General features: G+C 72.2%; 50 protein-coding genes (2 of these 50 only partly in view). 17 read left to right on the plus strand and 33 right to left on the minus strand.

What is annotated here, in order from left to right; all coding sequences use genetic code 11:
• The 6 genes from LXM90_RS14545 to LXM90_RS14570 form a co-directional block, all read right to left on the minus strand.
• Positions 1-232: the 5' portion of a PepSY-associated TM helix domain-containing protein gene (locus tag LXM90_RS14545; protein WP_020093192.1), read on the minus strand. Its footprint begins 965 nt before the window's first position; only the first 232 of its 1197 coding nucleotides appear in the window; the start codon lies at positions 230-232; the stop codon falls past the left edge of the window.
• Between the two features lie 93 nt (positions 233-325).
• Positions 326-1918, minus strand: coding sequence for a galactarate dehydratase (gene garD, locus LXM90_RS14550; RefSeq protein WP_020093193.1), 1593 nt, complete (start codon positions 1916-1918; stop codon positions 326-328).
• Positions 1919-1962: 44 nt separating this feature from the next.
• Positions 1963-2850 (minus strand): 2-hydroxy-3-oxopropionate reductase, encoded by an 888-nt coding sequence (locus tag LXM90_RS14555; protein ID WP_020093194.1) that lies wholly within the window; start codon positions 2848-2850, stop codon positions 1963-1965.
• A 22-nt stretch (positions 2851-2872) separates the two neighbouring features.
• A complete protein-coding gene (locus LXM90_RS14560; protein WP_020093195.1) occupies positions 2873-3637 on the minus strand; it encodes an HpcH/HpaI aldolase family protein in 765 nt (254 codons plus the stop codon).
• Positions 3638-3767: 130 nt separating this feature from the next.
• Positions 3768-4658: a LysR family transcriptional regulator gene (locus LXM90_RS14565; RefSeq protein WP_020093196.1), complete on the minus strand. Its 891-nt coding sequence runs from the start codon at positions 4656-4658 to the stop codon at positions 3768-3770.
• 122 nt (positions 4659-4780) lie between these two features.
• Positions 4781-5914, minus strand: coding sequence for a branched-chain amino acid ABC transporter substrate-binding protein (locus LXM90_RS14570; protein WP_026604934.1), 1134 nt, complete (start codon positions 5912-5914; stop codon positions 4781-4783).
• Positions 5915-6262: 348 nt separating this feature from the next.
• Here LXM90_RS14570 and LXM90_RS14575 point away from each other — a divergent pair, with 348 nt between their 5' ends.
• Positions 6263-8980, plus strand: coding sequence for an MGH1-like glycoside hydrolase domain-containing protein (locus LXM90_RS14575; RefSeq protein WP_234080747.1), 2718 nt, complete (start codon positions 6263-6265; stop codon positions 8978-8980).
• 30 nt (positions 8981-9010) lie between these two features.
• On the opposite strand, the gene LXM90_RS14580 is transcribed toward LXM90_RS14575, so the two are convergent.
• Positions 9011-9328 carry a hypothetical protein gene (locus tag LXM90_RS14580; protein ID WP_020093199.1) on the minus strand — a complete coding sequence of 106 codons (318 nt, stop codon included), beginning with the start codon at positions 9326-9328 and terminating at the stop codon, positions 9011-9013.
• Between the two features lie 175 nt (positions 9329-9503).
• On the minus strand, positions 9504-9773 hold the full coding sequence (locus LXM90_RS14585) for a hypothetical protein (RefSeq protein WP_020093200.1): 270 nt from the start codon (positions 9771-9773) through the stop codon (positions 9504-9506).
• A gap of 559 nt (positions 9774-10332) precedes the next feature.
• Between LXM90_RS14585 and LXM90_RS14590 the strand changes: the two genes are divergently transcribed.
• A complete protein-coding gene (locus tag LXM90_RS14590; RefSeq protein WP_234080748.1) occupies positions 10333-12081 on the plus strand; it encodes an outer membrane beta-barrel protein in 1749 nt (582 codons plus the stop codon).
• Between the two features lie 339 nt (positions 12082-12420).
• On the opposite strand, the gene LXM90_RS14595 is transcribed toward LXM90_RS14590, so the two are convergent.
• Positions 12421-12984, minus strand: a complete 564-nt coding sequence (locus LXM90_RS14595) for a sugar O-acetyltransferase (RefSeq protein WP_020093202.1) — start codon at positions 12982-12984, stop codon at positions 12421-12423.
• Between the two features lie 112 nt (positions 12985-13096).
• Here LXM90_RS14595 and LXM90_RS14600 point away from each other — a divergent pair, with 112 nt between their 5' ends.
• From LXM90_RS14600 to LXM90_RS14620, 5 genes are all read left to right on the plus strand, one after another.
• Positions 13097-13642, plus strand: coding sequence for a TetR/AcrR family transcriptional regulator (locus LXM90_RS14600; RefSeq protein ID WP_020093203.1), 546 nt, complete (start codon positions 13097-13099; stop codon positions 13640-13642).
• A gap of 212 nt (positions 13643-13854) precedes the next feature.
• Positions 13855-17313 (plus strand): PAS domain S-box protein, encoded by a 3459-nt coding sequence (locus LXM90_RS14605; protein WP_020093204.1) that lies wholly within the window; start codon positions 13855-13857, stop codon positions 17311-17313.
• 412 nt (positions 17314-17725) lie between these two features.
• Complete coding sequence (gene tauA, locus LXM90_RS14610) at positions 17726-18739, plus strand: taurine ABC transporter substrate-binding protein (RefSeq protein ID WP_020093205.1); 1014 nt, start codon at positions 17726-17728, stop codon at positions 18737-18739.
• A gap of 23 nt (positions 18740-18762) precedes the next feature.
• Positions 18763-19554, plus strand: coding sequence for a taurine ABC transporter ATP-binding protein (locus LXM90_RS14615; protein ID WP_020093206.1), 792 nt, complete (start codon positions 18763-18765; stop codon positions 19552-19554).
• Positions 19551-20444 (plus strand): ABC transporter permease subunit, encoded by an 894-nt coding sequence (locus LXM90_RS14620; protein ID WP_020093207.1) that lies wholly within the window; start codon positions 19551-19553, stop codon positions 20442-20444. The genes LXM90_RS14615 and LXM90_RS14620 overlap by 4 nt, the downstream gene beginning before the upstream one ends.
• On the opposite strand, the gene LXM90_RS14625 is transcribed toward LXM90_RS14620, so the two are convergent.
• The gene (locus LXM90_RS14625) at positions 20441-21160 is read right to left on the minus strand and encodes a hypothetical protein (RefSeq protein WP_020093208.1); all 720 of its coding nucleotides are present in this window, start codon (positions 21158-21160) and stop codon (positions 20441-20443) included. The genes LXM90_RS14620 and LXM90_RS14625 overlap by 4 nt on opposite strands.
• A gap of 772 nt (positions 21161-21932) precedes the next feature.
• Between LXM90_RS14625 and LXM90_RS14630 the strand changes: the two genes are divergently transcribed.
• The 4 genes from LXM90_RS14630 to LXM90_RS14645 all read left to right on the plus strand — a co-directional run bounded on the left by LXM90_RS14630 (position 21933) and on the right by LXM90_RS14645 (position 24394).
• Positions 21933-22532 (plus strand): PAS domain-containing protein, encoded by a 600-nt coding sequence (locus LXM90_RS14630; protein WP_020093209.1) that lies wholly within the window; start codon positions 21933-21935, stop codon positions 22530-22532.
• Positions 22533-22739: 207 nt separating this feature from the next.
• Positions 22740-23249, plus strand: coding sequence for a ferritin-like domain-containing protein (locus tag LXM90_RS14635; protein WP_020093210.1), 510 nt, complete (start codon positions 22740-22742; stop codon positions 23247-23249).
• 98 nt (positions 23250-23347) lie between these two features.
• A complete protein-coding gene (locus tag LXM90_RS14640; protein ID WP_081636479.1) occupies positions 23348-23992 on the plus strand; it encodes a cysteine hydrolase family protein in 645 nt (214 codons plus the stop codon).
• Between the two features lie 204 nt (positions 23993-24196).
• Entirely contained in the window at positions 24197-24394 is a 198-nt protein-coding gene (locus tag LXM90_RS14645; RefSeq protein WP_012318739.1) for a hypothetical protein, read from the plus strand.
• A gap of 91 nt (positions 24395-24485) precedes the next feature.
• On the opposite strand, the gene LXM90_RS14650 is transcribed toward LXM90_RS14645, so the two are convergent.
• On the minus strand, positions 24486-25256 hold the full coding sequence (locus LXM90_RS14650; RefSeq protein ID WP_020093212.1) for an SDR family NAD(P)-dependent oxidoreductase: 771 nt from the start codon (positions 25254-25256) through the stop codon (positions 24486-24488).
• Positions 25257-25408: 152 nt separating this feature from the next.
• On the opposite strand from LXM90_RS14650, the gene LXM90_RS14655 reads away from it, so the two are divergent.
• Positions 25409-26038, plus strand: coding sequence for a TetR/AcrR family transcriptional regulator (locus LXM90_RS14655; protein ID WP_020093213.1), 630 nt, complete (start codon positions 25409-25411; stop codon positions 26036-26038).
• Between the two features lie 8 nt (positions 26039-26046).
• On the opposite strand, the gene LXM90_RS14660 is transcribed toward LXM90_RS14655, so the two are convergent.
• The 5 genes from LXM90_RS14660 to LXM90_RS14680 all read right to left on the minus strand — a co-directional run bounded on the left by LXM90_RS14660 (position 26047) and on the right by LXM90_RS14680 (position 30893).
• The gene (locus LXM90_RS14660; RefSeq protein WP_020093214.1) at positions 26047-26391 is read right to left on the minus strand and encodes a DUF1330 domain-containing protein; all 345 of its coding nucleotides are present in this window, start codon (positions 26389-26391) and stop codon (positions 26047-26049) included.
• 63 nt (positions 26392-26454) lie between these two features.
• Positions 26455-27147, minus strand: a complete 693-nt coding sequence (gene pyrF, locus LXM90_RS14665; RefSeq protein ID WP_020093215.1) for an orotidine-5'-phosphate decarboxylase — start codon at positions 27145-27147, stop codon at positions 26455-26457.
• 280 nt (positions 27148-27427) lie between these two features.
• Positions 27428-28045, minus strand: coding sequence for a uracil-DNA glycosylase family protein (locus LXM90_RS14670; RefSeq protein WP_020093216.1), 618 nt, complete (start codon positions 28043-28045; stop codon positions 27428-27430).
• A 137-nt stretch (positions 28046-28182) separates the two neighbouring features.
• Positions 28183-30378, minus strand: a complete 2196-nt coding sequence (locus LXM90_RS14675) for a xanthine dehydrogenase family protein molybdopterin-binding subunit (RefSeq protein ID WP_020093217.1) — start codon at positions 30376-30378, stop codon at positions 28183-28185.
• A gap of 59 nt (positions 30379-30437) precedes the next feature.
• Positions 30438-30893, minus strand: a complete 456-nt coding sequence (locus tag LXM90_RS14680; protein ID WP_020093218.1) for a (2Fe-2S)-binding protein — start codon at positions 30891-30893, stop codon at positions 30438-30440.
• A gap of 284 nt (positions 30894-31177) precedes the next feature.
• On the opposite strand from LXM90_RS14680, the gene LXM90_RS14685 reads away from it, so the two are divergent.
• On the plus strand, positions 31178-32713 hold the full coding sequence (locus tag LXM90_RS14685) for a sensor histidine kinase (RefSeq protein WP_020093219.1): 1536 nt from the start codon (positions 31178-31180) through the stop codon (positions 32711-32713).
• 27 nt (positions 32714-32740) lie between these two features.
• Here LXM90_RS14685 and LXM90_RS14690 read toward each other — a convergent pair whose 3' ends face one another.
• Positions 32741-33157, minus strand: a complete 417-nt coding sequence (locus LXM90_RS14690; protein WP_020093220.1) for an EVE domain-containing protein — start codon at positions 33155-33157, stop codon at positions 32741-32743.
• 224 nt (positions 33158-33381) lie between these two features.
• Here LXM90_RS14690 and LXM90_RS14695 point away from each other — a divergent pair, with 224 nt between their 5' ends.
• Positions 33382-35769, plus strand: a complete 2388-nt coding sequence (locus tag LXM90_RS14695) for an EAL domain-containing protein (protein WP_234080749.1) — start codon at positions 33382-33384, stop codon at positions 35767-35769.
• A gap of 25 nt (positions 35770-35794) precedes the next feature.
• Here LXM90_RS14695 and LXM90_RS14700 read toward each other — a convergent pair whose 3' ends face one another.
• From LXM90_RS14700 to LXM90_RS14720, 5 genes are all read right to left on the minus strand, one after another.
• Positions 35795-36793 carry an NAD(P)H-dependent glycerol-3-phosphate dehydrogenase gene (locus LXM90_RS14700; protein WP_020093222.1) on the minus strand — a complete coding sequence of 333 codons (999 nt, stop codon included), beginning with the start codon at positions 36791-36793 and terminating at the stop codon, positions 35795-35797.
• Positions 36790-37647 carry a GNAT family N-acetyltransferase gene (locus LXM90_RS14705; RefSeq protein WP_020093223.1) on the minus strand — a complete coding sequence of 286 codons (858 nt, stop codon included), beginning with the start codon at positions 37645-37647 and terminating at the stop codon, positions 36790-36792. Before LXM90_RS14705 ends, LXM90_RS14700 begins: the two co-directional genes overlap by 4 nt.
• Positions 37644-38708, minus strand: coding sequence for a tRNA (adenosine(37)-N6)-threonylcarbamoyltransferase complex transferase subunit TsaD (gene tsaD, locus LXM90_RS14710; RefSeq protein WP_091978264.1), 1065 nt, complete (start codon positions 38706-38708; stop codon positions 37644-37646). The genes LXM90_RS14705 and tsaD overlap by 4 nt, the downstream gene beginning before the upstream one ends.
• A gap of 134 nt (positions 38709-38842) precedes the next feature.
• On the minus strand, positions 38843-39052 hold the full coding sequence (locus tag LXM90_RS14715) for a TOBE domain-containing protein (protein WP_020093225.1): 210 nt from the start codon (positions 39050-39052) through the stop codon (positions 38843-38845).
• 95 nt (positions 39053-39147) lie between these two features.
• Positions 39148-39486 (minus strand): DUF2293 domain-containing protein, encoded by a 339-nt coding sequence (locus LXM90_RS14720; protein WP_020093226.1) that lies wholly within the window; start codon positions 39484-39486, stop codon positions 39148-39150.
• Positions 39487-39588: 102 nt separating this feature from the next.
• Here LXM90_RS14720 and LXM90_RS14725 point away from each other — a divergent pair, with 102 nt between their 5' ends.
• Positions 39589-39891, plus strand: a complete 303-nt coding sequence (locus LXM90_RS14725) for a hypothetical protein (protein WP_020093227.1) — start codon at positions 39589-39591, stop codon at positions 39889-39891.
• A gap of 111 nt (positions 39892-40002) precedes the next feature.
• On the opposite strand, the gene rpsD is transcribed toward LXM90_RS14725, so the two are convergent.
• Positions 40003-40620 carry a 30S ribosomal protein S4 gene (gene rpsD / locus LXM90_RS14730; RefSeq protein ID WP_010686187.1) on the minus strand — a complete coding sequence of 206 codons (618 nt, stop codon included), beginning with the start codon at positions 40618-40620 and terminating at the stop codon, positions 40003-40005.
• A gap of 193 nt (positions 40621-40813) precedes the next feature.
• Between rpsD and LXM90_RS14735 the strand changes: the two genes are divergently transcribed.
• Positions 40814-41293, plus strand: coding sequence for a GNAT family N-acetyltransferase (locus LXM90_RS14735; RefSeq protein ID WP_020093228.1), 480 nt, complete (start codon positions 40814-40816; stop codon positions 41291-41293).
• Positions 41294-41422: 129 nt separating this feature from the next.
• Here LXM90_RS14735 and LXM90_RS14740 read toward each other — a convergent pair whose 3' ends face one another.
• Complete coding sequence (locus LXM90_RS14740) at positions 41423-43057, minus strand: alpha-D-glucose phosphate-specific phosphoglucomutase (protein WP_020093229.1); 1635 nt, start codon at positions 43055-43057, stop codon at positions 41423-41425.
• A gap of 217 nt (positions 43058-43274) precedes the next feature.
• Here LXM90_RS14740 and LXM90_RS14745 point away from each other — a divergent pair, with 217 nt between their 5' ends.
• Positions 43275-44387: an alpha/beta hydrolase gene (locus LXM90_RS14745; RefSeq protein ID WP_049961816.1), complete on the plus strand. Its 1113-nt coding sequence runs from the start codon at positions 43275-43277 to the stop codon at positions 44385-44387.
• 56 nt (positions 44388-44443) lie between these two features.
• Here the strand turns inward: LXM90_RS14745 and scpA are convergent, their stop codons facing one another.
• From scpA to LXM90_RS14790, 9 genes are all read right to left on the minus strand, one after another.
• Complete coding sequence (gene scpA / locus LXM90_RS14750) at positions 44444-46609, minus strand: methylmalonyl-CoA mutase (RefSeq protein WP_020093231.1); 2166 nt, start codon at positions 46607-46609, stop codon at positions 44444-44446.
• A 117-nt stretch (positions 46610-46726) separates the two neighbouring features.
• On the minus strand, positions 46727-47446 hold the full coding sequence (locus tag LXM90_RS14755; RefSeq protein ID WP_020093232.1) for an SURF1 family protein: 720 nt from the start codon (positions 47444-47446) through the stop codon (positions 46727-46729).
• Positions 47447-47520: 74 nt separating this feature from the next.
• On the minus strand, positions 47521-47916 hold the full coding sequence (cyoD, locus tag LXM90_RS14760; RefSeq protein ID WP_020093233.1) for a cytochrome o ubiquinol oxidase subunit IV: 396 nt from the start codon (positions 47914-47916) through the stop codon (positions 47521-47523).
• Positions 47913-48545 (minus strand): cytochrome o ubiquinol oxidase subunit III, encoded by a 633-nt coding sequence (gene cyoC / locus LXM90_RS14765; protein WP_020093234.1) that lies wholly within the window; start codon positions 48543-48545, stop codon positions 47913-47915. The genes cyoD and cyoC overlap by 4 nt, the downstream gene beginning before the upstream one ends.
• A 4-nt stretch (positions 48546-48549) precedes the next feature.
• Positions 48550-50550, minus strand: a complete 2001-nt coding sequence (cyoB, locus tag LXM90_RS14770) for a cytochrome o ubiquinol oxidase subunit I (RefSeq protein WP_020093235.1) — start codon at positions 50548-50550, stop codon at positions 48550-48552.
• 75 nt (positions 50551-50625) lie between these two features.
• Positions 50626-51858 (minus strand): ubiquinol oxidase subunit II, encoded by a 1233-nt coding sequence (gene cyoA / locus LXM90_RS14775; RefSeq protein WP_020093236.1) that lies wholly within the window; start codon positions 51856-51858, stop codon positions 50626-50628.
• 139 nt (positions 51859-51997) lie between these two features.
• Complete coding sequence (locus LXM90_RS14780) at positions 51998-53329, minus strand: MFS transporter (protein WP_020093237.1); 1332 nt, start codon at positions 53327-53329, stop codon at positions 51998-52000.
• Between the two features lie 168 nt (positions 53330-53497).
• Positions 53498-55684: a glycosyltransferase family 2 protein gene (locus LXM90_RS14785; RefSeq protein ID WP_020093238.1), complete on the minus strand. Its 2187-nt coding sequence runs from the start codon at positions 55682-55684 to the stop codon at positions 53498-53500.
• On the minus strand, positions 55684-55984 hold the end of the coding sequence (locus LXM90_RS14790) for a hypothetical protein (protein WP_020093239.1). Its footprint extends 743 nt past the window's final position; the window shows 301 of its 1044 coding nt (coding positions 744-1044); its start codon lies beyond the right edge, outside the window; its stop codon occupies positions 55684-55686. The genes LXM90_RS14785 and LXM90_RS14790 overlap by 1 nt, the downstream gene beginning before the upstream one ends.

Here is a 55984-nt window from a genome sequence, read left to right on the forward strand (position 1 = left end):
GGCCGCCCGCCTGCGCGTCGATCCGCGCCGCCAGCGCCGCGGGGGGCAGCGCCGTCCGCCCGGCGGGCGCGACCTCGAGCCGGTCGCGGTTGGCGAAGGCGGTGACCGCCTCCTCGTAGCTCATCAGTGCCCCGGTCAGGCCCATCAGGGCGAGGACGAGGCCGGCGGTGAGGCCGAGCGCCCAGTGCAGGCGGAAGAGCAGGGTCCGGAGGGAGGGAATCGGCAGCGTCATGGCGGTGCCGGCTGCCTAGCAGAGTCCGGCCACGCTGACGACGCGGCGGGACGCATGCCCCGCCCGACCGTCCGGCCGTCCCGCCGGTGAGTCTCAGGTGATCGGCGCGGGGTTGAACAGGGTCAGGTCGTTGAACAGCCCCCACCGGTCCGACCAGGGGCGCTTGCGCCCGCTCGCGACGTCGAGGATCAGGTGGAACAGCTCCCAGCCGACCTCCTCGATCGTCGCCGCGCCTGTGGCGATGCGGCCGGCATCGAGGTCGATCAGGTCGGACCAGCGCTCGGCCAGCTCCGTGCGGGTGGCGACCTTGATCACCGGCGCTTGGGCGAGCCCGTAGGGCGTGCCGCGGCCGGTGGAGAAGACCTGCAGGGTGATGCCCGAGGCGAGCTGCAGCGTGCCGCAGACGAAGTCGCTCGCCGGGGTCGCGGCGAAGATCAGGCCCTTCTCGCGGACGCGCTCGCCCGGCGCCAGGACCCCCGAGATCGCGCTCGTGCCCGATTTGGCGACCGAGCCCAGCGCCTTCTCCACGATGTTGTTGAGGCCGCCCTTCTTGTTGCCCGGCGACGGGTTGGCCCGGCGGTCGGCCTCGCCCTTGGCGAGGTAGGCGTCGTACCACGCCATCTCGCGGACCAGCGCCGCGGCGACCTCCGGGCTCTTCGCCCGGGGGGTGAGGAGGTGGATCGCGTCGCGCACCTCCGTCACCTCGGAGAACATCACGGTGGCGCCGCAGCGGACCAGCAGGTCGGCCGCGAAGCCGAGCGCCGGGTTGGCGGTGACGCCCGAGAACGCGTCGCTGCCGCCGCATTGCAGGCCGACGACCAGCTCGGAGGCCGGGCAGGTCTCGCGGGTCCGGCGGTTCAGCACCTCCAGGCGGGCCTCCGCCATGGTCAGGATGCTGTCGATCATGGCCGAGAAGCCGCGGTGGCGCTCGTCCTGCAGCCGCACCACCCCGTCGCCGGCCGCGCCGCTGTCGGGCAGGAGCCGCTCCGAGACGAGCTTCTCGCAGCCGAGGCCGACGACCATGACCTCGCCGCCGAAATTCGGGTTCTGCGCGAGGCTCTGGAGCGTCCGGATCGGCACCACCGCCTCGGGAGCGTTGATGGCGACGCCGCAGCCGTAGGCGTGGGTCAGGCCGACCACGTCGTCGACGTTGGGGTAGCGCGGCAGCAGCTCCTGCTTGATCCGCCGGATCGCAACGTCGAGGGTGCCGGCGACGCACTGCACGCTGATCGAGATCGCCAGGATATTCTTGGTACCCACCGACCCGTCCGGGTTGCGATAGCCCTCGAAGGTGTAGCCCTCGAGCGGGGGCAGGGGGGCCGGCACGCGGGTGGCCATCTCCAGGGCGTCGAGGGCGGGGGCGACCGGCGTCGCGACGCGGGATTCCTCCACCCAGGCGCCCCGCGGGATCGGTTGCGTGGCGATGCCCACCACCTCGCCGTAGCGGCGGACCTCGCCGCCCTCCGGGATGTCGGTGAGCGCCACCTTGTGGCCCTGCGGCACGAACTCGACGAGTTCCAGCCCGTCCGGGAAGACCGTGCCGGCCGGCAGCCCGAAGGCGTTGACCACGATCGCGACGTTGTCGCTGTCGCTCAGGCGGATCGTGCGCGGCACGTCGCCGGCGGCCCCTGCGGCCCCCGCGCCGGCCGGCTGCGGGCGGGTCGGGGCTTCGATCTCGGCCTGCATCGGATGCTCCTTCCGTCTCGCGCCCGTCCGGGCTCCTGTCGGGATCAGGCGGCGTCGCCGACCGCGTGGTTCGCCAGGGCCTCCAGGGCCTTCACCATGGCGGAGTGGTCCCAGGCCGCGCCGCCCTGGGCCACGCAGGCCGAGAACAGCTGCTGCGCCAGCGCCGTGGCGGGCAGGCTGAGGCCGAGCGTCCGGGCGTTGTCCAGGGCGAGGTTCAGGTCCTTCTGGTGCAGGCCGATGCGGAAGCCGGGATCGAAGGTCCGCTCGATCATCCGCGCGCCGTGCAGCTCCAGGATCCGCGAGGTGGCCAGCCCGCCGGTTATCGCCTGCCGCACCTTGGCGGGATCGGCGCCGGCCTTCGAGGCGAAGAGCAGCCCCTCGGCCACCGCCTCGATGGTCAGGGCGACGATGATCTGGTTGGCGACCTTGGCGACCTGCCCCGAGCCGACCGGGCCGACATGCGTCACCGTCTTGCCCATCGCGGCGAACAGGGGCTCGGCGCGCGCGAAGGTCCCGGCCTCGCCGCCGACCATGATCGAGAGCGCGGCGTTCTTGGCCCCGACCTCGCCGCCCGAGACCGGCGCGTCGAGATAGGCGCCGCCCCGCTCGGCGATCCGGGCGGCGAAATCCTTGGTGGCGAGCGGCGCGATCGAGCTCATGTCGATCACGGTCTTGCCGGGCGACAGCCCCTCGGCGACCCCATCCGTCTCGAACAGGACCTGCTCCACGTCCGGGGTGTCGGGCAGCATCAGGATGATCGTGTCTGCGCGCTCGGCCACCTCGGCGGCGGTGGCGCAGGCGGTGCCGCCCGCCGCGAGCAGGGCCTCGGGCACGCTGCGCCGGGTCTTGAGGAACAGGCTGTGGCCCGCCGCGATCAGGTGTCCGGCCATGGGCGTGCCCATGATGCCGAGGCCGATGAATCCGATGTTCATGGGTACGATCCCGTTGCGGAGCTCAGGCGCGGAAGCGGGCGGCGAGCGCCTCGGAGCTGCGGGCGAGGAGCCCCATGTCGGAGCCCACCGCTGTGAAGCGGGTGCCGGCCGCGATGTAGCGGCGGGCCAGCTCCTCGCTCGGCGTGAGGATGCCGGCCTGCTTGCCGGCCCGGACGACCCGGGCGACCGCCGCCTCGATGGTGGCGACCACCTCCGGGTGGCCCTGCTGGCCGACATAGCCGAGGCTGGTGGAGAGGTCGCCGGGCCCGATGAACACGCCGTCCACGCCCTCCACGGCGGCGATCGCGTCCAGATTGTCGAGGGCGCGGCGGGACTCGACCTGCACCGCCACGAAGATCTCGGCCTCGCAGCGGGTGTGGTAGTCCTTGATCCGGCCGAACCGGGCGGCGCGGGGCGCCTGCGAGAAGCCGCGGATGCCGCGGGGCGCGTAGCGCGTCGCCGCGACCACCCGGGCGGCCTGCGCGGCGTCGTCGATGTTGGGGATCATCAGCGACTGGGCGCCGGCGTCGAGGATCCGCTTGATGGTGATCGGGTCGTCGCTCGGCACCCGCACCATCGGGTGCGTGTCGCCCTCCATCATCGCCTGGAGCTGGGCGTAGATGTCCCGGAGGTCGTTGGCCGAGTGCTCCATGTCGAGGAGCAGCCAGTCGAACCCGGCCCCGGCGACCACCTCGGTGGAGATGGGACTGGCGAGGCTGCACCACAGGCCGATCTGCTGGCGCCCCTCGGCGAGGGCCGCCTTGAAGCGGTTGGTGAGGCTGTCCATCACGATCCTCCCTGGGGGCGTCGCGGCGTCTGCGCGCCGTCCGCCCCATCACGCGCAGCCTTCCGCCGCGAGGTCAAAGCCAAACACTGGATCGATCGATGCGGATCGCGCATCGATCGACCGTGCGGGCTCACGCGGGCGGCATCTCGGCCACGATCGAGACCAGCTGGGCGATGAGGGGGTCGTCCGCGTCGCGCCGCCACGCGAGGAGCAGTTCCACCGGGCGCGGCGCCGGCAGGACGAGGGGGCGGAACACCACGCCCTCGAAGCGCAGGCGCTCGGCGGCGGCCGGCACCAGGGCGATGCCGAGCGCCGCCCGGACGAGGGCCAGGATCGAGTGGATCTGCGTGAGCTGCTGGACCGTCGGGGGCCGGATCTCGGCCTCGGCGAGCAGGCCCAGGACGAGGTCGTGGAAGTAGCGCGCCTCGTTGGGCGCGTAGCCGATGAGCGGCTCGCGCCCGAGATCGGCGGGGGTGAGCCCGTCGCGCAGGGCCAGGGGGTTCCCGGCCGGCAGGGCCACCACCAGGGGCTCGGCCAGCGCCCGGACGGCGATCAGGTCCGGGTGCGTCACGGGCGGGCGCACCAGCGCGGCGTCGATCCGGCCGGCGAGCAGCTCCTCGATCTGGTCCTTGCTGACCATCTCGCGCAGCGCGAGCGTCACGTCCGGCAGCGCCCGCCGGAACGCGGTGACGAGGCGCGGCAGGAAGTCGTAGGCCGAGGCCGCCGTGAAGCCGAACTTGAGGACGCCCGCGCGCCCCGCCGCGACCTGCCGGGTGACGTGCGTCGCGGTCTCGGCGAGCCGCAGGATGCGCTGCGCCTCGGGCAGGAAGCTGCGACCGGCGGCGGTCAGCCGGACCGTGCGGCTGGTGCGCTCCAGGAGCTGCACGTCGAGGACGCGCTCCAGGACCTGGATCTGCCGCGACAGCGGCGGCTGCGTCATGTTCAGCCGGGCGGCCGCACGCCCGAAATGCAGCTCCTCCGCCACGGCGGCGAAGCACCGGAGCTGGCTGAAGTCGAACATGAAGGCTCCCTCTCCCGGACCGCGGCGCAGTCGGGCGGGAGCATAAGGCCTTCGCGGCGGCCACGTTGAGATCGCCGCCCTCATCCAATTAGGTAAGGCGGCGGCCTCCGGGCCCGACCGGCCTACGGGGTCACCTCGTGCCCGGCATAGTCGATCCGGCCGTCCGGCCCCTTGGTCCACTCGTAGATGACGTAGTCGGGGCGGGTGAGATCGCCCTTCCCGTCGTAGGCGATCGGGCCGACCACCGTGTCCACCGGCTTGCCCCGGTGCAGCCAGTCGGCGAGCGTCTTCCCGTCGCTGGAGCCGGTCTCGGCCATCGCCTTGGCCAGGACCTGCACGGCCGCGTAGGCGTAGAGCGTGTAGGCCTCGGGATCGATGCCCCGGGCGTTGAACGCCGCCACCACGCCCCTGGCGTTCGGGTTCTTGCGGGCGTCCGGCGCGAAGGTCATCAGGGTCCCGGCCGCGCCCGGGCCGGCGATCTGGACGAATTCCTTGTCGGGGATGGCGTCGCCGCTCATCATGCGGGCGGCGAGGCCCTGATCGCGCATCTGCCGGATGATCAGCCCGGCCTCGGTGTGCACGCCGCCGAAATAGACGACGTCGACGTTGGCGGACTTCATCTTGGAGACGAGCGCCGAGTAGTCCTTCTCGCCCGGGTTGATGCCCTCGAACAGCACCTCCTTGCCGCCCTTGGCCCTGAACGCCTTCAGCGTCTCGTCGGCCAGCCCCTTGCCGTAGGGCGTCTTGTCGTGGACGAAGGCGATCTTCCTGCCCGGGAAGTGCGCGGCCAGGTAGCTGCCCGCCACCGCGCCCTGCTGGTCGTCGCGGCTGCAGGTGCGGAACGTGTTCCACATGCCGCGCTCGGTGAACTTCACGCTCGTGGAGGCCGGCGTGACCTGGATGATGCCGGCGTCGAGATAGACGTCGGAGGCCGGGATCGTGACGCCGGAATTGTAGTCGCCGACGACCATCTTCACGCCGTCGCTGGCGAACTTGTTGGCCACCGAGACGCCCTGCTTCGGGTCGGAGGCGTCGTCGCCGACCGTGACGGTCAGCGTCCTGCCCTTCAGCGTGCCGGCCCTGTTGATGTCCTCGACCGCCTGGCTCACGCCGTTCCGGATCTGGGCGCCGAAAGCCGCGTTCGGCCCGGTCATGGGCGCGGCGACGCCGATCTTCACCGGCGCGCCGCCCTCCTGACCTTGCGCCGCGGTCATGAACAGCAGCCCGGCCAGGCCGGCCATCAATAGTCGCGTCATCTTTCCCCCAAGATGTGGCCGGACAGATCGCCGACGAACGCTGAATTCGGATAGATCAACGCGGATCCCCGCGCGTCGAGTCGCAGATCACCCGGCGCGATCCTGTCGCTCACCTTCACCGGGGTCAAGGTTTGGGGGTGGGCCGAGACGGTCACCGGCGCGGGCGCGCGATCGGCCGGCGGGCGCTCACGGAGCCGTGCGGCGGCCCGAAGGCCCGACGGGTCGGGATGGCGCCGATGATGCATCGGGCCGGCGCATCCGCAGCGAACCGCCGTGACCGATGACCGCCTCCCGTCCCCGCCGCACCCCCAGCCCCGGCCGACCGGGCCCGCGTCCGGGACGCGGCTGATGGGGCCGCGCGCGGACGAGGATCGGGACGGGGATCGGGACAGGGATCGGGGCGAGGGTCGAGACGCGTCGGTGGACTGGGCCGAGCGCCGCCGGATCGCCGAGCAGGGACGGGGCGACCGGGCGTGGTCGCTCTGGGGCCCCTACCTCAGCGAGCGGCAATGGGGGACCGTGCGGGAGGATTACAGCCCCTGCGGCAACGCCTGGGCCGCCCTGACGCACGAGGACGCCCGCTCGCGCGCCTATCGCTGGGGCGAGGACGGGCTGGCCGGGATCTGCGACGAGCGCGGCAACCTGTGCCTGGCCCTCGCCCTCTGGAACGGGCGCGACCGCATCCTCAAGGAGCGGCTGTTCGGCCTGACCAACCAGGAGGGCAACCACGGCGAGGACGTGAAGGAGGTCTACCACTACCTCGACGCGGTCCCGAGCCACGCCTACCTGAAGATGCTGTACCGCTACCCGCAGGCGGCCTTCCCCTACGCGGAGCTCGTCGACGAGAACGGTCGGCGCGGGCGGGAGCAGCCCGAGTACGAGATCGAGGAGACGGGCGTCTTCGACGGGGACCGGTTCTTCGACGTCACCGTGGAGTACGCCAAGGCCGACGCCGACGACGTCCACGCGGTGATCACCGCGCTGAACCGGGGGCCCGAGCCCGCCGACCTCCACCTCGTCCCGCAGCTCTGGTTCCGCAACACGTGGTCGTGGGAGGCCGGGCAGGCGCGCCCGCGGATCGCCCGCGCGCCCGACGGGGGCGCCGTCTGCACCCACGAGCGGCTCGGGCCGTACCGGCTCGCCTTCGACGGTACGCCGGACCTGCTGTTCTGCGAGAACGACACCAACCTGCGGCTGCACGGCGGGCAGCCGGACGCCGCGGGGCCGTTCAAGGACGGTCTCCACGCGGCGATCGTCGACGGCGATCCCGCTTCGGTGCGCCGGGACGCGGGCACCAAGCTCGGCCTGCACTACGCGCTGCGGCTGGCGCCCGGGGAGACCGCCCGGATCCGCCTGCGGCTTTCGGCGGGCCCGCGCGCCCGGGCCGTCGACGACGGGTCCCTGGTCCGCCGCCGGGTGGCCGAGGCGGACGCGTTCTACGAGGAATTGCAGGACGGCATCGCGAGCGCGGATTCCCGCGCGATCTTCCGCCAGGCCGCCGCCGGCCTGATCTGGTCGAAGCAGCTCTACAGCTACGACGTGCGGCGCTGGCTGGAGGGCGACCCGCTCCAGCCGCCGCCGCCCCGGGGGCGCGCGGGCGGCCGCAACGGCCAGTGGCGCCACTTCGCGGCGGCCGACGTGCTGTCGATGCCCGACACCTGGGAATATCCCTGGTTCGCCGCCTGGGACCTCGCCTTCCACTGCCTGCCGCTCGCCCTGCTGGACCCGGACTTCGCCAAGAAGCAGCTCCTGCTGCTCACCCGCGAATGGTACATGCACCCGAACGGCCAGCTCCCGGCCTACGAGTGGGAGTTCGGCGACGCCAACCCGCCGGTCCACGCCTGGGCAGCCTACCGGGTGTTCGAGATCGACCGGGACCGGCGGGGCGGGCGCGGCGACCTCGCCTTCCTGGAAGGCGTGTTCCACAAGCTCCTGATCAACTTCTCTTGGTGGGTGAACCGCAAGGACGCGCAGGGCCGCAACGTGTTCCAGGGGGGCTTCCTGGGGCTCGACAATGTCGGCGTGTTCGACCGCTCGCGCCCGCCCCCGGGCTTCGGGGTGGTGCACCAGGCCGACGGCACCGCCTGGATGGCGATGTACGCGCTGACCATGATGCGCATCGCCCTGGAGCTCGCCCTCCACAACGACGTCTACGAGAGCACCGCCTCCAAGTTCTTCGAGCACTTCCTGCTGATCGCCGAGGCCATGACCGACATGGGCGGGTCGGGCGGAGACGGGCAGGGCTACGGCCTGTGGGACGAAATCGACGAATTCTACTACGACGAGGTCGACATCCCCGGCGGCGGGATGCTCCCCTTGCGGGTCCGCTCCATGGTCGGGCTGGTCCCGCTCTTCGCCGTCGAGGTGATCGAGCCCTCCGTGCTCCACCGGCTGCCGGATTTCGCCCGGCGCCTGAACTGGGTGCTGGAGAACCGGCCCCACCTCGCCCGCCTGGTCTCCCGCTGGACCGAGGGGGGCGTGAAGGACCGCAAGCTGCTGTCGCTGCTGCGCGGCCACCGGATGAAGGCGCTGCTGCGCCGCATGCTCGACGAGGCCGAGTTCCTCTCGCCCTACGGCGTGCGCTCCCTGTCGAAGGTGCACCGCGACGCGCCCTACGTGCTCAACGAGCTCGGCGCCTCCTTCACGGTCCGCTACGACCCGGCCGATTCCACCTCGAACATGTTCGGCGGCAACTCGAACTGGCGCGGCCCGGTCTGGATGCCGATGAACTTCCTCATCGTCGAGGCGCTGCGGCGCTTCCACACCTATTACGGCGACGACTTCCTAGTGGAGTACCCGACGGGCTCGGGCGCGATGCTGACGCTCAGCGCCGTCGCGGACGCCCTCGAGGACCGCCTGATCGCACTGTTCGCCAAGGACGGGACCGGGCGCCGGCCTGCCTTCGGGACCCGGCCGCCGATCGCCCCGGCGCCGGGTGCCGAGGAGCCGCTGCTGTTCCACGAGTTCTTCGACGGGGATACGGGGCGGGGCCTCGGCGCCGCGCACCAGACCGGCTGGACGGCCCTCATCATCAACCTGCTGCGCGACCGGGCACGCCCGCGATAGGCGCGCCCGGCCGGAAGCCGGCCGATCGGGTCAGCAGCTCAGCCGCCGGCCTTCGCGACGCCCGAACACTTTGTAGTGGGCGGCACCCGATTCCATCTGGCCGTTGGCCACGGCGCGGCGGACATCCGGGTTGCAGCGCAGGTACTCGCGCTCGTCGAACCCGTAATTGGCGCGGCCGCGGTAATCGTCCCGGTCGCGGTAGCCGCGGTCCCGGTAATCGTAGTCGCCGCGGTCGCGGTAGCCCCGGCCGCCGTAATCGTCGTAGTCGGGGCGCGGCTGCGCGGAGACCGGGCCGACCACGCCCAGAATGCCGAGGCTCACCGCGGCCGCTGCCAGAATCGCCTTCATCGTACCAATCCTCCCTTGTCGGTGGCCAGAAACGCGTCGGGGCGCGGATGGTTCGATCGCCTCGGACGTGGCACCCCCGGCCAGCCCGAGCCCAGCCTCCGCGACGCGGGAAGCCCGCCTCGCGGCTCTGCCCCGGCCCGCGCCGGGGCGGACGCAGCCCCGGCGCGGATGCGCGTCACATGCGGCGCATCATCTCGCGACGCATCTCGCGGTGGCGCATCTCGCGGCGCATCTCCCGATGCATCATGTGGCGCTCCATCCGGTGGCGCATCATCCGGCGCTCCATGCGACGGCGCATCATGTGGCGCTCGACGGGATCCATCTGGACCGTCGAGACCATGCCGGCGGGCGCCGACACGCCCGTGCCGGGGCCGATCGGCGCGGCGGAGGCCGGGATCGCGACGGCGGAACCGAGAGCCGCCAGCAGGGCAGCGGCAATGATCATTGAACGCACGTGAGGTTTCCTCTCTCGCCGCCCGGGAAGACGGGCGGGCGTTTCCAGGGGACTCGCGGCCGGATCCGCCCGCAATCCCGCCCAGGAAGGCTCGGGCCGCCCGGATGGTTCCCCGGACCGGGCCGCCCCGCCAGGAACGCGCCGGAGCGGTATCGCGACGGGCATCGCGTCGGGCCGGCGGCCGGGCCCCGTGGCCGCCCTGGGTTGGACCGGGCAGGGCACAGGTGATGCACGAACGCATCACCCGGCCGCAAAAGCGAACGGAACCAAGCCGCGGCACGACCGAAGATCAGAGCAACATCTCCGCTGACAATGACTCGAATACACTATCAAGATACTAAGTCTGTAAAATACACGAAGTCAATAAAATATCATTCTCGCATCAACGATTGCATAGTCAGTCAAATTTGAGGAAGTATCTCGAAAATCCACGCTTCAGAATCGAGACATCATGACCTAATCATAAGAACGCATCATGCGAACCGCGCGAGATCAGCAGAAGCTCCGCTTCGGCATCCGAAGCCTTACCGGCGAAGAGACCTTGACGCTCATGCCTTCGACGACGCGCGGCGGGGGACACTACATGTACCGCATCTCGAGTTCTGGACTTCTCCTGTTCCTGCTGTCGCAGACCGCGATGGCGGCGGACCTCCCGCGGCGGGCCCTTCCGCCGGCGGCGACGGCCGTGCCGATCTTCTCCTGGACCGGAGCGCATGCCGGCCTGTTCGCCGGTTACGGGACCCTCGATCGGGCCACGCAGTTCGTCTGCACAGGTCCGGACGGGCAGCCCGGAGCCCGGAACTGCCCGGTCATTCCATCGAAGCGGGCCTCGGACGGGAGCTTCGTCGGCGGCGCCGAGGTCGGCTACGATTGGCAGGTGAATTCCGGCTTCGTCGCCGGCGCCGCCGCGGATTACCAATTCACCCGGCTGTGGGGCTACGATCGCCGCGAGGGCGCCTTTCCGGCCGCGGGCGGCGGCTTCTATCGCCGCAGCGTCGCCCATTCCGGCCAGAGGCTGGACGAACTCGCCACCCTGCGCGGCAGGATCGGCTTCGCCGTCGATCGCACCCTCGTCTACGCCACGGGCGGCCTCGCCGCGGGCACGGTCCGGACCGACAACAACCTGTCGTTGGCCGGCTTCCCGCTGTTCGACGGGCGCCAGGGCGCGGTGCGCATGGGCTACGTGGCCGGCGCCGGCATCGAGCACGCCTTCAGCGAGCACCTCTCCGCCAAGGTCGAGGGTCTCTACTACGATCTCGGCTCCCGGGCGATCCTCCCGGCTCCGTCGTACCCCGTGCTGACCGGCTACCACGCCGGCACGCGGGTCGCGACGGACGGCTTCCTGGCCCGCGTCGGCCTCAACTACCGGTTCGGAGCCGGGCTTCCCACCCTGGCCCCGATCGCGTCGGCAGGCCCGGCCACCTGGGATTTCGAGGGCGGCCTGCGCTACGTCTTCAGCTCCGGGACACCGCGCGAGAAGCTCGGCGACCCCGACGCGCCCGGCCAGCTCAATTCGCGCCTGACCTACAACAACACCCAGGCGCATGCCGGCGAGAGCTTCGCACGGCTCGAGCACAACCCCACCGGCCTGTTCGCCAAGGGCTTCCTCGGCTCGGGCGGCGTCACCGGCGGCCGCCTCGCCGACGAGGACTTCCCGCCCGCCCTGCGCCGCTATTCGAAGACGCTGTCGCCGATCAAGGACGGCGACATCGGCTACGGCGTGATCGATCTCGGCTACGACGTGCTGCGCCGGGACGGGTACAAGCTCGGCGGCTTCCTCGGCTACCAGTTCGCGTCCGAACTGTATAACGGCTACGGCTGCCGTCAGGTGGCAGGCGGGACTCCCTGCGCCAGACCCTACCCGACCAGCATGAAGACGCTGGGCGAGAGCATGCAGTGGAACGCGCTGCGCGTCGGGGTGATCGGCGAAGCGCGGTTCGACCGGGTCCGGCTGAGCCTGGAAGGCGCCTACTTGCCGGTCGTGAGCCTGAGCGGCGTCGACCGGCACTGGCTGCGGCCCGACATCAATCCGGGGCCGGAAGGCGGCCGCGGCGACGGCTACTTCCTGGAGGGGATCATCTCGTACGACCTGACGCCGTCCGTCAGCGTCGGCGTCGGCGGCCGCTACTGGCAGCTCCAGGCCGACAAGGCGCACACGACGGCCTTCCTGTTCTCGCCGCCCAGCCCGATGAAGTTCGAGACCGGTCGCTACGGCGGCTTCGCGCAGCTCTCCTACCGGCTGGCCGATTTCGGCTTCGGCGAGACAGGCGCTCCGGCGGCCCCGATCCGCAAGGACTGATCCAGCCGCCACGTCGCGCCCGAACGCGGGCGCGGCAGGCCAGGGGACGGGCCGCGCCGGCCGTTCGATTCCGGTGCCTCGATATCCCGGTGCCTCGATCCCGGCATCGGCCCCACCCGGCCCGCGGCAGCGACGCCGCGGGGCCGCTCAGCTTGGCCGCGCGGCCGCGTGAATCGGCCGCGACCGGTCGTCGGCGTCCCCGGCAGGTCCGGCCCGGACAGGAGTTCCGGCCCGGACGGGAGTTCCGGCCCGGACGGGAACTCCGGCACGCTCGACGGAGGGCCCACGCGGCCGGACCGCTTCCGCACGGAGCGCGTGCCCCGCGAGCCCTCACCCCCCTCACGGCCGCGGCCGGGCCGGGTTCCCCACCACGGTGGCGCCGGCCGGAACGTCGCGCGTCACCACGCTGCCCGCCCCGACGATCGCGTCGTCGCCGATCGTGACCCCGGGGAGGATGATCGCGCCGCTGCCGATCCAGACATTGGCGCCGATCACCACCGGGCGGGCGAATTCCAGCATCTGCCGGCGCTGGGCCGGGTCGCGCGGATGATCGGGGGTCAGGATCTGCACGGCCGTGCCGATCTGCGTCAGGTCGCCGATCGTGACCGACATCACGTCGAGGATGCTGCACCCGAAGTTCAGGAACACGCCGCGGCCCAGGCTGATGTTGTAGCCGTAGTCGCAGTGGAACGGCGGCCGGATGTTGCAGCCCGGGCCGACCCGCGCGAAGGCCTCCTCCAGGAGCGCCTGCCGCTCGGGCTGGCTCCGCGACTGCGCGGCGTTATACCGGTCCATCCATTCCGAGATGCGCCGGTTGTCGGCGGCCAGTTCCGGGTCGTCGGCACAGTACAGCTCGCCCGCCAGCATCCTCTGCTTCTGGGTCTTCACGATCTCTGTGTTCATGGTGGGGACCTCCCTCCGGCCGCGTCGGACCCTAGCTATGCGTACAGATGTACATATCAAGGCCGCGCGCGTCACGGCCCGGCTGCCCTGAACCGGATCCGAGGAGGTCCCCTTGCCCGCCGCCCAGCGCCGTTTCGACCCGGATCGCCGGGCGCGCATCATCCGGGCGACCCTCGACGTCGTCGCCGAGCACGGCGTCGCCGGCACGACCCACCGCCGGGTCGCGGCGGCGGCCGACGTGCCGCTGGGCTCCATGACCTACCATTTCGACAGCCTCGACGCGCTGCTGACGGAGGCGTTCACCGGGCTCGCCGACACGGTCTCGGCGCGGTTCGCCGACCGGCTCGCTGCGGCCGCGACCGTCGACGAGGCCTGCGAGGCCGTGGTCGACCTGATCGTGAGCGACCTCTGGGCGAGCCCGCGCACGATGCTGCTGAGCTACGAACTCTACGCCTTCGCGGCCCGGAACCCGCCGCTGCGCCGGGTCATGCAGGACTGGATGGCCAAGAGCCGGGCCGCCCTGGAACGGCACTTCGCGCCGGAGACCGCCAAGGCCCTCGACGCCATGATCGAGGGCCTGACGATCCACCGCTCGGTCGACCCGCAGCCGGCGGATCGGGCGCAGGTGCGGGCGATCGTGGAGCGGCTGGTGCGGTAGGGCCGCACCCGTCCCCGCACCCGTCCCCGCACCCGGCCGGGGACGCCGCGCGCCGGCCCCTCAAGCGATCGTGATCGCCGGCCGGACAGGTGCCGAATGCCGCACGGTGCCGGCAAGGAATCAGCAACCGTCGCGCGAGCAGGTTCGCCCCGATGCGTGCCGAGGGCGCGCCCGGGCGCGGTCCGCGCCGGTGGTGGGGAACCCTGGGGCCGATGCAGATTGACGCGACCCGCCCGGCCGCGCCGCCGGATCCCGCTCCGCACCGGGCCGCGGGCGAGCCTGCACCCTGGGACGGGGGCCCCGGCTTCGGGCAGTGGCGTCTCGATCCGCGGACCCGCCGGGTGACCCGATCGGCGAGTCTCGCGCGGCTGCTCGGGACGCCCGGCGCGTGCGACCTGCCGCTCGCCGAGCACGTCGCGTGCTATCATCCGGACGACCGCGCCGCCCTGGTCGCGCGGCTCGAGGGGATCCTGGGAGGAAGCCGGCCGGCAATCCCCTACCAGGCGCGGGCCCGCATCGTCCGCCCGGACGGGACCGTGCTGGACGCGATCATCCAGGGGCTGCCCGAGTTCGGGCCCGAGGGCGCGCTCGTCGCCTTGCACGGCCTCATCCTCGACGTGACCGACCTCGTCCGGTCGGAGCGGCGGGCGCGCGAGACCGACATGATCCTGCGCGGCACGCTGGACAGCTTGGACCAGGGCCTCGTCGTCCTCGACGCCGACCAGCGGGTGCGCGCGTTCAACCGGAGCGCCGCGGACCTGCTCGACCTGCCGGACGACGTCCTGCGGGCGGGCGTCGCCCTCCCGGACATCCGCGCCTACCAGCGGGCCCGCGGCGACTGCGCGGCGGCCGGGTCCGATCCGGGTCTCGGAACGGGCGCGCGCGCCGGGCTGCCGCCGCTGTTCGACTGGCGCCTGCCCGGCGGCCCGATCCTGGAGGTCCGGTGCGCGGCCCTGCCGGACGGCGGCACGGTCCTGACCTTCGGCGACGTGACCCAGAACCGGATCGCCGAGCGGGACCTGGAGGAGAGCGAGCGCCGCTACCGGCTGCTGGCCGAGAACGCCACCGACATCATCATCTGGTCCGACCTGACCGCCCGCCGCCGCTACGTCTCGCCGGCGGTGCGCGCCGTCCTGGGCTACGACCCGCAGGAGCTGATCGGCACCCATCCCCTCGACTTCGTCCATCCCGACGAGGTCGGCGCGTACCGCCGCGTCCTCGACGACCTCACCGGCGGCCGCGCGTCCCGCGCCCTGACCTCCCAGCGCTACCGGCACCGGGACGGGCACTGGGTCTGGGTGGAGATCTCGTTCAGCCTGACTCACGATCGGGCGACCGGCGCCCCGGACGGCTACGTGGCGACCCTGCGCGACGTGAGCGCCCGCAAGGCCGCGGAGGACGCCCTGCGGTTGAGCGAGGCCCGCTACCGCGCCCTGGCCGACGCGCTGCCGCAGCTCGTCTGGATCGCCAGCACGGAGACCGGCGACGCCTCCTACGTCAACCGGCGCTTCGAGGATTACTACGGCCCGATCGGCCCGACGCGCGCCGCCCGGATCGCCCGGACGCATCCCGACGACACGGAGCGGATGGAGCGGCTGTGGTCGGAGGCGCCCGCCCGCCGCGCGCCCTACGAGGTCGAGGGCCGCCTGCAGCGGCACGACGGCGCCTACCGCTGGCACAAGATCGTGCTCCTGCCGATCTGGCAGGGCGAGAGCATGGTGGGCATGCTCGGCACCGCCCTCGACATCGACGAGATCGTCACCGCCCGGCGCGCCGTGGAGGATGCCAGCAGCCTGCTGCACCTCGCCCAGCAGGCCGCCCATGCCGGGACGTGGCACCTCGACCTCGACAGCGGCCGGATCGAGTGGTCCCCCGAGAGCGCGCGGCTCCACGGCATCGAGACCGACCGGAACCACGCCCTCGACACCCGGGACTGGCTCGCCCTGATCGACCGCACCGACGGCGAGCGGGCGCTGCGGATCGCGGCCGCGGCCGCGGCCGCCGGGCAGACCTTCTCGATCGAGTTCCGGGTCCCCACCGCGGACGGCGGGGTGCGCTGGATCAACGGCGTCGGGCGCGGCGCGCCCGGGCAGGCGCGGCGGATGATCGGCCTCAACATCGACGTCACCGCCCGCAAGGCCGCCGAGGCGGCGCTCCTCGCCGCCAAGGCGGCGGCCGACGCCGCGCGCCTGGAGGCGGAGCGGGCGAGCGCGGCCAAGAGCGAGTTCCTCGCCGCCATGAGCCACGAGATCCGCACGCCGCTCAACGGGGTGATCGGCTACGCCGACCTGCTCCTCGACGGGACGGATCTCGGACCGTCGGCGCGCCGGAACGCCGACCGCATCCGCACCGCCGGGGCCGCGCTCCTGACCGTGGTCAACGACGTCCTCGACTTCTCGAAGGTCGAGGCCGGGCAGATCGAGATCGTGCCCCGGCCCTTCGCCCTGGAGGCGCTGATCGACAACGCGGTGTCGATCGTGCGCCCCTCCGCGGAGCGCAAGGGGCTCGCCCTCACGCTCGCCCAAGGCCCGGGCCTGCCCGACTGGGTCGAGGGCGACGAGGACCGCCTCCGGCAGATCCTGCTCAACCTGCTCAACAACGCCGTGAAGTTCACCGCGTCGGGCGGCATCGACCTGTCGGTCCGGGTCAGCCCGGACGCGATCGGCGGGACGCGGCTGCGCTTCGCGGTCCGCGACACCGGCATCGGGATCCCGACCGACAAGTGCGACCGCCTGTTCCGGCGCTTCTCGCAGGTCGACGGCTCGATCAGCCGCGAGTACGGCGGCACCGGGCTGGGGCTCGCCATCTCGAAATCCCTCGTCACGCTGATGGGCGGGACGATCGGCGTCGCGAGCACGGTCGGGCACGGCTCGACCTTCTGGTTCGAGGCCGACCTGCCCGCCGCCGTCCCGCCGGCCCGCGCGACCGCGCCGGCCTCGGCGATCGCCCGCGCGACCGGCCGCCGCCTGCTCCTGGCCGAGGACGTGCCGCTCAACCAGGACCTCGCCCGGATGATCCTGGAGCGCGCCGGGCACGCGGTGGACGTGGTGGCCGACGGGGTCGCCGCGGTGGCGGCCGTCCAGGCGCGGTCCTACGACGTCGTCCTGATGGACGTGCAGATGCCCGTGATGGACGGCATCGCGGCGACCCGGCGGATCCGCGCCCTGGGCGGCGCCGCCGGCCGCCTGCCGATCCTCGCGATGACGGCGAACGTCCTGCCGCAGCAGGTGGCCGAGCTGCGCGCCGCCGGGCTCGACGACCATATCGGCAAGCCGTTCCGCGCGGACGCGCTGCTCGCCGCGATCGACCGGTGGGCGGCCCCTCGCGCCGAGCCGCCGCGCCGCGCGGGGACGATCGACCGGGCCACCCTGGACGAGATGACCGCGATGGTCGGCCAGGCGCGCATGGGCGACCTCCTGGCGATGCTGGCGAAGGAGCTCGCCGAGCGGTTCGGGCCGGCGGCGACCGACGGCGACCGGACGCGGCTGATGGGGGACGCGCACGCCATGGTGTCGGCGGCCAGCATGATCGGCTTCCTGGATCTGGCCGCGACCTGCCGGGCCTTCGAGACGGCCTGCCGCGCGGGCGAGGACGTCACCGCGCTGCTGGCCGCGCTCCGGGCCCAGGCGGCCGCCACGATCGACGAGATCGCCGCGCTGCGCGCGGCCTGAGCGGGGGCGCCGCCGGAGCCGGCCCGCGGGTTTTGCACGCCCAAATTCTCGTCTCCCAGGCACGCGGCGGCGAGGAACGATCTTCCAGCCGGCGGTCCCGCGGCGGCGGGCGCCCGCCGGGCCGCGACTCCGGGACGACGATGGCGGGCGCCTCCGGCGAGGGCGGTTCGGAGAACGGCACCGGGTATCGCGCGCGTCCGGGGAGATGGATATTCCGGCGCGCGCGGTCCGCGCACCGCCGCGGGCGGCTGCCCGGGACCCGCGCACCGCCGCGGGGGCCGCGGCGCGAGGCGGATCCCGGGCGCGACCCGGGCAGGGCGCGGGCCCTTGCCTTCGTGGCCGAGCTCGGTCGACCCTGCGCCCGGCCGCCCGAGTCGCCCCCGCACCGGGCCGGCCGAATGGGGGACATCTCATGACATCTGCCGGTCCGCACCGCCGCGCCGTCGCGCTGGCCGCCCTGGCCGCCCTGGTTCTCGGCGCGCCGTTCCCCGGCACCGCCCGCGCGGCCGACCGGGAGGTCACCTTCGCCCACCAGGACATGGTGGTGCCGTTCCGCGCCCTGATGGCCTCCGGGGCGATCGAGAAGGCGACCGGCTACACGATCCACTGGCGCAAGTTCGGCGGCGGCGGCGACGTGATCCGCGCCATGGCCTCGGGCAGCGTCCAGATCGGCGAGGCGGGGTCGAGCCCGATCGCGGCGGCCGCCTCGCAGGGGCTCGACATCCAGCTGTTCTGGATCCTCGACGAGATCGCCGACGCCGAGCAGCTCGTGGCCCGCGCCGGCAGCGGCGTGACGGGCGTGGCCGACCTGCGCGGCAAGACGGTCGCGGTGCCGTTCGTGTCGACCGCGCATTACCAGCTGATCGCCGCCCTGGCGGAGGCCGGGCTCACGCAGGCCGATGTCCGGATCCTCAACATGCGGCCGCCCGAGATCGCCGCCGCCTGGGAGCGGGGCGACATCGACGCGACCTTCATCTGGGACCCGGTGCTCGCCCGGGTGAAGAAGTCCGGCACCGTGGTGGTCTCGGCCGGCGACCTCGCCCGCCGGGGCAAGGCGACCTTCGACGGCCTCGTGGTCGACCGGGCCTGGGCGGCGCGGAACCGGGACTTCCTGGTGACGCTCATCCGGCTGATCGCCGCCCAGGACGCGGCCTACGCCGCCAGGCCCTGGGGCGCCGACGCGCCGGAGGTGGCGGCGGTGGCCCGGATCAGCGGCTCGGCGCCCGCCGAGGTGCCCGCGAGCCTCGCGGCCTACCGGTTCCCGACCCTGGAGGCGCAGGCCTCCCCGGCCTGGCTCGGCGGCGGCGCCGCCAAGGCCCTCACCGAGACCGCCGCCTTCCTGAAGGCGCAGGGGCGCGTGCAGGCGCTGGCGCCCGACTACGCCCGGTTCGTCACGACGGAGGTCGTGGACGCGGCCCGGAAATAGCCTGTCCCCGGACCGGAGGGCCCATGATCGAGATCCGCAACCTGAGCGTCCGCTACGGGCAGGGCGCCGACGCGGTCGCCGCGCTGTCGGGGATCGACCTGACCATCGGTCCCGGGGAGTTCGTGGTGGCGCTCGGCGCCTCGGGCTGCGGCAAGACCACCCTGCTCTCGGCGATCGCGGGATTCCTGGCGCCCACCGAGGGCCGCATCCTCCTCGACGGCGCGCCGGTCCGGGGTCCGGGAGCCGAGCGGGGCGTGGTGTTCCAGCGCCACGCCCTGATGCCCTGGCTGGACGTCGCCGAGAACGTGGCCTTCGGACCGAAGATGCGGGGCGTGCCCCGGGCGGAGCGGCGGCGGATCGCCCTGGCGACGCTCGACCTCGTCGGCCTGCCCGACTGCGCCGACCGGAAGGTCTACGCGCTCTCGGGCGGTATGCAGCAGCGGGTCGGCCTCGCCCGGGCGCTCGCCGGAGACCCGCGCGCCCTGCTGATGGACGAGCCGCTCGGCGCGCTGGACGCCTTCACCCGCGAGCAGATCCAGGAGCTGATCCTCCGGATCTGGCACCGGACCGGCAAGATGGCCTTCTTCATCACCCACGACGTCGAGGAAGCGGTGTTCCTCGCCACCCGGCTGGTGATCATGAGCCCGCGGCCCGGCCGCATCGTCGAGACGCTGGACCTGCCCTTCTCCCGGGCGTTCGTCGAGGGCCGCGACGCCCGGGCCGTGAAGTCGGACCCCGCCTTCATCGCCGTGCGCGAGCGCGTGCTCGCGCGCATCCGGAGCGGCGCCGCCGCGGCACCGGAGGCCGTCCGATGAGCGGTCTGCCCCGCGCCGCGCCGGACGCGGTCCCGGACGCGGTCCCGGACGTGATCCCGGACACGGCCCCGGCCCCGGCTCCGGCGGCGGCCCCGCTGGCGCGCACCGGAATCCGCCGCCGCGGTGGGATCCTGGTGCCGACGGTCAGCGCCGCCACGGTGCTGGCAGCCCTCGGCCTCTGGCTGGTCGCCACCCGTGCCGGCTGGGTGAAGCCGCTGTTCCTGCCGCCGCCGGAGGCGGTCCTGGCGGCCTTCGGTCAGGCCTGGCGCGGGGAGATCGACGGCGCCCCGCTCGGGCTCCACATCGGCGACAGTCTCCTGCGCGTCCTCGGCGCCTTCGCGCTCGCCGCCCTGGTGGGCATCCCGGCCGGGCTCGCCATGGGCACGAGCCGGATCGCCCGGGGCATCCTCGACCCGCCGATCGAGTTCTACCGGCCGCTGCCGCCGCTCGCCTACCTGCCCCTGATGATCATCTGGTTCGGGATCGGCGAGCTGTCGAAGGTGCTGCTGATCTTCCTCGCCTGCCTCGCCCCGGTGGCGCTCGCCGCGCGGGCGGGGGTGCGCTCCGCCTCGGTCGACCAGATCAACGCCGCGCGCGCCCTCGGGGCGAGCCGCTGGCAGGTCCTGCGCCACGTGGTCTTCCCGGCGGCGCTGCCGGAGATCCTGATCGGCCTGCGGATCGGCATGGGCGTGGGCTGGACCACCCTGGTGGCCGCCGAGATGGTGGCGGCCCAGGCCGGGCTCGGCCAGCTCGTCCTCAACGCCTCCAATTTCCTGCGCACCGACGTGGTGGTGATGGGCATCCTGCTGATCGGCCTGTTCGCGGGCCTGTTCGAGCTCGGGATGCGGGGCCTGGAGCGCGTGCTGGTGCCCTGGAAGGGCCGACACTAGCGCCGCCGCAGCACCCGCTTGAGCCGGCTGCCCGCGTGCGGATCGACGTAGTGCAGCAGGGCCGTGGCCCGGATCGCGTCGGACGCGCAGGGCTCGTTCGTGTGCAGCGAGCGGTAGCCCCAGAAGAAGTAAAGGCTTCCCGGCTTCAGCGACAGGCGGATCACGCGGTCGCTGCCGCGGTCGTAGGCGCGGGTCAGGAGCTTCTGCGCGAGCGGATTGTCGACCAGCGCCTTGTCGACGAGGTTGCGGAGGTAGCTCCGACGCAGTGCGCGGGTGTTCGGGTGGATGATCAGGCGCCCCGGAGTACCGTGGTCCGGCATCGTGACGGGGACGAGGGCCGTGAGCACGTACGAGTCGAAGTGGAAGCGCATCGAGTGCGTCCTGGCGCCATGTCCCGCCAGACAGCGCAGGATCTGGTAGTAGCCGACATCCGGCGCGGGCCGTCCCACGGCGCTCTCGTAGATGCCGCGGCACAGGGCGTTGAAGGTCGGGTCGTCCGGCAGGGCGGCCAGGAACGTGCCGCCGAGATCCTTCGTCCCGGTGAAACCCGCGTACTCACCGCCCTTCGCGGCGACCGCCCGCGCGACGAAAGCCTGCGCCACGCGCAGGTCCTCCGGGCTCACGTAGTCCTCGAGAACCGCGTAGCCCTGTGACGTGATCTGCTGCGCGATCGCCCCCGCCACGGCGCCGGAGGGGACCTTGAACATGTAGCTCATGGGACCGAACCTTGCCGACCCGAGCCAGACGACACCTGAGAGCCGGTTCGAACGCCATCAGGCGCATTATCTGAGCCGATAGAGTCGGATTCGTCAATCATTCATCTGGATAAATAGCTGCACAAGATGGCGCAAGTTGCGCCATTACTGCACAGGCCGCCGGGACGAAGGGGGCTATGGGTTCACGGCGCGGCGGCGGATGGGTCCGCGCGGAGACCCTGCGGATCGGAGGAACGGGCCGGCCCGCGCGCGGCTCTGCATCCACGTCCGCGTCCCGACAAGATGTGGGGCCCACCAGGCAGCGGACGTGGAGGTCGGCAGAACCAACCCGTCCTTGATCGCGTCGGCCCGCTCGCCGGTCGCCCTCATTTGATGCGCTCGCTGCGCTGACGAACCGCGTCCAGCGCTCACGCGGACGCGCAGGGCGCGCAAGCTCCGGCCCGGACCGGGACGTCCCGGGCCCCTCGGCCAGGACGCGGGGCCTGCATGCGGGGCTTGGACGCGGGGCGTCGCGCCGTCCCCGCCGGCGGAGTCAGGTGTCGGCCAGTGGAGGGACGGCACGTCGCGGCGGCCAGCAGAAGAAAATTCCCTTCGAGTCCGCCGCTCAACTCTGATGGAAGCCTAGGTCGGGCGAACCGGGCACGGCGAGACAACACATATATTTGAATACAAGATCTTTACGGGAATTTGTATTAGGCTATAACGGATTTTGCAGGATCACAATCGTCGCGCAGCGTCGCCTCTGGTTGCGGTGAGATCGGGGAGGTCTCGGATGGACCACGCGGACGACGTCGTATCCGAGGCGGCGCTCGTCGCGGCGCTCGAAGCCTCGGGCGGCGTCGGCTTCTGGATGTGGGACATCCTCCGGGACGAGGCGCGGGCCGATCCGGTGAGCGCCCTGCTGTTCAACATCAGCCCGGCCCGGTCGCGGGTCGGGGTCAGCCTCGCGGAGCTCTTGAAGGCCGTCCATCCGGACGATCAGCCCCACATCTCGCAGGTCATTCTGGACTGCGTCCGGACCGGCGGCTCCTACACGGCGGAGTACCGCGTCTGCTCGCCGGAAGGGCGGCTGCGGTGGCTGTTCACCCGCGGGCACTTCTACCTGGACCAGGACGGGCGACCGACCACCGGACGGGGCGTGATCGTCGAGATCTCGGACAGCAAGGCGGCCGGCGCGGCTTTCGCGGAGCGCGACGGGGACACGATCGACGACGCCCTCAGCCGCACCGCCGACCTCTGCCTGTCGCTGCACAACACGGTCTCGGTGGTCGGCGACACCGCCCTCGTGGCGCTGACCGAGACGCTGCTCCTCGAGATCGGCAAGCGCCTCGCGGAGCGCCAGCGCGCCGAGCGCAGCGGCGGCCTGCACTGAGCGGGGCAGCTGCCGGAGGTCGCGGATCGTCCGCTCGATGCGCGCCGCCCCGGCCTCGTCGACCGGCACCGGCCGGCCGGTCTCGTGCGGCCCGTCCGGGAGCGGCGGCCCCCCGCCTGCGACCTTCCGACCGGAACTTGGCCGTGCGGCACCCGTGTTTGCCGGTTGAATGAGCCCCGCGCTCGCAACTGCTGAGAGGTGAACGCCATGACCATGGACGCCCGCGAGATCTACGTCACGGCCCTGAAGAACACCCATGCTGTGGAGATGCAGGCGCTGCAGATCATGGAGCGGCAGGTCGAGCGCCTGGAGCGCTATCCTGAGATGGAGCAGGCCCTGCGCCGCCACATCGAGGAGACGCACGGGCAGCGCCACCGGCTGGAGGAGGCGCTCCAGAGCCTGGGCGACAGCCCCTCGACCCTCAAGGAGGGCTTCCTGGGCTTCGTCGGCAACATGATGGCCCTGGGTCACACGCCGGCCCAGGACGAGATCCTGAAGAACACCTACGCCAACCACGCCTTCGAGAATTTCGAGATCGCCGCCTACGAGTCGCTGCTCACCATCGGCGACGCCGCCGGCAAGCAGGGCCACCGGACGGCGTTCGAGCAGTCCCTCAAGGAGGAGCAGGCCATGGCGGAGGCGGTGCGCAAGCTGATCCGCCCGACCACCGAGCGCTATCTCTCCCTGACGGTATCCGGCGCCAAGGCCGACCGCTGAGGTCCCGCCGTCCCCGCCCCGAGACCGGGCGGGGACGGCCTCCCGTACCACTTTCGCCCGCTACCCGAGCCACGCTGACCCAGTCTGATCGCGCGCCCATGGACATCGGAAGCCGCCCATCGACGGACAGTCCCCGGCCGGAGCCGGAAACCGCCGGCGGGGCCCTGGGGAGGGGATGCGTCCACCTCTGCGTGGACATGCAGCGCATGTTCGCCGAGCCCACCGACTGGCAGACCCCGTGGATGAATCGCGTCCTGCCCCATGTCTGCCGCCTCGCGGCGGCGCATCCGGAGCGGACCCTCTTCACCCGCTTCATCCCGGCCGCCCGGCCGGGCGAGGGCCGCGGGACCTGGGCGACCTACTCGCGGCGCTGGGCCGGCATGACCCGGGAGCGCCTCGACCCGGGCCTGATCGACCTCGTCCCGGACCTCGCCCGACTGGCTCCGCCCGCCGAGATCGTCGACAAGACCGTCTACTCGCCCTGGCTCGAGACGGGTCTCGACGCGCGCCTGCGCGCGCGGGGGGTCGACACGCTGATCGTCACAGGCGCCGAGACTGACGTCTGCGTGCTGGCCGCCGTGCTCGGCGGGGTCGATCTCGGCTACCGGATCGTGCTGGCCACCGACGGCCTGTGCAGTTCCTGCGACGAGGCGCACGACGCCCTCCTGCTGATGTACCGGATGCGGTACGGCCACCAGGTCGAGACGATGACGACCGCCGAGATCCTCGACCGCTGGCACTGAGCCGGCCACGCGCCCTCCCGCCGCGCCCGAGCATCCGATCTGTAATGGCCAAGCTCAAGGCGAGTTCTCGGCCCGGCTCCGCCGGCCACCCCGGCTCACGAACACTCGATCCGTGCGGCCGCGCACGCGAAAAACAGTCGCGGCGCATGAACCGGTGGCCGGTGAGACCGTTATGTTCCTGAACAGGGTTCCGGAGGAAAGGTTATGGCCAAGCACGAGATCCTCGGCTACTTCGAGCACCGCCGCGACGGGGCCTGGGTCTGCGTCCGTCCCTTCACCCTGACCACGCGGGACGCGAGCGTCGACATCCGCCAGGGCATGCGCTTCGACTACGGCAAGCGCGTCGGGGGCGTCGATCTGGCCGAGTACCTCGAGCGCCTGGGTTCGCAGTTCGGTTCCTGAGGCGCGGTCACGCGCGAGCCGCAGATCGCAGACCCTTCGACGCGGCGCCGGGGGTGACCCCTGCGCCGCGCTTCGTCGTTCCGAGCGCCGCTCAGGCGCCGCCCCACTGCATCGTCAGGCCGCCATCGACCACCAGGGTGTGGCCGGTGACGTAGGCGGCGTCCTCCGAGGCGAGGTAGAGGATCGCCCGGGCGATCTCCTCGGGCTGGCCGGCCCGGTGCCACGGGATCCGCTCCAGGGACTCGTCGAGAACCTCCGGCTTCTCGAACCGGTCGGCGGTCATCGGCGTCTCGATCAGGCCCGGGGCGACGCTGTTGACGTTGATCCGGTCCTCCGCGAGTTCGCGCGACAGGGACCGGCAGAGGGAGCCGAGCCCGGCCTTCGACATGCCGTAGGGGGCGCTCTCCGGCGTGGGCAGGTGCTGGGCCACGGAGGAGACGAACACGATCTTTCCGTTGCCGCCCTGGGCCCGGCGCATCCGGATGAAGGGGCGGGCGCAGAACAGCGGCCCCATGAGGTTCACCCGCAGGATCCGCTCCAGCACCGCGTCGTCCATCTCGGCGACCGGCATCCCGCTCATGGCCTGCCCGGCATTGGCCACGAGGATGTCGAGGGTGCCGAACTCGCTGCCGATGCGGTCGAAGGCCGCCGTGACCGCCGCCGGGTCGCCGACGTCGAGCTGGAGCACCAGCGCCCGCCGGCCCGCGGCCTCCACCCGCGCGGCGGTCTCGCGGATGCCCTCCGCGTCGCTGTGATAGGTGATGGCCACGTCGGCGCCCGCGCGGGCGAGCAGTTCCGCGGTCGCCTGCCCGATGCCGGAATCGGCCCCGGTGACCAGGGCGCGGGTGTCGGTGAAGCGCATCGCGGATCTCTCGCTGACGCCGCCGTCGCGGCGGGGTGCCTGGGCAATGGGCGCCGCCCGGGCCGGTTCCGGGCGCGCGCAGCCGCCGCAGGGGAACCCGATCCGGGTTCGCGTCTTTGACGCCCCGCCGCCGCATGGCCTAGTGAGGTCGCATGTCCCTCGAAGATACGACCCGCTCGCTCGCGGAGGAGTGCGCGCCCGACACGCGGAGCCGCATCCTCGCGACGGCGGGCACGTATTTCCGCGAGATCGGCTACCAGAAGACGACCGTGGCCGACATCGCCCGGACGCTGAAGATGAGCCCGGCCAACGTCTACCGCTTCTTCGAGTCGAAGAAGGCGATCAACGAGGCGGTGCTGGAGCGGCTGATCGGCGAGAGCGAGGCGGTGATCCTCGGCATCGCCGACCGGCCGGGCCTCGACGCCACCGCGCGCCTCGCGGCGGCGATCGAGGCCCTGCATCGCGACTCCACCCGGCGCTGCGAGACGTTTCCCCGCCTGCACGAGATGATCGAGGCGGCGATGGCGGAGAGCTGGGACGTCTGCCGCCACCACGTCGCCCGGATCACCGCCGGGTTCGAGCGGATCATCCGCGACGGGGTGGCGCGGGGCGAGTTCGAGGCGGCCGATCCCGCCGAGGCGGCCGCCTGCGTCCACGTCGCCATCGCCCGCTACACCCACCCGCTGCTGGTGGGCTGCTCCACCCTCCAGCCGGTGCCGCCCATGGCGGCGATGACGGCGTTCCTGCTGCGGAGCCTCGCGCCGCGCGGGTCGCTCCCGTAGCGCGCCGCCTACTCGGAGGCCGGTCCCGCCTCCGGCGCCGGCTCGGAGGCGCTGGGCTGCGGCCCGTCATAGCCCTCGATCACCAGGATCTCGGCCTCGACGCCGCCGCGCTGCTTGGCCTTGGCGGCCTGGTAGAGGTCGGAGTTCCAGCAGGCGAGGGCGTCGGCGTAGCTCGGGAACTCGATCACCACGTTGCGGGACCGGGCCGGGCCCATCACCGCCTCGTGGGCGCCGCCGCGCACGAGGAACCGGCCGCCGAACTTGGCGAAGGCCGCGCCGTTGGCCGCCACGTAGTCCTTGTAGGCCTCCGCGTCGCGGACATCGACCCGCGCGATCCAGTAGCCCTTGGTCATGCTGCGTCTCCTGCCCTGCGGAGCGAAGTGGGACCGCTCCGCCCGAAGGCAATCCCGCTCGGATCAGGCGAGGTCCGCCACGATCGCCCGCGCCACCGCGCGGGGGTCGGCGGCGCCGGTGATCGGGCGGCCGACCACCACGTGGTCGATCCCGGCCCGGCGGGCATCGCCCGGCGTCATGACCCGCTTCTGGTCGCCGGCCGCGGCGCCCGCCGGGCGGATGCCCGGGGTGACGATCAGCCGGTCCGGACCGACGACGTGCCGGACCGCGCCCGCCTCGGCGGCCGAGCAGACGAGGCCGTCGATGCCGATCTCGGCCGCCTGGGCGGCGCGCTTGGCGACGAGCTCCGCCACCGGCAGGCCGTAGCCGGCCTCCGCGGCGTCGGCGTCGTCGTAGGAGGTGAGCACCGTCACGGCGAGGATCCTGAGTCCCGCGCCCCGGCCGCGGACCGCCGCCCGCATGGTCTGCGGGTAGGCGTGGACGGTGAGGAAGGTGGCGCCGGAGCCCGAGGCCGAGCGCACGCCCTCCTCGACGGTGTTGCCGATGTCGTGGAGCTTCAGGTCGAGGAAGACCTTGAGCCCGCGGGCCGCCAGCCGCTCGGCCAGGGCGAGGCCTCCCGCGTATCCGAGCTGGTAGCCGATCTTGTAGAAGGTCGCGGCGTCGCCGATCCGGTCGATCAGCGCCTCGGCGGCCTGCACGCTCGGCAGGTCGAGGGCCACGATCAGGCGGTCGCGGGGGTCGGCAATCTCGGTCATCGGCGCGTCCTTCGGGGGTCGCGGCACGGATCACGCGCCGGCGATGCCTGTCAATGCGGGCGGGTCCGGGCGACGCCGTCCCCGACCTCCCGTGCGCGCCCCGCCTCGCGCGCCGTCCTTGCGAGCGCAGCGAAGCAATCCAGGGCGGCGCGCCGGTCTCGGATTTGATGTGTCGCTGGATTGCTTCGCTGCGCTCGCAAAGACGGGCGCGACCCTTCAGTCCCGAGGGATATGGGATGCGCATGTCGTCGCTGCCTGGACGAGGCCCCTCATCCCGCCATCACCCCGCCATCACCCGCGCCACCTCGGCGCGCAGCACCGGCAGCAGCTCCGCCTCGAACCAGGGCTCGCGCTTCAGCCAGCCGTTGTTGCGCCAGGACGGGTGGGGCAGGGGGAGCACCCGGGGGCGGCGCGGCTCGGCCAGGATCTCCCGCCAGCGCCGCACCGTCCCGGTGAGGCCGCCCTCCATCCGCCCGAGGTGCCAGCCCTGCGCGTACTGGCCGATCACCAGGATCAGCTCCAGATCCGGCAGGCCGGAGAAGAGTTCCGCCCGCCAGCGCTCGGCGCATTCCCGGCGGGGCGGCCGGTCGCCGCCCTTGGCGTCGAGGCCGGGGAAGCACGACCCCATCGGCACGATGGCCACCCGGGCGGGATCGTAGAACCGCGCCGCGTCGAGGCCGAGCCAGGCGCGCAGCCGCACGCCCGACGGGTCGGTGAAGGGCTGCCCGGTGCGGTGGGCGCGGGTGCCGGGGGCCTGGCTGGCGATGCAGAGGCGGGCCGTGGCCGAGCCCTGGACGATCGGCCGGGGCTCCTGGGGCAGGTGCGGCCCGTAGCGCGGCGTGTCGCGGCAGAGGCGGCAGGCGCGCAGGCGCGCGGCGGTGTCGTCGAAGGCGGGCATGGCCCGGAGATGGCGTCGCGGCGCGCGAAAAAGAAACGGCGCGGTGTCGCGCCGCGCCGTCGTCAGTCGGGTCTCTTGCCTTGGGGGGAAGGCCCACCCTTCCTACGCCGATCCGGGCCGGCGGAACGTGCGTTTCCTCACGCGCCCTTCACGCCGGAGAGGTCGAGCGGCAGCGAGCGCAGGCGCCGGCCGGTCGCGGCGAAGACCGCGTTGGCGATCGACGGCCCGAGCACGGGCACGCCCGGCTCACCGATCCCGGTGGGCGCCGCCTGGCTCGGCACGATGTGCACCTCCACCTTCGGCATCTCGCTCATCCGGGTCGGCTCGTAGGCGTCGAAATTGTGCTCCTGCACCTGCCCGTCCTTGAGGGTGATGCGGTTGCGCAGCACCGCCGACAGGGCGAAGCCCACCGCGCCCTCGACCTGCGCGCGGATCACGTCCGGGTTGACCGGAACGCCGACATCCACCGCCGCCACGATCCGGTTGACGCGGATCGCGGCGTCGTGCGCCGTGACGTCGGCCACCATGGCGACGTAGGAGCCGAAGGATTCGTGGACCGCCACCCCGAGGCCGCGGCCCTGGTCCTGCGGCTTGGCGCTCCAGCCGGCCTTCTCGGCGGCGAGCTTGAGCACGCCGGACAGCCGCGGCGCCTGGGTCAGGAGGGAGAGCCGGTAGGCGACCGGATCGACGTTGGCGGCGTGGGCCAGCTCGTCGATCATCACCTCCATCACGTGGGCCGTGTGGGTGTGGCCGACCGAGCGCCACCACAGGACCGGCACGCCCTCGCGGCCGTTATGGACGCCGAACCGGTAGGCCGGCAGCGCGTAGGCGGTGTCGGAGGCGCCCTCCACGGTGGTGGCGTCGATGCCGTTCTTGACGATCATCGCCTCGAAGGGCGAGCCGATCATGATCGACTTGCCGACCATCACGTGGTCCCAGCCGACCACCGCGCCCTTGCCGTCGATGCCGGCCCGGACCCTGTGCAGCACGGTCGGGCGGTAATAGCCGCCGGCCATGTCGTCCTCGCGGGTCCAGACGAGGTGGAGCGGGGCCTTCTCGCCGGACGCCTTGAAGACGGTGGCGGCTTCCGCGAGGTAGTCGGCGGTGGGCGTCGCCCGGCGCCCGAACGAGCCGCCGGCCCAGTTGCTGTGCAGCCGGACCCGGTCGGCCGTCACGCCGAGGATCGCCGCCATCGTGGCCTGCTCGACGGTCTGGAACTGGAAGCCCGCGTAGACGTCGTAGCCGCCGTCGGCCCCCTTCTCGATCGTGGCGTTCAGGGGCTCCATCGCCGCGTGGGCGAGGTAGGGGAAGGTGAACTCGGCCTCGACGACCTTGGCGGCGCCCTTGAGCGCCGCCTGCGGGTCGCCGCGCTCGGAGGCCGTCAGGCCGGGACCCTTGGCGCGCTCGCGGTACTCGGCCAGGATCGCGTCGGACGAGCGGGTCTCGGCGGTGCTGTCGTCCCAGGCGACGGTCAGCGCCTCGCGGCCCTTCATGGCCGACCACGTGTCGCGGGCGATCACCGCCACGCCGGTCGGCACCTGCACCACGTCGAGGACGCCCGCGACCTTCCGGGCGGCCGCGGCGTCGAAGCTCTTCACGGTGGCGCCGAAGCGCGGGGCCCGGGCGACGAGGGCCGTGACCTGGTTCGGGCGGCGGATGTCGAGGGAGTAGACCGCCGTGCCATTGGTCTTGGCGACGGAATCGAGGCGCGGCACCTTCTGGCCGATCAGCGTCCACTCGCTCGGGTCCTTGAGCCGCGGCTCGGACGGCACCGGCAGCGAGGCGGCCGAGGCCGCGAGCTCCCCGAACCGGGCCTGCCGGCCGGACGGAGCGTGGCGCACGAGACTGTCGGCGACCGTGATCTCGGAGACCGGCACCTTCCAGCGGAAGGCGGCCTCGGCCATCAGCATCTCGCGGGCGGCCGCGCCCGCCTTGCGCAGCTGGAACCAGGAATTGGCCACCGCGGTCGAGCCGCCGGTGCCCTGGATCGGGCCCATCAGGCTGTTGTTGTAGAGCGCCGCGTCGGCGGGCGCGAACTCGGTGCGGACGTGTCGCCAGTCGGCGCCGAGCTCGTCGGCCAGGATCGTGGCGAGCCCGGTCGTGTTCCCCTGGCCCATGTCGAGGTGCTTGATCACCACCGTGACGGTGTCGTCCGCGCCGATCCGCACGAAGGCGTTGGGCTGCGCCTTCACGTCGGCGAGGTTCGGGCCGGCGGCGGCGCGGGCGGGTTTCGGGTCGAGCCGGAACGCGACCACGAGGGCGCCGGCGCCCGCGAGCAGGCCGCGGCGGCTCGGACGGACGGGGAGGGGGTTCGGTCGACGGGCGTTCAGCATGGCGGCGAGGCTCCGGTCGGGACCGCGGGGGAGGGCGGGAAGGTGGGCGCCGGGACGGATCAGGCGAGGCTGCGCGCGGCTTCGTGAATCGCCGCGCGGATGCGCTGATAGGTGCCGCAGCGGCAGATGTTGCCGTCCATGGCGCCGTCGATATCGGCGTCGGTGGGCTTGGCGTTGCCCGAGAGCAGGCCGATCGCCGACATGATCTGGCCGGACTGGCAGTAGCCGCACTGGACCACGTCGAGCTTGCGCCAGGCCGCCTGGACGGCCTCGGCCACCCGGCCCGACACGCCCTCGATGGTCGTCACCTGCGCCGCGCCGACATCGCCCAGCCGCGTCTGGCAGGCCCGGACCGGCTGGCCGTCGAGGTGGACCGTGCAGGCGCCGCACTGCGCGATGCCGCAGCCGTACTTGGTGCCGGTGGCGTCGAGCCGGTCGCGCAGCACCCAGAGCAGGGGCATGTCGGGATCGGCGTCGATCGCGTGCGCGACGCCGTTGACGGTGAGATTCGGCATGGTCGGCGACCCTCTCTCGACGCGCGTGTCCGGGCGCCCCGGATCGCGGCGTGCGACCGCGCTCGGGCCGGCGGGCCTCCACCCGAGACTAGCGGGCGCGGGCCCCGACACGATGTGCGGCACCGCACGTCGATCCGGCGGCACGACAGTCTCGATACAGCCCGCGATGCTTAAGATTGCAGGGATGTCGGCAGCCGCTTCTTAACATATCCGCCCCATCCTCACGGAGTGCTTCCCCGCCACCGCCGCCCGTCCGCGCATTCGAGCCGAGTTTGAAGACGCGCATGTCCGATCTCACCGTCGAGATGGTCCAGCGCGGTCGCGGCCCCTCGACGGAGGAGGCGGCGCGCCGCCGCGGGGTCGCCCGGGAAATCCGCTCGGCCCGGGAGAAGCTGACCTCGCGGACCGGCCTCGAACGGGCCTTCGACTACGAGCTGCTGCGCCACTACGCCCAGTACCGGGTCGGCGCGGGCATCCCGCTGGTGGGGTTCGCGGCGGTGCTGGCCGCGGCGTCGACCTTCTGGATCGCGCCGCCGGTGGCGGCGATCTGGGCGCTCGGCGTGGTCCTGATGATCTCGCTCAACACGACGTTGAGCCGGCGCTTCCTCCGCGCCGACCCGGCGACGATCCCGCTCGCCCGCTGGCGCCGCCGCTTCCTGGTCGGCGAGGTGCTGCAGAGCCTGTCGTGGGCCGCGATGATCGGGCTCGGAACCACCGGCGGCTGGACCTTCGCGCTGTTCGGCCTCGTCATCGCCTCCGCGGTCACCACCATGCTGGCCGCGACGGTGCCGCTCGCCGCCGTCGCCGCCCTGGTGCCGCTGGCCCTCGCCACCGCCTCGCTCGCGGCCTTCTCCCGCGGGATGGACCTGCTGATGCTGGTGGTCATGGCCGGCGGCGCGCAGGTCTTCTTCCTCGGCCTGTCCCGCCGCCTCTACACCTCGACGGTGGGCGCCCTGCGCTCCCGCGCCGAGAAGGACGCGGTGTTCGGCGAGTTGGAGCAGGCCAAGGCCAATTCGGACGAGGCCCGCCGCCGGGCCGAGGAGGCCAACCTCGCCAAGTCGCGCTTCCTCGCCACGATGAGCCACGAGCTGCGCACGCCGCTCAACGCCATCCTGGGCTTCTCGGAGGTGATGAAGAACGAGGTGTTCGGCACCCATACGGCGCCGTCCTACCGCGAGTACTCGCACGACATCCACGACAGCGGGATGCACCTCCTGAACCTGATCAACGAGATCCTCGACCTGTCGCGGATCGAGGCGGGGCGCTACGAGCTGAACGAGGAGCCGGTGCAGCTCGCCCACGTGGTCGAGGAGTGCCGCCACATGATGGGCCTCCGGGCCAAGGCGAAGAACCAGACCTTCCACGACCTCGTCGACGGCTCGCTGCCGCGGCTCTGGGCCGACGAGCGGGCTCTGCGCCAGATCGTCCTGAACCTCCTGTCGAACGCCGTGAAGTTCACGCCCCCGGGCGGCGAGATCTGGCTGAAGGTCGGCTGGACCGCCTCGGGCGGGCAGTACGTCTCGGTGAAGGACAGCGGCCCGGGCATCCCCGAGGACGAGCTCGGCACGGTCCTGTCCTCGTTCGGGCGCGGCTCGCTCGCGATCAAGACCGCCGAGCAGGGCTCCGGCCTCGGCCTTCCGATCGTGAAGGGCCTCGTGGAGCTGCACGGCGGGCAGTTCCAGCTGTCCTCCAAGCCCCGCGAGGGCACCGAGGTGGTGGTGACCCTGCCGGCCGCCCGGGTCATGGACACGCTGCCGCCGGTCGAGGTCGAGCCGGACTTCGTGGGCCCCGTGCGCGGCCCCCTCAACCGCGCCGCCTGAGCGGCCCGTCGGGCCGCGGGCCCCGGCTCAGCCGAGACCGCCGAGGGCGCAGACCCGCGCCCACTCGGCCTCGGTCACCGGCTGCACCGACAGCCGGGAATTGTTGACCAGCACCATGTCGGCGAGCGCCGCGTCGGCCTTGATCGCCTCGAGCGTGACCGGGCTCGGCAGCGCCCGCACGGCCCTGACGTCGACCATGCCGAAGCGGCCGGTCTCGTCGGTGTGGTCGGGATAGTAGGCGCGGATCACCGCCACGATGCCCACCACCGCCTTGCCCTCGTTCGAGTGGTAGAAGAAGCCCTCCTCGCCGACCTGCATGGCCATCAGCTGCTTCTTGGCGAGGTGGTTGCGCACGCCGTTCCAGTGCGTGCCGGCCTCCCCGGCCGCGACCTGCTGATCCCACGACCAGGTCGCGGGCTCGGATTTGAACAGCCAGTACGCCATCGCTGAAGTCCCAGTAGACCGCCCGGCCGGGCGGCGCGCCCCGCCATAGCCCAGCTTCGCCTCCCGGGAACAGGCCGGTCCGGCCCCGGCCGCGCGCGGGACCGGCGGTCAAGCAGAACCCGCGTAGAACGCCGCAGCTCTGCTATCGCAAGCCTTGGGCAAATATTAAATTCTGCATGCAAATAGCCGTATAGCGCGTCACGCACCAATCGCCGGTTGCATACATGATCTCAGTCATCGGTTGCTTTATCGGTGAACACAACCTGTGGCTGGTAGGCCTCGCGGCCCTGGTCTGCGCGCTGGCGAGCGGCACCGCGATCGAGCTCCTCACCCATGCCGGCCGGACCGGCGGCCGCGGCCGCTACGTCTGGGTCGCGGTGGCCGCCGCCGCCGGGGGATCGGGGATCTGGGCGACGCATTTCCTGGCGATGCTCGCCTTCGAGCCCGGGCTGCCGTCGGGCTACGGCGTCGGGCTGACGCTCCTCTCCTACGTGGACGCCATCGCGATCACCGGGCTCGGCTTCGCCCTGGCCGTCTCCGGCCGGGCGGTCCAGGCGGGCCTCGGCGGCGCCGTGGTCGGCGGCGGCATCGCGACGATGCACTACACCGGCATGGCCGCCTATCAGGTGGCGGGGCACCTCGCCTGGACCCCCGCGCTGGTCGTGGTCTCGGTCGGCCTCGGGGCGGGGCTCGGCGCCGCCGCCCTGGTGGTCGGCCTGTCGGCCACCACGTTCCGGGGCCGGTACGGCGGCGCCGCGCTGCTGATCCTGGCGATCTGCGGCCACCACTTCGCCGGCATGGGCGCGGTGACCCTGCATCCCGACCCCACCGTGGCGATCCCCTCGGGCGCGATCCGGAGCGGGTGGCTCGCCGCGGCCGTGGCGGTGGCGAGCTGCCTGATCCTGCTGCTCGCCGGCGCCGCCCTCGTGGTCGACCTGCGCGAGCGCCGCCGCGCCGATCTCGAGCGCGAGCGCCTGCGCAGCCTCGCCAACGCGGCCGTGGAGGGCCTCGTCGTCTGCCGCGGCGGCGAGATCGTCAGCGCCAACGAGGCCTTCGCCCGGCTCGCGGGCCTGGAGGCGGCCCTCCTGACGGGCCGGAGCCTCAGCGCCTACCTGCCGGACCTCGTGCCCGGCTCAGGGACGGCCGACCAGCCCCTGGAGACCGAACTCGTCCCGGCGGCGGGCGCCCCCATTCCCGTCGAGGTGATCATGCGCCCGGTCGCCGAGTACGGGCGCCTGCCGCACCACGCCGTGGCGGTGCGCGACCTGCGCGCGCGGCGCCGGGCCGAGAGCGAGATCCACTACCTCGCCCACCACGACGCGCTCACCGGCCTCGCCAACCGCACGAGCTTCCACGCCCGGCTCGAGCGCGCGATGCGCGCCGCGGACGCCCAGGGCGGCCGGCTCGCGGTGCTGTGCCTGGACCTCGACCGCTTCAAGGAGGTCAACGACCTGTTCGGGCACGCCGCCGGCGACGCGATGCTGCGCGACCTCGCGCTGCGGGTCGGCGGTCTCCTCGATCCCGAGCAGCTGATGGCGCGGCTCGGCGGCGACGAGTTCGCCATCCTGACGCCGCAGGCGGAGGGACAGGCGGAGCGGCTGGCCGAGCGGATCCTCGCCACCCTGGCGGCGGTTCCGGCCGCCTCCGGCCCGGTGATCGCCACCAGCATCGGCATCGCGGTCTATCCCGACGACGCCGCGGACCTGCGCGCGCTCCTGAGCCACGCCGACGCCGCCCTCTACCGGGCCAAGAGCGAGGGGCGCGGCACCTGCCGGCGCTACGACGCCAGCATGGGCGCCGAGATCCGCGACAGGCGCCAGCTCGAGCACGACCTCCGCCACGCGGTGGCGCGGGGCGAGCTGGAGCTCGTCTACCAGCCGCAGAGCCAGATCGAGTCCGGCACGGTCACGGGCTTCGAGGCGCTGCTGCGCTGGCACCATCCGGCCAGGGGCGGCATCTCGCCGGCCGTGTTCATCCCGATCGCCGAGGAAACCGGGGCGATCCTCGAGATCGGCGCCTGGGTGCTGCGGGAGGCCTGCCGGGCGGCGGCCGGCTGGCCGAACCCGCTGGCGATTGCCGTCAACGTCTCGGCGGTGCAGCTCCACAACCCGCACTTCGTCCCGTTCGTCCACGGGACCCTGTACGAATCCGGATTGCGGGCGGAGCGCCTGGAGATCGAGATCACCGAGACCGCGCTGATCCGGGATCCGGCCCGGGCGCTCCTCACCCTGCGCCAGCTCAAGGCCCTCGGCGTGCGGATCGCCATGGACGATTTCGGCACCGGCTACTCGTCGCTGTCGAACCTGCGCGCCTTCCCGTTCGACCGGATCAAGATCGACGGCTCGTTCATCAGGGCGGTCCACAGCAACCCGCAGGGGGCCGCGATCGTGCGCTCCGTCCTGGGGCTGGGGCGCGGCCTCGGGCTCGCCGTGGTGGCGGAGGGCGTGGAGACCGCCGAGGAGCTGTCCTTCCTGGCCGGCGAGCAGTGCCACCTCGCCCAGGGCTACCTGCTGGGTCGGCCGGCGCCGATCGCGCGCTTCGCGGCCCACACCCACGGCCACGGCCAAGGACAAGGACAAGGCCACGCTGTGCCGGCGGCCTCGGTGGCGTGACGCGGGTTGCGGGCCGGGGCCGGCGTCAGTCGGTCTCCCCGCGCAGCGGACGGGCCAGCAGGCCGGCGATCACGTCGTCGACGCTGGCGGTGCCCGCCACGATGGCGGCGACGGCCGCCGCCACCGGCATTTCGATGCCCCTGGCGGCGGCCAGCCCGGCCAGCGCCGCGGCCGTGAACGCCCCCTCGGCGAGCTTGCCGCCCGCGGCCTCGGCCGGGCTCGCCCCGGCGCCGAGGCGCTGGCCGAAGGCGAAGTTGCGCGATTGCGGCGAGGAGGCGGTGAGCACGAGGTCGCCGAGGCCGGAGAGCCCCATCAGCGTCTCGGGCCGGCCCCCGAAGGTGCGGGCGAAGCGCATCAGCTCGGCGAAGGCCCGGGCGATCAGCGCCGCCCGGGCGCTCTCGCCGAGCCCGCGCCCGGCCACGATCCCGCAGGCGATGGCGAGCACGTTCTTGCCGGCGCCGCCGATCTCGACGCCGCGCACGTCGTCGGTGTGGTAGAGGCGGAAGCTCGGTCCCGACAGCAGCGCGCTCAGGGCGGCGGCGAGGCCGGCATCGGCCGCCGCCAGGGTCACGGCCGTGGGCAGGCCGCGGGCGACGTCGATCGCGAAGCTCGGGCCGGACAGGACCGCCACGGGCGTTCCCGGCGGCAGGACCTGCTCGGCCACCGCGCTGAGGAAGCTGTCGCTGCCGCGCTCGATCCCCTTGGCGCAGAGGATGACCGGCCCGGCCGTCGCCAGGGGTCCGCGCAGGGATTCCAGCACGCCGCGCACGGTCTGGGCGGGCACGACCAGGAGCGTCGCCCGGGCACGGGCGAGGTCGGCGGCCTCGCCCGTCGCCCGGATCGCCGGGTGGAGCGGCACGCCCGGCAGGTAGCGCGGATTCTCCCGCTGGGCCTGCAGGGCGGCGGCGGCCCCCGCGTCGCGCAGCCAGAGGGTGACGGGATGGCCGGCCCCGGCGGCGGCGTTGGCCAGCGCCGTGCCCCAGGCCCCGCCGCCGACGACGTTGATCGGGGTCTCGGCGCTCATGCCGCTTCCTCCCTGTCGGCGCAGTCCAGCCGGTAGAGCACGTGGTCGCGCAGCGGCCCCTCCGGCACCGCCGGGTGCGGGAATGTCCCGGCCGCGCGCATGCCGAGGCGCTCCATCACGGCGCGGGAGCGGCCGTTGCCGGCCGCCGTGAAGGCCACGACGCTGCGGATCCCGCAGCGCTCCGCGAGGTCGGCGCGGGCGAGCCGCGCGGCGCGCGTGGCGAGGCCGCGGCCCCAGGAGTCGCGCGCGAGGCGCCAGGCCAGCTCGACCGTCGAACCGGGCCGGTCGCCGCCCGGGAAGGGCAGGGGCCGCAGGATCCGCATCGCGCCGGCGAAGCCGACGAACCGGCCCGCGTGTTCCAGGGCCCAGGGGCCGAACCCGTCCGCCACGAAGCGGCGGTCGAGGAGGCCGGCCTCGGCTTCGCTCTCCGTCGCGGTCCGGGTCCGGGGACAGTGGGCCATCACCGCCGGATCGGCGTTGAGCGCCGCGAACGGCGCCGCGTCCTCCGGGCGCCAGCGGCGCAGGGTCAGGTCGCCGTCGCGGAGAGCCGCGGGCACCGGCGCGAGGGCGATCTTGCCGCGCCACGCGAGCGAGCGGCGGTTGAGGAGGGCGAGATCCGCGCGCCCCGCGAGCACCGCCTCGCCGAGCGCGATCGCCAGCTCCAGCTGCGCGAGGGGCATGGTGGCGTGGGCGGGCGGGCGGACATGGTCGCGCCAGGCACCGCCGCAGGCGTGGTCCAGGAGGATGCGGGCGAAGCAATGGTCGAGCCGCACCGGCCAGCCCGGCCGGGCGGCCCCGGGCAGGCGGCGCTCCACCAGGTCCCGCCAGTGGGCGCGCCGGTCCGCCGCGCTCATCCGGCCGGGACCGCCGCGCGGGCCGGGGCGGCCGCCAGCGGCCAGCGGGGCCGCGCCGGGGCGGTGAGGTCGTCCACCAGCCCGAGGCGCAGGCGCTCCAGCCCGGCCCAGGCGATCATCGCGCCGTTGTCGCCGCAGAGGGGCAGGGGCGGGGCCACGAAGCTCAGGCCCGCCTCGCCCGCGAGGGACGCGAGCGCCCGCCGGACGGCGCCGTTGGCCGCCACGCCCCCCGCCGCCACCAGGGCGGTCGGGCGTCCGGCGACGTCCGAGAAGGCGCGCAGGGCGACCCGGGCGCGGTCCACCACCACGTCGACCACGGCGGCCTGGAAGCTCGCGCAGAGATCGGCGACGTCGCGCTCGGCGAGCGGAGCGATCCGCTCGGCCTCGATCCGCACGGCGGTCTTGAGGCCCGAGAGGGAGAAGTCGGCCTCGCGGCGGCCGAGCATCGGCCGGGGCAGGGCGAAGCGCTCGGGATCGCCGGCCTCGGCCACGCGCTCGACCTCGGGGCCGCCGGGATAGCCGAGGCCCAGGAGCTTGGCGACCTTGTCGAAGGCCTCGCCGATGGCGTCGTCGACGGTGGAGCCGAGGCGCACGTAGTCGCCGACGCCGCGCACGGCGACGAGCTGGGTGTGGCCGCCCGAGACCAGGAGCAGCAGGTAGGGAAAGGCGATGCCGTCGGTGAGCCGCGCCGTGAGGGCGTGGGCCTCCAGGTGGTTGACGGCGAGCAGGGGCTTGCGGGTCACGAGCGCCAGGGTCTTGGCGGTGACGAGGCCGACCAGCACGCCGCCGATCAGCCCGGGCCCGGCCGCCACCGCGATGCCGTCGAGGTCCCGGAAGCCGGTCCCGGCCCGGTCGAGGGCGCGGGCGATCAGCCGGTCGAGCACCTCGACATGGGCGCGGGCAGCGATCTCCGGCACGACGCCGCCGTAGGCCGCGTGCTCGGCGATCTGACTGAGCACCTCGTTGGCGCGGATCTGAGCGCCACCCTCCTCGTCGACCGACACCACCGCGGCGGCGGTCTCATCGCAGGTGGTCTCGATGCCGAGCACGGTCTTCTGCACGCGCGGAACTCCTTGGTCCGGGCTCATCCTATCCGGCGGCGGCGGCGGCGCGAAGGCGGCCGGCCCCCGCCCGGGCCCGGAGCGTGGTGAATGGGCGCCGCCCTCCGTCCAGGAGGTCGGCGCGCGAGCCGTCGTCAGTCGACGGCGACCATGACGTCGGAGGCCTTGATCACCGCGTAGGCGGGACCGCCGGCGACGAGCTTGAGGGCCTCGACGGCCTCGTTGGTGATCGAGGCGGTGACCACCTGGCCGGGGCTGATCTCGATCCTCACGTGGGAGGTGGTCGCCCCCTTCTCCACCGAGACGACCGTACCCTTGAGAACGTTGCGCGCGCTGATCTTCATGGTCTTCTGCCAATCTCCACGAGCGGCACCGGAACGGGCCGCGGGGCGGCCCCGGGCCGGTCTCCTACAGCATGGCGGAGCCCGGCGCGACCGCCTCAGCGCGGATCGGCCCCGGGCGCGCCGGGCTCGTCCTCGGGGACCGGCGCGGCGCCCCAGGCGGCGAGCGCGGCGTTGAGGTCTTCGAGGACGAAGTGCCGGGCGCTGTCCCGGTCGTAGCCTTCCGCGAGGATTTCGTCGTAATCCGTGAAGACGTGGCGCGCGTAGGCCACGAGGGCGAGGCGGGCCGCCGTCTCGGGGGCGGCCCGGCGGAGGCCGGGGCTCGCCAGCGCCCGGTCGAGGGCGGCCTCCGCCTCGAAATCCGGCAGGCGCGGGGCGAGGCGGGCCAGGGCCGCGGCGACGGCCTCCCGGCGGTTCAGGGGCGGACCGGCGCTCACCGGGGATCTGCCGTCGGCATGATTTTAAAGGTGTGATCGGGTAGGATCGCCGCCAGATGAGGCGGGGCCGGCACAGGATCCTCCGCCGGGGAGATCACGTCCATGGCAATTCTTCGTCCCGCGCTGCTTCTCGGCCTCCTGCTCGGGGCGACGCCGGCGCTGGCCCAGAGCCCGGCTCCGGGCGCGGGCCCCGGCCCCGCCGCCCCGGCCGGCCCCATCGTGGGCGGCCGCCGGGTCACCCCCATGAGCCAGACCAAGCCGACGGGCAACGCCGCGGCCACCGGACTGCCGCAGCCCGTGAGCCAGGCCGAGATGATCAAGGCTCAGAAGGCCGCCGAGGCCCGCTCGAAGGCCTGGGACAGCAAGATGCGGCACACGATGGGCTCGATCTGCCACGGCTGCTGAGGCCCGCGCCCCGTCCCGGGTGCCGGAGGCCGGCCTTCGGGACTGAGGTATCGAAACGCGAAGGGGCCGCCCGAACGGGCAGCCCCTCCATCGGTCGCCGGGGCGACAGGATCAGCGGGAGTAGAACTCGATGACGAGGTTCGGCTCCATCTGCACCGGGTAGGGCACCTCGGACAGGCTGGGGATGCGGGTGACGCGGGCGGTCATCTTGGCGTGGTCGGCCTCGATGTAGTCCGGCACGTCGCGCTCGGAGAGCTGCGTCGCCACGATGACGATCTCGAGCTGGCGGGACGACTCCTTGACCTCGATGAGGTCGCCGGCCTTCACCTGGTAGCTCGGGATGTTGACGCGGACGCCGTTCACCTTGACGTGGCCGTGGTTGACGAACTGGCGCGCGGCGAACGGGGTGGCGACGAACTTCGCCCGGTAGACCACGGCGTCGAGGCGGCGCTCGAGCAGGCCGACGAGGTTCTCGCCGGAATCGCCGCGCAGGCGGATCGCCTCGGCGTAGTAGCGGCGGAACTGCTTCTCGGTGATGTTGCCGTAGTAGCCCTTGAGCTTCTGCTTGGCGCGCAGCTGCGTGCCGAAGTCGCTCATCTTGCCCTTGCGGCGCTGGCCGTGCTGGCCGGGGCCGTACTCGCGGCGGTTGACGGGGCTCTTCGGGCGGCCCCAGATGTTCTGGCCCATGCGGCGGTCGAGCTTGTGCTTCGCCTGAATCCGCTTCGACATATCTTCCGCGTCCTCTCGTGACGAGAATGAGGAACGCGCCCTCCTTTTCCCGGCCCTTCGCGGTCCGGGACGACAGGGCGGGAGGATCCCGCCCACGGGTGCGCGTGAAAACGCGACGGGGCCCCGTGCGGAGCCCCATCGACGGGCGGGTCTTTAGGGGACGGACGCGCCGCGGTCAACCGTGAGAGGTCAGATGAACGAGTCAGTCGCGCTCCGGCGCGGTGCGCCCGCGGACGCGGACGCGATCCGGGCGCTGGTGGAGGCGGCCTACACGAAGTGGATCCCGGTGATCGGCCGCCTGCCGATCCCCATGCGGGCGGACTACGCGCAGGCTCTGCGGGACCACCGCTTCGACCTGCTGGTGGCCGGCCCGGATCTCGCCGGCCTGATCGAGACGCGGACCGAGGCCGATCACCTTCTGGTCGTCAACGTCGCGGTGCATCCGGCCTTCCAGGGCCGGGGCTTCGGCAGCCGGCTGATGGGACGCGCCGACGCGGTCGCGGGCGAGGCCGGGCTGACGCGACTGCGCCTCTACACCAACAAGAAGTACACGGCGAACCTGCGCCTCTACGGGGCACTCGGCTACCGGGTGGAGCGGGAGGAGCTCTACGACGGACCGGGCCGGACCCGCGACGACGACGTCACCGTGCACATGGTGAAGGACCTGGTTTGAGGAATCGGCGCCGGCCCTGCCGCCATCGCGCCCGCAGCGAAGCGACCCGGAGTCGCGCGCCGCCGTCGAGCGTGGCGCCTCTGGGTCGCTTCGCTCCCCGCGCAGAGACGGCACGTCTGCCGGCTCCCCTCAGGTCACCACGCTCGGCTCAGGCCTTCCGGTGCGCGGCGCGATCTCGGCGATCGCGCGGGCTGCGGCGGCCACCGGGGCCAGCACCTCGGCCACGGCCAAGTCGAGCCGGTCCGGCGCGTTCTCGTAGCGCTCCAGGTAGACCCGCAGCGTCGCCCCGGCGGTGCCGGTGCCCGAGAGCCGGAACACCGCCCGCGCGTCCTCGGCGAAGCCGATCCGGATGCCCTGGCGCTCGGTGAGCGAGCCGTCGACCGGGTCGCGGTAGGCGAACTCGTCGGCCGTCGACACCGTGAGGTCGCCGATCCGCGTGCCCGGCAGCCCGGCGAGCTTCTCGCGGAGCGCGTCCATCAGGCCGTTGGCGGCGTCGGAATCGACCTCCTCGTAATCGTGGCGGGCGTAGTAGTCGCGCCCGTAGGCGCGCCAATGCGCTCGCACCAGCGCGTCGGCGCGCTCGCCGGTGGCGGCCAGGATGTTGAGCCAGAGCAGCACCGCCCAGAGCCCGTCCTTCTCGCGCACGTGGTTCGAGCCGGTGCCGGCGCTCTCCTCGCCGCACAGGGTGATGAGGCCCGCATCCAGCAGGTTTCCGAAGAACTTCCAGCCGGTGGGTGTCTCGTAGGCCTCGATGCCGAGGGCGGCGGCGACCCGGTCGGCGGCGCGGCTGGTGGGCATGGACCGCGCGACACCGGCGAGCCCGCCGGCGTAGCCCGGCGCCCGGTGGGCGTGGGCGGCGAGCAGGGCGAGGCTGTCGCTCGGCGTCACGAACAGGCCCGGCGCCACGATCATGTTGCGGTCGCCGTCGCCGTCCGAGGCCGCGCCGAAATCCGGCGCGTCCGGGCCCTGCATCAGGTCGAACAGGTCGTGGCAGTGGACCGGGTTCGGGTCCGGGTGGTGGCCGCCGAAATCCTCCTTCGGCACGGCGTTGACCACCGTGCCGGCGGAGGCGCCGAGCATCCCTTCGAGGATCGCCGTCGCGTACGGCCCCGTCACCGCGCTCATAGCGTCGAAGCGCATGCGGAAGCCGGAGGCGAACAGCCGCGACACCGCGTCGAAGTCGATGAGCGTGCGCATCAGCTCGGCGTAATCGGCCACCGGGTCGATCACCGTGACCGTCATGGCGCCGAGGCGGGTGTCGCCGAGCGTGTCGAGGTCGAGGTCCGGGGCCTCGACGAGGCGGTACTCTGTCAGCGCCTTGGCCCGCGCGAAGATCGCGTCGGTGACGGATTCCGGTGCCGGGCCGCCGTTGGCGGCGTTGAACTTGATGCCGAAATCGCCCTCCGGGCCGCCTGGGTTGTGGCTCGCCGAGAGGACGATGCCGCCGAGCGCCTTGGCCTTCCGGATCACGCAGGAGGCGGCCGGCGTCGAGAGAAGGCCGCCCTGCCCGACCAGGACCCGGCCGAAGCCGTTTCCGGCGGCCAGTCGCAGCGTCTTCTGCACCACCTCGCGGTTGAGGAACCGGCCGTCCCCGCCGAGCACCAGGGTGGCGCCCGCCCTGTCGGGCAGGGTGTCGAAGATCGCCTGGACGAAGTTCTCGACGTAGTTCGGCTGCCGGAACACCGGCACCTTCTTGCGCAGGCCGGAGGTGCCCGGCTTCTGGTCGGGGAAGGGCGTGGTCGCGACGGTGGTCGGGGTCGTCATAAGCGGGCGTCTCCCGGGCTCTCCCGCCTCAATGCCCGCGCGGAGGCGCGGCGTCACCAGCCCCGGCGACAGGGGCGGGCTTTTATCACGCGGTTTCGCCGGATCGGGCGACGGAACCCGCCGCCTGTCCGCCGCCGGCCGCCCCGGAGCGTTGCGCCCGCCGGCACCCGCCGGTTCAATCGCCCGAGCCGCCGGACAAGGCGGACCGGAGGAAACCATGGCGGACAGACCGATGCGGACAGATCCGAACGGGGCACGACCGGGCCGGGGCCTGGCCCGGCGCGAGCTGGTCGGGGCGCTCGCCGCCGGGGCGGCGGTCGCGGCCGCGGCGGCCCCTGCCGTCGCGGCTCCCGCGGCCCGGCTGGCCACGGAAGAGTTCCGCCTCCCCTGGAGCGAGCCGGGCGTCGACATCTACGTGCGCAACAAGCGCCCGGCCGGCACCGACACGTTCCCGGGCGACCGGATCCTGCTCTACGTGCACGGCTCGACCTACCCGTCCTCTACGGCCTTCGACCTGCCGCTCGGCGGGATGTCGGCCATGGACTACCTCGCGGGCCTCGGCTTCGACGTCTACTGCGTGGACCTGCCGGGCTACGGCCTGTCGGGGCGCCCGGCCGCCATGGACGCGCCGCCGGACGACAACCCGCCGCTGATGCGCACGCCCGACGCCGCCAAGGTGGTGGGGCAGGTCGTCGACTTCATCAAGAAGCGGCGCGGCGTCGAGAAGATCGACCTGATGGGCTGGTCCTGGGGGACCTCCACCATGGGGCTCTACACCAGCACCCACAACGACAGCGTCAACCGCCTCGTCCTCTACGCGCCGCAATGGCTCGCGCGCACGCCGGGCCTGATCGGCGGCGGTGGCAAGGTCGGGGCCTACCGCACCGTCAGCCGGGACAGCGCCCGGGCCCGCTGGCTGACCGGGGTGCCCGAGGACAAGAAGGCCGACCTGATCCCGGCGGGCTGGTTCGACCAGTGGGCCGACGCGACCTTCGCGACCGACGCGGACGGGGCGAAGCGGTCGCCGCCGGTCCTGCGCGCGCCGAACGGCACGGTCGCCGACAAGGACGCCTACTGGGCGGCCGGCAAGCCGCTCTACGACCCGGGCGAGATCCGCGTGCCGGTGCTGATCATCCACGCCGAGTGGGACGCCGACCTGCCGAGCTACCAGGCCCAGGAATACTTCGCCAAGCTCACCCACGCCCCCTACAAGCGCTTCGTCGAGCTGGGGGAGGGCACCCACACGGTGATGATGGAGAAGAACCGCATGCAGTTCCTCCACGCCGTCGGGGCGTTCCTCACGGAGGCGGACCCGCAGGCGCTGAACTGAGGCGCCTCGGCAATGAGGTCCGCGGCGGCCAGCTTGGCCGCCGCGGGAGGCGCGTCCTACTCCGCCGCCTGCCGGGCCGCGTAGCCCAGCCGCTCGTTCAGCGCGCGGATCAGCTTGGCTGCCGCCTCGGCGATCACCGTGCCGGGCGGGAAGATCGCCGCCGCGCCGGCCGCCGTCAGCGCCTCGTAGTCGCCCGGCGGGATGACGCCGCCGATGGCGATCATCACGTCGTCGCGGCCCTGCTCGGTGAGCGCCGCCTTCAGCTCCGGCACCAGCGTCAGGTGGCCGGCCGCCAGCGACGAGACGCCGACGATGTGGACGTCGTTCTCCACCGCCTGCCGGGCGGCCTCCGCCGGCGTGGCGAAGAGCGGCCCGATATCCACGTCGAAGCCGAGATCCGCGAAGGCCGAGGCGATCACCTTCTGGCCGCGGTCGTGACCGTCCTGGCCCATCTTGGCGACCAGGATGCGCGGCCGGCGGCCGTCGTTCTCCTCGAACGCCTCGACCAGCGCCCGGACTTCCTCGACCACTGGCGACATGCCCCCCACCTCACGCTTGTAGACGCCGGAGATCGAGCGGATCTCGGCGCGGTGCCGGCCCCAGGCCTTCTCCAGGGCCTCGGAAATCTCACCCACCGTCGCCTTGGCGCGGGCGGCCTCGACGGCGAGTTCGAGCAGGTTGCCGGCACCGTCGGCGGCCTTCGTGAGCGCCTCGAGCCGGGCCGTCACGGCGGCCTCGTCGCGCTCGTCGCGCAGGCGCTTGAGCTTGTCGATCTGGAGCCGGCGGACATTGCCGTTGTCGACCCGCAGCAGCTCGATCGCCATCTCGTCGTCGGCGCGGAACTTGTTGATGCCCACGATGGTCTGCCGGCCGGAATCGATCCGCGCCTGGGCGCGGGCGGCGGCCTCCTCGATGCGGAGCTTCGGGATGCCGGCCTCGATCGCCTTGGCCATGCCACCGAGCCCGTCGACCTCGCGGATGTGCTCCCAGGCGCGGGCGACCATGTCGGCGGTGAGCTTCTCCACGTAGTAGGAGCCGCCCCAAGGATCGACGATCCGGGTGGTGCCGCTCTCCTGCTGCAGGAACAACTGGGTGTTGCGGGCGATCCGGGCCGAGAAGTCGGTGGGCAGCGCCAGCGCCTCGTCCAGCGCGTTGGTGTGGAGCGACTGCGTGCCGCCCTGCGTCGCCGCCATCGCCTCGATGTTGGTGCGGGTGACGTTGTTGAACACGTCCTGGGCGGTGAGCGACCAGCCCGACGTCTGCGAGTGGGTGCGCAGGGCGAGCGACTTCTCCGACTTCGGATCGAACCCCTTCACGAGCTTCGCCCAGATCAGGCGCGCGGCCCGCATCTTGGCGACCTCCATGAAGAAGTTGGTCGAGATCGCCCAGAAGAACGACAGGCGCGGGGCGAACTGGTCGATGGTCAGCCCGGCCGCCAGCCCGGCCTTGATGTACTCGACGCCGTCGGCGAGCGTGTAGGCGAGCTCCAGGTCGTTCGTGGCGCCCGCCTCCTGCATGTGGTAGCCGGAGATCGAGATCGAATTGAACTTCGGCATGTTCTTCGACGTGTAGGCGAAGATATCGGAGATGATCCGCATCGATCCCTTGGGGGGATAGATGTAGGTGTTACGGACCATGAACTCCTTGAGGATGTCGTTCTGGATCGTGCCCGCGAGCTTCTGCGGCGGCACGCCCTGCTCCTCGGCGGCGACGATGTAAAGGGCGAGGATCGGCAGCACCGCGCCGTTCATCGTCATCGACACAGTCATCTCGTCCAGCGGGATGCCGGAGAACAGTGTGCGCATGTCGTAGATCGAGTCGATCGCCACGCCCGCCATGCCGACATCGCCCGAGACGCGGGGATGGTCGGAATCGTAGCCGCGGTGGGTGGCGAGATCGAAGGCGACCGACAGGCCCTTCTGCCCGGCCGCGAGGTTGCGGCGGTAGAAGGCGTTCGAATCCTCGGCCGTGGAGAAGCCGGCATATTGCCGGATCGTCCAGGGCTGGGTGACGTACATGGTCGGGTAGGGGCCGCGCAGGAACGGCGCGATCCCCGGATAGGTGTCGAGGAACTCGATGCCCTCCCGGTCCTCCGGCCCGTAGCGGCCCTTCACCGGGATGCCCTCCGGCGTCATCCAGGGCTCGCCGAGCGCCGGGGCCGACACCGCGAGCGATTCGCCTGAGAACGGGACTTCGGCGAAGTTCGGGATGCGGGAGGTCATGGCGTTGACTCGTTGTGGCGTTTGTCACGCCATTATAGGGACCCGCTCGGAGCGGGCTACTCCCCTATCGGTCAAGCCTCGCGCGGAGGCCGCGCGGCGCCGGCGCCCCGGCAGGCCTCAGCGGACCTCGACGTCCCGGTCCCCCGGGCCGCGCCGCAGCAGGTAGATCACGGCGCCGGCGAGCATCAGCGCCATCCCGTACCACGTGATCGCGTAGACGAGGTGGTTGTTGGGGAAGGCGATCACCGTGAGGCCGCCCACCGGCAGGCCGCCCGGATTGGGTGTCGCGTCCGCGTCCACGAAGTAGGGGGCGACGTCGGTCAGGTCCCGGGCGGCGGCGATCGCTGCCACGTCGCGGGAATACCAGCGGCCGTCCTTCGGATCGTTGGCGCGCAGGAACGCCCCCCCGGGCTCGGTCAGCCGCAGGAGGCCGGTCACCGCGGTCTCGCCGGCGACCTGCCCGGCCGCCCGGGTCGCCGGGTCCCGACGGTCGCCGGGCACGAAGCCGCGATTGACCAGCACGACGGTCCCGTCCGGCCGCCGCAGGGGCGTCAGCACCCAGAAGCCGCCGCCCAGCTCGGTGACGGCCTGAACCAGGGTCTCGCGATCGTGCAGGAAGGTGCCGGAGAGCCGGACATGCCGGTAGGCGTCGTCGGGGCCGACGCGCGGCCACGCGGCGGCGCCGGGCGCCGGCACGGGCGGCGCGTGGACCCGGGCATCGACCCGGGCGATCAGGTCGAGCTTCCAGGCCCGCCGCTCCACCTGCCAGGTCCCGAGCCCCAGCAGCACCAGGAAGACGAGGCCCGCGCCGGCGCCGAACACGGCGCGCCGCAGCAACGAGAGCGGGGCCGGGGAGGGGCCCGGATCGGACCCCCCTCCCGACCCCGCGGGTCTCGAAACCGAACGCGCGCTCAGCGGGCGTTCTTCATGACGTCGTGGGCATCCATCGGCATCATGTTGTGGTTGAGGTGGTACATGACCCACACCGAGCCGGCGAGCATGATCACCACCAGCGTGATGGTGAAGATCAGTGCCATGAAGGTCCAGCCGCCCTCCGACTTCGTGCTCATGTGCAGGAAGTAGATGACGTGCACGACCATCTGGACGCCGCCGAGCGCCAGGATCACCAGGGTGGTGACGAGGCTGTTGTCGAGCACGTTGCCCATCACCAGCCAGAACGGGATCACCGTCAGGATCACCGACAGGACGAAGCCCGTCATGTAGCTCTGGAAGGTGCCGTGCCCGCCCTCGCTGTGGGCGTCGTGGTGGCCGTGCCCGGCGGCGGCGTTGTGAACGTCGGCGCTCATTCGAGCACTCCCATCAGGTAGACGACGGTGAAGACGCCGATCCAGATCAGGTCGAGGAAGTGCCAGAACATCGACAGGCACATCAGCCGGCGCTTGTTCTCGACGATCAGGCCGCGCTTGCTCACCTGCACCATCAGCACGACGAGCCACAGGATGCCCATCGAGACGTGCAGGCCGTGCGTCCCGACCAGGGTGTAGAACGAGGACAGGAACGCGCTGCGCCAGGGCGGCGCGCCCTCGTGGAACAGGTGAACGAACTCGCGGATCTCCAGGGCCACGAAGGCGACGCCGAACAGGCCGGTGATGGCGAGCCAGATCTGCGTCTGCTTCACCCGGTCCCGGTCCATCTCCAGCATGGCGAAGCCGTAGGTGATGGACGAGAACAGCAGCATGGCGGTGTTCACCGCGATGCCCGGCAGGTCGAACAGCTCCTTCGGGGTGGGGCCGGCCGCGTAGCTGCGCCCGAGCACCCCGTAGGTCGCGAACAGGGTCGCGAAGATGAGGCAATCGCTCATCAGGTAGAGCCAGAACCCGAGCATGGTCGAGCCCTCGGAATGATGGCCCTCCTCGTCGGTCTGGTAGAAGACCGGCGCCGCGGCGCCGGGGGGTGCAGTCTCCGCGTGCATCATCGGATCACGCCATCTCCAGTTCGCGCGTCCGCTGACCTTCCGTCCGACTGACGACGTCGGCGGGAATGTAGTAGTCGCGATTGTAATTAAAGGTGTGGGCGATCGCCACGACGAAGATCGCCACGAAGCTGAGGATCGCCAGCCACCAGACGTACCAGACCATGGCGATGCCGAAGGTGAAGTTCAGCGCCGCCAGGATCGCGCCGGCCGCGGTGTTCTTGGGCATGTGGATCGGCCGGTAGCCCTTGAGCGGGCGGTCGAAGCCGCGGTTCTTCATGTCCCACCACGCGTCGGAATCGTGGACCACCGGCGTGAAGGCGAAGTTGTAGTCCGGCGGCGGCGAGGAGGTGGACCATTCCAGCGTCCGGCCGCCCCACGGGTCGCCGCTGAGGTCGCGCAGCTTGTCGCGGTTCCGGATCGAGACCACGAACATGATGATCTGCGAGGCGATGCCGCAGGCGATCAGCGCCGCGCCGAAGGCCGCGATCACGAACCAGATCTGCAGCGACGGGTCGTCGAAGTGCTGCATGCGCCGGGTCACGCCCATCAGGCCGAGCACGTAGAGCGGCATGAAGGCGACGTAGAACCCGGTCACCCAGAACACGAGGGCCATCTTCCCCCAGAACTCGTCGAGCTTGAAGCCGAAGGCCTTGGGAAACCAGAAGGTCACGCCGGCGAACATGCCGAACAGCACGCCGCCGATGATCACGTTGTGGAAGTGCGCGATCAGGAACAGCGAGTTGTGCAGGACGAAGTCCGCCGGGGGCACAGCGAGCAGGACGCCGGTCATGCCGCCGATCACGAAGGTGACGATGAACGCCACCACCCACAGCATCGGCACCTCGAACCGGATCCGGCCGCGGTACATCGTGAACATCCAGTTGAAGATCTTCGCGCCCGTCGGGATCGAGATGATCATGGTCGTGATCCCGAAGAACGAGTTCACGTCCGCGCCCGAGCCCATCGTGAAGAAGTGGTGCAGCCACACGAGGTAGGCGAGGATGGTGATCACCACCAGCGCGTAGACCATCGAGGTGTAGCCGAACAGGCGCTTGCCGCAGAAGGTCGAGGTGATCTCCGAGAACACGCCGAAAGCCGGCAGGATCAGGATGTAGACCTCCGGGTGACCCCAGATCCAGATCAGGTTGAAGTACAGCATGGCGTTGCCGCCGAGGTCGTTCGTGAAGAAGTGCGTGCCGACGTAGCGGTCGAGCGACAGCATCGCGAGAACGGCCGTGAGGATCGGGAAGGCGGCCACGATCAGGATGTTGGTGCACAGCGACGACCAGACGAAGATCGGCAGCTTCATCATGGTCATGCCGGGCGCCCGCATCTTCACGATGGTGGCGATCAGGTTGATCCCTGAGAGCAGCGTCCCGATGCCGGCGATCTGCAGGGCCCAGATGTAGTAGTCGACGCCCACGCCCGGGCTCATCGCCGCCCCGGAGAGGGGCGGGTAGGCCAGCCAGGTGGCGCGGGAGAACTCGCCGACGAAGAGCGAGACCATCACCAGCATGCCGCCGGCGACCGTCATCCAGAAACTGAAATTGTTCAGGAACGGGAAGGCGACGTCGCGGGCGCCGATCTGCAGCGGCACGGCGAAGTTCATGAGCCCCGTGACGAACGGCATCGCCACGAAGAAGATCATGATCATACCGTGGGCGGTGAAGATCTGGTCGTAGTGGTGCGGCGGCAGGAAGCCCTGCTGGTCGCCGAACGCGACCGCCTGCTGCGAGCGCATCAGGATCGCGTCGGCGAAGCCGCGCAGCAGCATGATGCCCGCGAAGATGCAGTACATGATGCCGATCTTCTTGTGGTCGATCGACGTGATCCAGTCACGCCACATCGGCCCCCAGAAGCGGTAGTAGGTGATGACGCCGAGCACGGTGAGGCCGACGACGGCCACGCCGGCGAACGTCCCCTGCAGGATCGGCTCGTGATAGGGGATCTGCTCGATCGTGAATCGCCCGACGAGCAGCTGCTGTAGGTCCAGGTTTGCGAACATGGGATCGGCCCGTTCAGTGGGTTCGACGGCGACCGCCGGTTGTGTGTGTGGAGTCCGCTGTCAGCACGCGCGGCCTCACTGGTTCAGCTGCTTCGGGGCGATCTGGATGCCCCCGCTCCGACCCCCGCCGGAGCCCTGGCCCGTGGCGTCGGGCGGCGTCGTCTGGCCCCGGACGTCCGGGTTGCCCATGTCGGGTCGCGGCTGCATGCCCTGCGGCTGCGTCTGGCCGTGCGGCGCCGTTCCGGAGGCCGGCGCCGTCGCGCCCGGCCCCTCGACGCCGCGCTCGGCGAGCCGGTTGTCGTACCGGAGACGCGCGTAGTTCTCCGCGGCCTCCGTGCCGGTGGCGCCGCCCTGCGCGTCGATCTTCGCCATCTCTCCGACGCACATCTGGTCGGGCCGGGGGCACATGCCGATGATCCGGTCGTACAGGCCCTTCATGTAGGACTTGTAGAACCGCGCCGGCTCGGCCTCGCTCGGCTCCTCCAGCTTCAGGTAGGCCTCCTGGGTCAGCTCGCCGCCCTCGGCCTTGGCCTTGGCGATCCACTGGTCGAACTTGTCGGTGGTCAGGCCGTGGAACTTGAAGAACATGTTGGAGAAGCCGGCGCCGCTGTAATGCGCCGAGCGGCCCTCGTAGGCGCCCTCGCGGTTGATCACCGCGTGGAGCTGGGTCTGCATGCCCGGCATCGCGTAGACCATGCCGGCGAGCGTAGGCACGTAGAACGTGTTCATCACATCGGTGGCGGTGATCTTGAAGCGGATCGGCCGGTCCACCGGCGCGGCCAGCTCGTTGACCGTGGCGATCCCGTATTGCGGGTAGAGGAAGAGCCACTTCCAATCCATGGCCACGGCCTCGACCTCGAGCGGCACCGTCCCGGCCGGGACGTCGCGCTTCGGGTCGATCTTGCTGAGCGGCCGGAACGGATCGAGGGTGTGGGTCCCGATCCACGTGAGGGCGCCCAGGGCGATGATGATCATCAGCGGCGCCGTCCAGATCAGCACCTCGAGCTGCGTCGAGTGGTGCCATTCGGGATCGTAGACCGCGTCCTGGTTGCTGGCGCGGTAGCGCCACGCGAAGATCAGCGTGAAGGCGATCACCGGGACGATGATCAGGAGCATCAGCCCGGTCGCCGCCAGCACGAGGTTGCGCTGCTGCTCGGCGACGTAGCCGGCCGGGTGCAGGACCACGAAGTTGCAGCCGCCGAGCAGGGTCAGGAGCGGCAGGGCGAGGAGCGGCAGGAGGCGCCGAGCGCGACCGCCTCGGCGGGTCGCGGTGTCGGTCCTGTCCGGTCGATGGATCGTGGATGTCACAGCACGCGTCTCGTCATCCCAGGCCGCTGCCGCGGCACTTCTGCCATGCCGCTGCCGCGGCGCTTCTGCCGTACCGCGCGAGGCGGCGTTCCAGTCAGCTCACGGGCGGGCCGGGCGGCCTGCGCCGCCGGCCGCCGACTCACATCTGGCGCAGTTCCGACCGGTCGGTGAACAGGGCCACGAGGCTGCAGACCGCGCCGGAGAGGAGGTAGACGCCGATCATCGCCAGGCCGTAGCGCTGCGACAGGAACAGGGCCACCAGGGGCGCGAAACCGGCCCCGATCAGCCACGCGAAGTCGGAGGTCAGCGCCGCGCCGGTGTAGCGGTAGCGGTTGCCGAGGCGGGCGCTCACCGCTCCCGCGGTCTGGCCGTAGGCGAGGCCGAGCAGCATGAAGCCGATCGTGACGTAGATGGTCTGGCCGATGGCGCTCTCGCCGAACAGGAGCGGCGCGATGATGCTGCCGACGGCGAAGAAGCCGATCAGCGAGCTGCTCATGATCAGGCAGTTGCGGCGGCCGATCTGGTCGGCGATCAGCCCCGAGGCCGCCACCGCGCCGGCGCACACGATCGCGCCGGAGAACTGCACGATCAGGAACTCGCCCGGCGAGCGGGTCGTGCTGTTCAGCGCGAGCCACGCGATCGGGAAGATCGTCACGAGGTGGAACAGCGCGAAGGCGGCGAGCGGCACGAAGGCGCCGCGGACCACGTCGCCGGCGTGGTGGCGGAACAGCTCCAGGGCCGGGACCGGGCGCAGCCGGTCGAGGTCCATCATCCGGGCGAACTCGTCGGTGGCGACGAGGCGCAGCCGGGCGAACAGCGCGACCACGTTGATGGTGAAGGCGCAGTAGAACGGGAAGCGCCAGCCCCAGTCGATGAAATCGGCCTCGTCGAGATTGACGATGAAGAACGCGAACAGGGCGCTCGCCACCATGAAGCCCAAAGGCGCGCCGAGCTGCGGGATCATCGCGTACCAGCCGCGGCGCTCCCGCGGGGCGTTCATGGCGAGCAGCGAGGCGAGGCCGTCCCAGGCGCCGCCGAGGGCGAGGCCCTGCAGGATCCGCAGGCCGGCCAGGATGTATACCGCCGAGATGCCGATGCTGTCGTAGCGCGGCAGGAAGCTCACCGCCGCCGTCGACCCGCCGAGCAGGAACAGGGCCGTGGTCAGCTTGACGCTGCGGCCGTGGCGCCGGTCGATCGCCATGAACAGCACGGTGCCGAGCGGCCGGGCGATGAAGGCGAGGGCGAAGATCGAGAAGGCGTAGAGGGTGCCCTTCAGCGGGTCGACGAAGGGGAAATACACCTTCGGGAAGACCAGCACGCAGGCGATGCCGAACACGAAGAAGTCGAAGTATTCGGACGCGCGTCCGATCACCACGCCGATAGCGATCTCGTTGGGGTGGACCTTGTGGTCTCCCATCGCCTGCTGGGCGTCGCGCTCCAGGCCCGCGACCGTAGGGGTGTTCGCACTCATCTCTGATTGTCGCCCTCGCCGCGCGCCCGTGGGGACGCCTTGGCCGGAACTGCCTCTTGCGGCATGTCCAGAGGTACCGCAACCGGCTCCGGACGCAAGTTTACCCACTGACGCATGCATAGCACCGCGCGGCCGCGACCACCGGTGTCGCCACCGGGTGAGGACCGCTCACACGCGGTAATGGGCGGAATTCCGTGACAGGTTGATGTTGTAATAGGGGTCGGCACGCAGCTCCGGGCCCCAGCGGTCGAGCATGGTCAGCACCTCGCCCTCGAAGCGCTTCTGCTTCTCCGGCGTGTCCTCGGCCCCGCGGCTCTTCGACTCGTGATGAATCAATTTCGCGAAGGGGGTCCAGACGATCCGGTAGCCGGACCGGCGGATCTTCAGGCAGAGGTCGACGTCGTTGAAGGCGACCTTCAGGGCCTGCGCGTCGAAGCCGCCGACCTCCGCGAACACGTCCGCCCGCATGGCCAGGCACGCGCCGGTGACCGCCGAGACCTCGTGGGCGATGACCATGCGGCAGAAATAGCCCGGATCCGCGTCCGCGACGCCGAGATGGCTGTGGCCGGCCACGCCCCCGATCCCGAGGACGATGCCGCCGTGCTGGATCGTGTGGTCCGGGTAGAGGAGCTTGGCCCCGACGGCCCCGATCTCCGGCCGCACGGCGTGGCGGACCAGCTCGGCCAGCCAGCCGGGCTCGAGCACCTCGATGTCGTTGTTGAGGAACAGGAGCACCGCGCCGGTGGCCGCGGCGGCGCCGCGATTCGACAGATCCGAGAAATTGAACGCCCCCGGCACCGGCACGACGCGCACCCGCGGATCGTCCCGGTAGCGGGCGAACAGGGCGGCGGTCTCCGGCTCGCGGCTGTCGTTGTCGACGATGATCACCTCGATGTCGGGGTAGTCGGTCGCGCCGAGCAGTCCGTCGAGGGTCACCGACAGGATCTCGGCCCGGTCGCGGGTCGGGATGATCGCGGAGACCCGCGGCGGCGACGCCGGCAGCGGCCGGACCAGGCGGTTGAAGCCGCCGGGACCGCGCTCCGCGCGGCCGCCCCAGGGCGCCACCACCTCCTCCAGGGCGCGCAGGCGCGCGGCCTCCGCCCGGGCGAGCGCCCGGTCCGAGAAGGTCCCGGAGCCCTGCGCGGCGCGCCAGTGATAGAGCACCCGCGGGATGTGGCGGATGCGGGCGGGGTCGAGCCCGTCGGTCAGCCGCAGCAGCAGGTCGTGGTCCTGACTGCCCTCGAAGCCGGGGCGCAGGCCGCCGACGGCGCGCAGCGCCTCGGTGCGCACGACCGTGAGGTGGTTGATGTAGTTCTGGGCGTAGAGCAGCTCGCGGTCGAAGCAGGACTTGAAGTGCGGGTCGAATCGCCGGCCGCGCCCGTCGATCTTGTCCTCATCGCTGTAGATCAGCACGAGGCCCGGGTCGCGGCGCAGCGCCCGGGCGACCTCGTAGAGGGCGTCCTCGGTGAGCGCGTCGTCGTGGTCCATGAAGGCGCAGACCGCCCCCCGGGCCATGCCCAGCGCGTCGTTGGTCGCCCGGGCGATGTGGCCGTTCTCCGTCCGGGCGAGGACGCGGATGCGCGGGTCGGCCTCGGCCGCCCGGCTCAGGATCCGCGGGATCTCGGGGCGCGTGGAGGCGTCGTCCACGGCGCACAGTTCCCAGTGGGGGTAGAGCTGCGCCCGCAGCGAGGCCAGGGCCGCGCGCAGCACCTTCGGGTCCGGATCGTGGACCGGCATCAGCACGGAGATCAGGGGCGGATCGGTCCAGGCGGCGATCTCGGCGGCGATCCCGTCCCGCTCCGCGCGGCGCAGGGTGTGGGTCCCGAGCCAGGCCTCGTAGCCGCTCACGCGCCGGTGGCGCAGCGCCCGGCCGAGGAAGCCCCGCGCGCGCACCTTCTTGCCGAGGATCCGCCAAGTGAAGGCCTGCACGGTCAGGCCGGGATCGCGCAGGAGCCCGCGGGCGGCCAGGACCGGCCGGGCGAGGCGGCGCACGGCGATCCGGCGCAGCCGGACCGGGACGCGCCCGGCCGGGTCGGCGACGCGCAGCTCGACGACGTCCTCGGGCAGGCAGCCGATCCACGCGAAGGCGCCGCCGCCCCGGGCCTCCTGCGGCAGCAGCGTGCCCGCCCGTCCGTCGGGACCGACGAAGCTGATGTCGGGGAGGGTGTCGCGGGCCTCGGCCGGGTCGTTGGACAGGATGATCTCGACCCAGCGGCCCGCGAGATCCGGCAGCGCGACGCGCAGCCCGTCGGAGCCCGCCCGCGCCGGGAGGGCGCGCCGCTTGCCCCAGAGCCCCGTGACCTGCGCCGTCGGGAGGCGGAATTCGGGCACCGCCGGCCCGGTCGAACGCACCATCAACTCCAGCTCTTGTCGACCGAGGCCTTCACGGCATCCGACATGGCCACGTCGAACACGATCATGTCCTCGACCGCCTTGACGCTCTTCAGGCGCTCGGCCAGCGCCAGCGTCTCGGCCGGCACCGGCGGCAGCGTCGGGATCGGCGCGCCGATCCCGAGGCGGTCGAACAGCGTCGACGCGAAGGCGGGGAACCGGGTCTTGTGGCCGACGATCCCGACCCGGGCGAGAATCTCGATCGCCGCGATCGAGTTGCCCGGATGCAGCCGGTCGTCCGGCATGCGGGTCCCGAGCTGGCGG

It is taken from the genome of Methylobacterium oryzae (assembly GCF_021398735.1).
Classification (GTDB): domain Bacteria; phylum Pseudomonadota; class Alphaproteobacteria; order Rhizobiales; family Beijerinckiaceae; genus Methylobacterium.

Bases quoted from the DNA above. Each gene is read 5' to 3' on its own strand.
- cyoD (WP_020093233.1), bottom strand. From the start codon at position 47,916: ATGAGCGCCGACGTTCACAACGCCGCCGCCGGGCACGGCCACCACGAC.
- LXM90_RS14675 (WP_020093217.1), bottom strand. From the start codon at position 30,378: ATGCTGAACGCCCGTCGACCGAACCCCCTCCCCGTCCGTCCGAGCCGC.
- LXM90_RS14680 (WP_020093218.1), bottom strand. From the start codon at position 30,893: ATGCCGAATCTCACCGTCAACGGCGTCGCGCACGCGATCGACGCCGAT.
- LXM90_RS14715 (WP_020093225.1), bottom strand. From the start codon at position 39,052: ATGAAGATCAGCGCGCGCAACGTTCTCAAGGGTACGGTCGTCTCGGTG.
- LXM90_RS14640 (WP_081636479.1), top strand. From the start codon at position 23,348: ATGGACATCGGAAGCCGCCCATCGACGGACAGTCCCCGGCCGGAGCCG.
- LXM90_RS14615 (WP_020093206.1), top strand. From the start codon at position 18,763: ATGATCGAGATCCGCAACCTGAGCGTCCGCTACGGGCAGGGCGCCGAC.
- LXM90_RS14635 (WP_020093210.1), top strand. From the start codon at position 22,740: ATGACCATGGACGCCCGCGAGATCTACGTCACGGCCCTGAAGAACACC.
- LXM90_RS14695 (WP_234080749.1), top strand. From the start codon at position 33,382: ATGATCTCAGTCATCGGTTGCTTTATCGGTGAACACAACCTGTGGCTG.
- LXM90_RS14660 (WP_020093214.1), bottom strand. From the start codon at position 26,391: ATGACCAAGGGCTACTGGATCGCGCGGGTCGATGTCCGCGACGCGGAG.
- LXM90_RS14580 (WP_020093199.1), bottom strand. From the start codon at position 9,328: ATGAAGGCGATTCTGGCAGCGGCCGCGGTGAGCCTCGGCATTCTGGGC.
- LXM90_RS14565 (WP_020093196.1), bottom strand. From the start codon at position 4,658: ATGTTCGACTTCAGCCAGCTCCGGTGCTTCGCCGCCGTGGCGGAGGAG.
- scpA (WP_020093231.1), bottom strand. From the start codon at position 46,609: ATGACCTCCCGCATCCCGAACTTCGCCGAAGTCCCGTTCTCAGGCGAA.
- LXM90_RS14745 (WP_049961816.1), top strand. From the start codon at position 43,275: ATGGCGGACAGACCGATGCGGACAGATCCGAACGGGGCACGACCGGGC.
- LXM90_RS14585 (WP_020093200.1), bottom strand. From the start codon at position 9,773: ATGATCATTGCCGCTGCCCTGCTGGCGGCTCTCGGTTCCGCCGTCGCG.
- LXM90_RS14700 (WP_020093222.1), bottom strand. From the start codon at position 36,793: ATGAGCGCCGAGACCCCGATCAACGTCGTCGGCGGCGGGGCCTGGGGC.
- LXM90_RS14725 (WP_020093227.1), top strand. From the start codon at position 39,589: ATGGCAATTCTTCGTCCCGCGCTGCTTCTCGGCCTCCTGCTCGGGGCG.
- LXM90_RS14735 (WP_020093228.1), top strand. From the start codon at position 40,814: ATGAACGAGTCAGTCGCGCTCCGGCGCGGTGCGCCCGCGGACGCGGAC.
- LXM90_RS14780 (WP_020093237.1), bottom strand. From the start codon at position 53,329: ATGAGTGCGAACACCCCTACGGTCGCGGGCCTGGAGCGCGACGCCCAG.
- pyrF (WP_020093215.1), bottom strand. From the start codon at position 27,147: ATGACCGAGATTGCCGACCCCCGCGACCGCCTGATCGTGGCCCTCGAC.
- LXM90_RS14645 (WP_012318739.1), top strand. From the start codon at position 24,197: ATGGCCAAGCACGAGATCCTCGGCTACTTCGAGCACCGCCGCGACGGG.
- LXM90_RS14620 (WP_020093207.1), top strand. From the start codon at position 19,551: ATGAGCGGTCTGCCCCGCGCCGCGCCGGACGCGGTCCCGGACGCGGTC.
- LXM90_RS14595 (WP_020093202.1), bottom strand. From the start codon at position 12,984: ATGAACACAGAGATCGTGAAGACCCAGAAGCAGAGGATGCTGGCGGGC.
- LXM90_RS14655 (WP_020093213.1), top strand. From the start codon at position 25,409: ATGTCCCTCGAAGATACGACCCGCTCGCTCGCGGAGGAGTGCGCGCCC.
- tauA (WP_020093205.1), top strand. From the start codon at position 17,726: ATGACATCTGCCGGTCCGCACCGCCGCGCCGTCGCGCTGGCCGCCCTG.
- LXM90_RS14705 (WP_020093223.1), bottom strand. From the start codon at position 37,647: ATGAGCGCGGCGGACCGGCGCGCCCACTGGCGGGACCTGGTGGAGCGC.
- LXM90_RS14555 (WP_020093194.1), bottom strand. From the start codon at position 2,850: ATGAACATCGGATTCATCGGCCTCGGCATCATGGGCACGCCCATGGCC.
- LXM90_RS14625 (WP_020093208.1), bottom strand. From the start codon at position 21,160: ATGAGCTACATGTTCAAGGTCCCCTCCGGCGCCGTGGCGGGGGCGATC.
- LXM90_RS14570 (WP_026604934.1), bottom strand. From the start codon at position 5,914: ATGACGCGACTATTGATGGCCGGCCTGGCCGGGCTGCTGTTCATGACC.
- LXM90_RS14690 (WP_020093220.1), bottom strand. From the start codon at position 33,157: ATGGCGTACTGGCTGTTCAAATCCGAGCCCGCGACCTGGTCGTGGGAT.
- LXM90_RS14560 (WP_020093195.1), bottom strand. From the start codon at position 3,637: ATGGACAGCCTCACCAACCGCTTCAAGGCGGCCCTCGCCGAGGGGCGC.
- LXM90_RS14605 (WP_020093204.1), top strand. From the start codon at position 13,855: ATGCAGATTGACGCGACCCGCCCGGCCGCGCCGCCGGATCCCGCTCCG.
- LXM90_RS14785 (WP_020093238.1), bottom strand. From the start codon at position 55,684: ATGGTGCGTTCGACCGGGCCGGCGGTGCCCGAATTCCGCCTCCCGACG.
- cyoC (WP_020093234.1), bottom strand. From the start codon at position 48,545: ATGATGCACGCGGAGACTGCACCCCCCGGCGCCGCGGCGCCGGTCTTC.
- rpsD (WP_010686187.1), bottom strand. From the start codon at position 40,620: ATGTCGAAGCGGATTCAGGCGAAGCACAAGCTCGACCGCCGCATGGGC.
- garD (WP_020093193.1), bottom strand. From the start codon at position 1,918: ATGCAGGCCGAGATCGAAGCCCCGACCCGCCCGCAGCCGGCCGGCGCG.
- cyoB (WP_020093235.1), bottom strand. From the start codon at position 50,550: ATGTTCGCAAACCTGGACCTACAGCAGCTGCTCGTCGGGCGATTCACG.
- LXM90_RS14650 (WP_020093212.1), bottom strand. From the start codon at position 25,256: ATGCGCTTCACCGACACCCGCGCCCTGGTCACCGGGGCCGATTCCGGC.
- LXM90_RS14630 (WP_020093209.1), top strand. From the start codon at position 21,933: ATGGACCACGCGGACGACGTCGTATCCGAGGCGGCGCTCGTCGCGGCG.
- LXM90_RS14685 (WP_020093219.1), top strand. From the start codon at position 31,178: ATGTCCGATCTCACCGTCGAGATGGTCCAGCGCGGTCGCGGCCCCTCG.
- LXM90_RS14590 (WP_234080748.1), top strand. From the start codon at position 10,333: ATGCCTTCGACGACGCGCGGCGGGGGACACTACATGTACCGCATCTCG.
- LXM90_RS14740 (WP_020093229.1), bottom strand. From the start codon at position 43,057: ATGACGACCCCGACCACCGTCGCGACCACGCCCTTCCCCGACCAGAAG.
- LXM90_RS14575 (WP_234080747.1), top strand. From the start codon at position 6,263: ATGGGGCCGCGCGCGGACGAGGATCGGGACGGGGATCGGGACAGGGAT.
- LXM90_RS14670 (WP_020093216.1), bottom strand. From the start codon at position 28,045: ATGCCCGCCTTCGACGACACCGCCGCGCGCCTGCGCGCCTGCCGCCTC.